The sequence below is a fragment of the Rhodococcus sp. P4_B6 genome, from assembly GCF_056402215.1.
In genome coordinates this window covers 1-57,671 of record NZ_JBFUHV010000037.1, presented here as the reverse complement: position 1 = coordinate 57,671, position 57,671 = coordinate 1, and the positions used below count along the sequence as shown (strand labels likewise).

Below are 57,671 nucleotides of genomic sequence, written 5' to 3'. Positions count from 1 at the left end.
GGTCACGGCGCCACCACTCAAGGTGGGCGCCGATCCGACGAGGAGCGCGGTGTAGGGGTGCTGGGGATCGGAGATCACCTGATGGGTGGGTCCGTCCTCGACGATGTTGCCGCGGTACAGCACGACGATCCGGTCGACCAGCGCGGCGACGGCCCCCAGGTCGTGCGAGATGAACAGCTGAGCGAGCTGCCTCGAATGCCCGAGTTCGGTGAGCAGTTTCAGGATCTGGATGCGGTTGACCGAGTCGAGGGCGCTCACCGGTTCGTCGAGCAGCAGCAGCGCCGGATCCAGGACGAGGGCCCTCGCGATCGCGATCCGCTGACGCTGCCCACCCGACAGTTCGGCCGGAATCCGCGCCGCGATGCCGGCGTCGAGTCCGACACTGCTCAGCACCGCCGCGACCTTCGACCACACGGCGTCACGGAGCCCGCCCCGCACGATCAGACCCTCGGCGATCGACTCGCCCACGGGGATGTCCGGGTCGAGGCTCAGCAGCGGATCCTGGAACACGTACTGGACGGTCCCCGTGCGGCGGTGCGCCCGGCGTTGCGCCGCGGGCAGGTCGTCGACGCGCTGCCCGCGGATCTCGACCGACCCGGCCGTCGGGGTGATCAGACCGAGAATCGTCCGGGCCAGTGTCGTTTTCCCGGAGCCGCTTTCACCGATGAGTCCCACCTTCTCGCCGGCATCGATGGTGAGGTCGACGCCGTGCAGGATCTGCTTGCGGGCGCCACGGAGCCCACGCTCCACCCGGACGTCGGTCATGCGCAGCAACGGTTCAGACACGAGCCGCCTCCTTCCCGATGAACGACTCGAGCCCGTATTCCCGATGGTTGTCGACGAGTTGGCGGGTGTATTCGTGCCGGGGCGCGGTGAGCAGGTCGTCCGCCCGCCCGGACTCGACGACGGCGCCGTCCCGCATCACGATCACGCTGTCGCAGACCTGAGCGACCACGGCGAGGTCGTGCGAGACGAGGACGAGCGCGAGGCCCAGTTCTTCGCGCAGGTCCTCGAGCAGGTCGAGGACCTCGGCCTGGACGGTGACGTCCAGGGCGGTGGTCGCCTCGTCCGCGATGAGGAGTTCCGGTTCCGCGGACACCGCGATCGCGATGAGAACCCGCTGGAGCATGCCCCCGGACAGTTCGTGCGGGTACTGGCGGTACACGGTGTCCGCGTCGGTCAGCCCCATCTTCCGGAACAGTTCGAGGCCGCGCCGCTTGGCGTCGGCGCGGGACAGTCCGAGCGTGGAACGGAGCGCCTCGGCGAGCTGTTCACCGACGCGGATGGACGGGTTCAGGTAGGACGCCGGGTCCTGGAACACGGCGGCGATGCGGGTGCCGCGCAGGGGTCGCCACTGCTTGCGCCCGAGGTCGGTGAGTTCGATGCCGTCGAAGTCGATCGAGCCTGCGGTGACGTCGATTCCGCCGGGCAGGATTCCGAGGATGGCGCGGCAGGTCAGCGATTTGCCGCTTCCCGATTCGCCGACGATCCCGAGTGCTTCGCCGGGCGCGAGGGAGAAGTCGACGCCGCGGACCAGTTCGGTTCCTTCGTCGAGAGCGATACGCAGATCGCTGACGGTGAGCACCGGCCTGCGGGGGCGTGTGGTGTCCGGTGCCGAAGTGGCATCGAGTGTGTCAGTGGACATCCGAGGTGACCTCCTGTTTCCTGGGGGCGCGTCGTGCGGGGCGGCCGGTTGCATCGCGCAGTGCGTCGGCGATGGCATTGAGCGCCCACACGGTCGCCACGATCAGCAGCGCGGGGACGACGGGACCGAACGGAACCTGGTAGAGGTACTGCAGTCCGCTGGCGAGGAGTCCGCCCCAGGTGGGGTCGGGCGGGACGACGCCGATCCCGAGGAAGGTCAGCGAAGACACGATGACGAGGCTGGCCCCGGTCATGGCGGCGAATGTCACCCCGACCGCGGGCAGCACCTTGCGCACCGCGTGGCGGCGGATGATCCAGGACGTGTCGGCGCCCATCAGTTCGGCGGCCTCGACGTACTGGGAGTTGGCAACGGTCAGCGCCGCGGCGCGAGTGACCCGGTAGAACGCGGGCGCGATGAGGATGCCGACCGCGAACATCGCCTGCGCCAGCCCGTTTCCGAGCAGCGCGGTCATCGCGACGGCGAACACGAGGAACGGCAGCGTGATCAGCGCATCCATCAGCCGGAGCGTGAACCATTCCACGCTGCGCCCCAGATACACCGACAGGAAGCCCGGGATCACGCCGAGGAGAAATCCGACCACGACGCATTGCAGAGCCGACAGCACCGACACGGTCGAACCCGCAAGCAGCCGGCTGAACACGTCCCGTCCGACGTTGTCCGTTCCGAGCCAGTGAGTTCCGCTCGGGCCCTGCAGGATTGCCGACGTGTCCTGCTCGAGCGGGTCGAACGGCGCGAGAACGGGCCCGAAGAGCGCGAGGACCACGATCAGCCCGAGGACGATCAGCGCGGCGCGAGCGGAGTGATAGCGCAGAATTGCTGTGAGCATGGGATGTCAGTCTCTCCGCTTGGTGGCCGGCTGCAGGACGCTCTGGGCGATGTTGACGACGATGTTGCAGAACAGCACGAACACGATCGCCACCACGAGCGTTCCCTGGACGATCGGAACGTCCCCGCGCAGCGCGGAGTCGGCGGCGAGGCGACCGAAGCCGGGCATGGAGAACATGGTCTCCATCACGACGGCGCCGCCGATGAGCGTGGGGATCTTCATGCCCAGGATCGACAGGGCGGGACCGCTGCCGTTACGCAGGGCGTGCACGAACAGGATCCGTGACGGACCGATGCCCCGCACCACCGCGCCGGTGACGTAGTTCTGATCCAGTTCCGCGACCAGGCCGGTGCGGAGTTGCCGCGCGATATCGGCGACGACGTCCATGCTCAGCGCGATCGCGGGCATGATGATCAACGACAGCCAGCGGCCGAAGTTCTCGTCCGGCGGGACGTACCCGGCCGACGGCAGCCAGTGCAGCCCGACGCTGAAGACGAGGATCAGTCCGATGGAGATGACGAACGGCGGCAGCGTCGACGCCACCGACGTGTAGGCGGTGATCGCCCGGTCGAGCAGGCTGCCCTTGTAGACGGCGGCGAGCACCCCGAGCCCGACACCGAGGACGAGTCCGATGACCAGCGCGACACCCGCGATGGAGGCGCTGACGGCGAGCCGCTCACCGATCAACTCGCTGACCGGGATCTTGCTGAACCACGAGACACCGAGGTCGCCGCTCAGCATGCTCGACATCCAGTCGACGTACTGCTGCCAGACCGGCTTGTCCAGCCCGAACTCGGCGTTGATCCGGGCGATCGTCTCCGGGGTCGCGGCGTCACCGGCGATGCCGGCGGCCGGATTCAGCCCGCTGGCCGCACCGAGCAGAAACGTGATCAGGGTGGAGAACAGGAAGACCGGGACCACGATCAGCACGGTGCCGAGCACAATCCGCGCCGCCGTGCCGAACGCGCCCGCAGGCACCGGGAGAGCGAATGTCCTCCCGGTGCCTGCGGCCTCGATGTCTGCGGTGGTCACGAGACCGTGACGCCTTCCCAGCGAACCTGGGACGGCAGGATGTTCAGGTTCTTCAGGTCCGGGTTGGACACGATGATCCACGGGTTGCTGAAGAGGTAGTTCGTCGGCGACTGCTCGACACCGACCTTGACGGCCTGCCACAACCGCGGCTTGTACTCCGGGTCCTCGAGCGGGGTGCGGCGCACGGTGTCGAGTGCGGCGGAGAACTCCGGCGACGCGTGCGGGCCGCTGAGGTTCATGATGCCTTCCGGACCGTAGACGGCGAGCAGGTTCTGCACCGGGGATTCACGTCCGATGGTGCCGTCCGTGGCCAGCTGCGGGTTCTTCGCGATGTAGACCTCGCTCTGCCACGTCGACGATCCCGGCGGGACCACCTTGATCGTGGACTCGACGCCGATCTTCTTCAGCTGCGACTGCACGAGTTCCGCACGGTTGGTGGCCGCCGACTGCGCCGTGATCTCGATCGACAACTGCCCGGGCGCGTAGCCCGCCTCGGCGAGGAGACGAGATGCCTTGTCGGGGTCGTAGTTCCAGAGCTTCTCGATCTCCGGGTTGAACGCGAGGTAGCCGTCGGGGAACGGCTGGCTGGTGGTGCTCCCCAGCCCGTTCGTGATGACGTCGACGAATGCCTGGCGGTCGAATGCGTAGCGGAACGCCTCGACGATCTTCGGGTTGTCGAACGGGGCCTTGTTGAGGTTGATGGACACGTCGTTCGCTGCGAGCGACGGCTTCACGGTCACGTCGAGACCGGCGGCCTCGGCTTCCTTGGACTGCAACGCAGGCAGCGTCGCGAAGTCGATGGAGCCGGACTGGACACCGGCGACGAGAGTGGCCGGGTCCGGGGCGACGCTGAGTTCGAAGTGGTCGATGTGAATGTTCTCGGCGTCCCAGTAGTTCGGGTTCTTCTCGAAGTACGCGTGATCCTCGGCGACGAAATCGGTGATCGTGAACGGACCGGCCCCGACCGGCCACACGCTGAGCTTCTGCGGGTCGGCGGCCGCCGTCGGGCTGGCGATCGCACCGGTGCGCCCGGCGACCAGGTACGGGATCTGGTAGTCGGCGTCGGCCAGGTGCAGCGTGACGTCGGTGGCGGTGTCTGCCGTGACCTCGGTGACGCCGGCGAGCTGATCGCGCAGGAACGAATCGTCCTGGGTCTTGCCCCGGTCGAAGAACGCCTTCACTGCCTGCGAATCGAGGGTGGTCCCGTCGGAGAACGTCAAACCGTCACGCAGGCTGAACGTCACCGCGGTGCCGTCGGCGTTGTACTTCCAGCTCTCGGCGAGCGACGGTTCGACGTTGCCCTCGGCGTCGAGCCGGGTCAGCGACGCATACGCGAGGCTGATGGTGTTGATGTCGTTTCCGGTCCGGCTCGTCACCGGATCCCACGAGGTGGGGAGGTTGAACGCCCACTTGACCTCGGCGCCGTCCGAACTGCTGCCACCGCCGCACGCGGTGGCCACGAGACCGACGATCACTCCGAATATTACGGCGCCGGCGATCCGCCGGCTCTTCTTGCTCACTGGGTGCTCCTGACCATGCAAAGGGGGGGTGGTGATTCAGACGCTCGCGGACAGCGACGCGGTGGTGCCGGGCAGCGGGGCGGGGTCGATTCCCTCACGCCGCGCACGGGTGTAGCGGTTCTCCGCGAAGGGCAGGCCGAGGTTGCCGCGCAGGGTGTCCTGCTCGTAATCCTCCCGGACCACCCCGCGCTCGCGCAGGATCGGCAGCACCTCGTCGACGAAGCGGCGGAACTGCGCCGGGTGACCGATGTGGATGTTGATGCCGTCGAGGGCGTGACCGTCCAGCCAGCGCTGCAGTTCGTTCGCGACGGTCTCGGCGCTGCCGGTGAACGGCGACGTCTTCGGCGCGTTGAGCGCCTCGACGGTCTGCCGCAGCGTCAGCCCGCGGCCGACGGCGAGGTCGGTGATCTTCTTCGCCTGCGTGTAGAAGCTCCGCTCGGCGTGCTGCAAGGCCTCGGTGGGGAACGGCGCGTCGAGGTCGTACTGCTGGAAGTCGTGCCAGCCGAACGGCCGGCCGAGTTCCCGCAGGGACCTACCGAAGTCGTTGTCCGCCAGCTGGGTCGTGCGTTCGATCTCGCGGGCGTCGGCGTCGGTGTCGCCCACGGTGACGGTGACGCCCGGCAGGATCACGATGTCCTCGGGGGCGCGCCCGTACGCCGCGGCCCGGTTCTTGATGTCAGCGTAGAACGCCGCTCCCGCTTCGAAACTCGGGGCATGCGTGAAGATCCCGTCGGCGATGCGCGCGCCGAGGTCGCGGCCCTGGTCGGAGTCGCCGGCCTGGAAGATCACCGGCTGGCCCTGCCGTGAGCGTTCGATGTTGAGCGGGCCCACCACCGAGAAGTGCTCACCCCGGTGGTCGAGGGTGTGCAGCTTGTCCGCGTCGAGGAAGCGGCGGGCGTCCCGGTCGCGCGGAAACGCGTCGTCCTCGTACGAATCCCACAGCGCCTTGACCACCTCGACGTGTTCGAGTGCCCGGCCGTAGCGGGTGGCGTAGTCGTAATGCTCCTCGAGGCTGTAGTTTCCGGCGGTGCCCGAGTCGCCGCTGGTGACCACGTTCCAGCCTGCGCGGCCGCGGCTGATCAGGTCGAGGGACGCGAACCGTCGCGCGAGGTTGAACGGCTGGTTGAACGACGTGGTCAGGGTGCCGACGAGCCCGATGTGCTCGGTGGCCACGGCGAGCGCCGACAGCAGCGTCAGCGGCTCGAGCCGGTTCAGGTAGTGCGGGGGCGAGTCGGGGGTGATGAACTGGCTGTCGACGATGAACACGAGGTCGAACCGCGCCTGCTCGGCGAGACGCGCGTACTCGATGTACCAGTCGATGTCGACGCTGGCGTCGCCGGGGATCTCCGGGTCCAGCCAGGTGTACGGGTGCCCGGGACCACCTGTGGGGGTGAGGACAGCTCCCAATTTCAGTTGCCGTCTCGTCATGTTCTCGCTCCTTCGTCGTTCGCCGTCAGGCACCTGCCTCGGCACGCCGCGTTGAAGTGTATGGAGCAAACAGACGCGTGCAGAGTATTAAATTCTCGATGTTTCAAAACATATTTCGTATGTCCCGCAGTGCTGCCGAACAAAGTCCGATCAGTCGAAGAACTCGCGCGACGACTCCGCGACAGCCGCCGCGACGACGTCGGCGAGCTGCCCGATCAGCTCGGCGTCGTCGGGCAATTGAGTGGCCGACAGGCGCAGGAGTTGCCGTGCGGGTGACCGCACGAACGACCGCGATCCCGCCCCCACGGAGATGCCCTGCCGCGCCAACGCGACCAGCGCCGCGGTCTCGTCCGACACCGTCACCCACACGACCAGACTGTGCGGGCCCGCGAAAGCCTCGATACCGCGGTCGATCAGGGCCCCGAGCAGCGTCGTGCGCCGCGCGGCGTAGCGTTCGTGCGCCGCCGTGACCGCGTGTTCGGCGTCGGCGCTGCCGATCAGGTGGGCGAGGGTGTTCTGCAGGATCCGGCTGTTCGAGCCGACGCCGTGACTGCGCACCTTCATGGCCTTCTCGATCAGCTCGCGGGAGCCGCCGAGGACGGAGGTCCGCACGTCGATCCCGTACGCCTTGCAGTAACTGCGGATCCGGACGACACGCTGCGGCAGTTCACAGCCCAGCGTCGGCGGTTGCTCCGGTTCGAGCGGTCCGATCGAGTCGTCCTCGACCACCCACACCGCCGGATGCCGTCGCAGCACGTCGGCGAGTTCGCGGGTGCGCCGCGCGCTGACCGCGTGGTCGACGGCGAACGGCGCCCCGGGCTGGAACACGAACGCGACCGCACCGGCCGTCAGGGCCTCGTCGAGCGCGTCCGGCCGGGGACCGTCGCGGTCGGCGCCGACGCCGACCGCATCCAGACCCAGATCGCGGAGGGTGTCGAGCACGCCCGGGCCGAGAGGCTCGTCGACCGCCACCCGGGACCCGGGCGGCGCCGCCGCCTCCACCGCCAGCAGCAGCGCCTCGGTGCCGCCGCCCGCGGTCGCCCACGCCTCCGGTTCGAACGGCCACCCCGGAGCGACGGCATTGCGCAGACGCTCGGTCATCAGTTCCCGCCCGAACACATTCAACGTCTCGGCGTCCAGGCTGGACAACAAAGCGTCGGACAGGGACGGCTGCAGCGCCAGATCCGGTGCATTCTGCGCCAGGTCGACGCCACGCCAGTCAGGGATGCCGCGCTCGGGCACACTGTCGAGCGGCGGTAGAACCACGGTGCCGCCGCGGCGGCGGGTCTGCACGAAACCTTGCTCCTGCAACCGGCCCCACGCGCTGACGATCGCACCGACACTGAGATCGGTCGCCTTCGCGAGTGCGCGGACGGTCGGCAGGCGGTCGCCGGGGCTCAGCTCACCCGACCTGATGAGGTCGGCGACGGCATCGGCGAGTTCCGCGGTGCGGCCGTCGATTCGTTCGAGCAACCACTCCGGAGCAATCGTCTCCGACTCCAGCACCGCTGACATCCACACCCCTTCGATCGACAACCACTACCGGCCCCGCCCCGGGTCATTGCGCGAGTGCGCCCGCCGGTTCGCGGAGGAGGACGTCGGGCGTGCCGGGCAGTCGCAGACGCTCGAGGAACTGCACGATCTCGGCGGCGACGGACCGGTGGGACACGTCGTTGAGAATGTCGTGCCGCCCGTCGTTCACGACGACCACGCGGGCGCCCGGCAACGCGGACGCGACGGCGACGACCTCCGCCGCCGGGCTGAGGACGTCGGCGCCTCCGTGGACGACGAGGACGGGAACCTGCACGTGGGTCAGCGAATCCGCGGTGGCGACCGGCGCTTCCGCGCCGAGCGTGCCCCGGTCGAGAGCATCGTCCGCGGCCAGGACGCCCCGGTGCACCGGACACGCGGAGCGGATCTCGAGTTCGCCGTCCCACCCTCCGGTGAAGGCGTCGGTGCCCGCGACGAGGAGACCCGCGGCCACGACCCCGGACACGGCCGGATGGGTGGCGGCGAGGTCGAGCGCGGTGAGGGCGCCACTGTCCGACCCGACGACGGTGAGCGGGAGACCGGACTCGGCGTCGGCGATCACCCGAGCGGCCGCCGCGGGGTCGTTCTCCACCACCGCGACGCGGTAGCCATCGAACGCGATCCGGCGGGCGAACCTGCGGTACACGTGAGCATGCTCACCTCGGCCGGCGATGACGATCACCGAGCCACGCGCGGTCGCTTCGGGTTCCAGCCAGTCGATGTCCACTGATTACCTCACTCGGGGTGGTTGTTCGCAGGATTGACTGCGTCACCCTGACTCACTCGCGCGCGGCGAAACAAGAGTAATGCTCGAGCAGAACAAAACGCGTGTCTTCTCGTCACACTTCGTGTTTTGTTCCGAACATATTCGTTTTGTGATCGACCCCCGGCCAATCAAGAGTATCGACGAAGGGACAGGCACACCGATGCCCGAGACCACAGGGTTCGCGACCCGGCAGGTCCGCACCGGCTATCAGCCCGGCACGCCGCAGAACACCGCGATCCCCCCGATCTACCAATCGGTTGCCTACGACTTCGGCAGCTTCGACCAGGCACGGGACATCTTTTCCCTGCGCCGCAAGGGAAACCTGTACAGCCGCACCGGGAACCCCACCCAGGCCGTGCTCGAGCAGCGGCTCGCCGACCTCGACGGCGGTGTCGCCGCGCTGGCCACCGGGTCCGGGCAGTCCGCCGTCGCAGTCGCACTGCTCACCCTCGCCAAGTCGGGGCAGCACATCGTCGCGGCGCGGCAACTGTACGGCGGCACGGTCGACCTGCTCACGGACACGTTCGCGGACTTCGGGATCGACGTCACGCTCGTCGACCAGGACGACCTCGACGCCTGGCGTGCGGCCGCGCGCCCCGAGACCCGGGCCTTCTTCGCCGAGACGATCGGCAACCCCGTCGCCTCCGTCCTCGACGTCCGGGCCGTCGCCGACATCGCGCACCAGGCCGGGGTACCGCTGATCGTCGACAACACGATCGCCACCCCGTACCTGCTCCGCCCCAAGGACTTCGGCGCCGACATCGCCGTGTACTCGGCCACCAAGTTCATCGGCGGGCACGGAACGTCGCTGGGCGGGGTGATCGTCGACCTCGGTACATTCGACTTCGGCGCGGAGCCGCGGCGCTGGACCCAGTTCACCGAGCCGTATCCGCGGATCGGCGACCTCGTGCTGTGGGACGAGTTCGGTCGCGACCGGAGCGCGTACCTCGTGTACGCGAAGACGAAGGTCGTCCACGACCTCGGTCCCGCACTGTCCCCGTTCAATTCGTTCCAGCTGCTTCAAGGGCTGGAGACGCTGGACCTGCGGCTGGAGCGGCAAGTCGGTTCGGCGCTGGCGATCGCACAGTTCCTCGACGGTCATCCCGCGGTGGCGAAGGTCAATTACCCCGGACTGCCGGAGAACCGGTGGCACGACGCGGCCCAGCGGTACCTGCCGCGCGGCGCCGGCTCGGTCTTCTCGTTCGACCTCGCCGTCGACGACGCGAAGGTGGCGAAGTTCGTCGACTCGCTGCAACTGTTCGCCATCGTCGCCAACATCGGCGACGCCCGCTCGCTGGTGGTGCACCCCGCCACCACCACGCACAGCCACCTCGACGACACGCAACTCCGCGACGCCGGATTCGGCTACCGCACCGTCCGATTGTCCATCGGACTGGAGAACCTGGAAGACCTCGTCGACGATCTGCGTGCGTCGCTCGACGCCATCACGGAGGAATGACATGCATTTCGGCTACTGGACGCCCATCTACGGCGGGTTTCTGCGCAACCTGGGCGACGAAGGCATGCCCGCCACCTGGGACTACGTCAAAAAGCTGTCGCAGCTGGCGGACCGGCTCGGATACCACACCACCCTCGTCCCCGAGCTCTACCTCAACGACCGCAAGGGCGTCGACGCACCCAGCCTCGAGGCCTGGTCGCTGTCGTCGGCGATCCTCGCGGTCACCGAACAGCTCCGGGTGATGACGGCGGTGCGACCCGGATTCCACCTGCCCGCGGTCACCGCGAAGGAATCGGCCACCATCACCGACATCGCCGGCACCACCGACGCCGGTGCGGCACGGTTCGCGCTCAACGTCGTCGCCGCCTGGTGGGAGGAAGAAGCCCGGCAGTACGGCGGCGCGTTCACCCGGCACGACGACCGGTACCGGCAGGCCACCGAATTCGTCGACGTACTCCGCGGACTCTGGGAGCACACCCCGTTCACCTACCAGGGCGAGCACTTCAGCGTGCGCGACTCGATCCTGTCGCCGAAACCCGCAATCCATCCCCCGGTCTTCGCGGGCGGCGAGAGCGAGAGCGGCCGCGAATCGATCGCGACGTTCGCCGACTCGTACGTGCTGCACGGCGGCACCGTCGACGAGGTGCGCACCAAGATCGCCGACATGAACGCGCGGTCGCAGCGAATCCACCAGCGGGACATGGCCGAATTCGGCATGTCCACCTACATCATCGTGCGCGACACCGAAGCCGAGGCCCGCGCCGAGCTCGAACGCATCACCACCGTCGACCCGCACTCGCCCGGGTACGCGTCGTTCGAGGAGTTCGTGAAGAACTCCGAACTCGACGTCGAACTGTCCAAGCGCGAATACTCCGTCGGCACCCGCGGACTGCGCCCCGACCTTGTCGGCACACCGGAACAGGTCGCGGAGAAGATCCGGGCCTACCAGGACGCCGGCCTCACCCTGCTGCTCATCCAGTGCTCCCCCGCGCACGAGGAACTCGAGCGCATCGCCGAGCAGGTGTTCCCGCTCGTCCCCACCCGTGAGTACTTGTTAACCACCGGCGGTTAACAAGTACTCACGGGGGCCTTGACCGGACCCCTCGTCGCGAGTAAGGATCGAAGAGCGCGAGGGGATTCGTCATGGCAGACATCGAAGTCGACTATTGCGTCGTAGGAGCCGGATTCGCCGGACTGACGGCGGCGCTGCGTCTGAAACAGGCCGGGCACACGGTTGCACTGATGGAGGCCCGCGACCGGATCGGCGGGCGCACGTTCACCGAGACCCGCGACGACGGTTCGTGGATCGACCGCGGCGGCGCGTGGATCGGGCCGGGGCAGGACCGGATCTACGCCCTGATGGACGAATTCGGCGTCCCGAGTTACAAGCAGTACACCGACGGCGACGCCATGATGGTCGTCGACGGCAAGCAGTACCGGTACAAGGGCACGATTCCCCTGACGATGAGTCCCTGGGCCACGGCGAATCTCGGCGCCGTATTCTTCGAACTCGGCCAGATGTGCAAGACGATCCCGCTCGAGGCGCCGTGGGAGGCGAAGAAGGCCGCCAAGTGGGACGCGATCAGTCTCGCGAAATGGCTCGGCGACAACACGTTGTCCAAGCCTGCCCACGACCTTCTCGAGACCGCCGTCGCCGGTTGCTACACGTCCGCCGCATCCGAGGTGTCGATGCTGTTCGTGCTGTATCAGATGGCGTCCGGCGGCGGTCCCGGTTTCGTTCTCGGTGTGAAGGACGCGGCCGAGGATGCGCGGCCGGTCGGCGGGATGGGGGCCGTCTACCGTCCGATGGCAGCCGAGATCGGCGACGCGCTCCACCTGTCGCAACCCGTCCGGGACCTCGCGCAGGACGGCGACGGYGTGACCGTTCGCTCCGGGGACCTGGCCGTGCGGGCGCGGAGAGCGATCGTCGCGGTGCCTCTCGCCATCGCGAGCCAGATCCTCTACGAGCCCCTGCTCCCGATGGATCGGTCGTTCCTGCACCAGAGGATGCCGAGCGGCGCCGTCATGAAGATCGCCGTCGTTTACGACGAACCCTTCTGGCGCGCCGACGGATTGTCGGGGCAGTCGGCGGCCCCCGACTCCCCCGCGACGATCACCATCGACGCCTGCACCGACACCGGACGTCCCGGCGTTCTGTGCGTGATCGTCGAGGGACCGATCGCCCGCACGCTGGGGACGCTGCCGGAAGCGGAGCGGAAGAAGGCGGTGCTCGGCGAGTTGACCGCGAGATTCGGAGCCGCAGCGGCCTCCCCCGTCGACTACATCGAGCAGAACTGGAGCCTGGAGCGGTACTCCGGCGGCGGCATGCTCAGCCACGCACCGACGGGAGTGCTCACCCAGTTCGGCCACGCCCTCCGCGCGCCGTGCGGTCGCATCCACTGGGCGGGCACGGAGAGTTCGTCCGTGATGTGCGGCTGGGTCGACGGCGCCGTCCGCTCCGGTGAACGCGCCGCCCGCGAAGTCACCCAGCGCGACGGCGTGCTGTCACCCGCCCACGCTCAGTAGTAGACGGCGCCCGGCGCACCCCCACCGACCGCAACCGCGTCGCCGGTGATCCCGACGCTGCGCGGCGACGCCAGGAACGTGACGACGTCCGCGACCTCGCTCGCGTCGATCAACCGGTGGATCGAGTTGGTCGCCAGCCGCGACTCCAGTTCGGCAACGGGCACCCCTTCCGCCTCGGACTGCTCCGTCAGCCGGTCGACGAGTCGTTCCGTCCGCGTCAATCCGGGATGCACCACGGTGACGTTGACGCCGTGCGGTCCGAGTTCGTCGGCGAGGTTCTTCGTCAGCGCCGACACCCCGACGTTCCGGACGGTCTGCGCGATGGAGTTGGCCTGGCGTGCACCGAGCCCGCTGATGTTGATGATCCGTCCCCACCCCTGCTCGACGAGGTGCGGTGCCACCGCGCGGGCGGTCCGCAGATAGCCGAGCACCTTGATCTCGAGTTCGCCGCGGACCACGTCGTCGGTGGTGGACGCGAAGTCGCTCGGCTTGCCCGCACTCCACGGTGTGGCCGCCGCGTTCACGAGAATGTCGACGCCGCCGAGTTCGTCCACCGTTCGCTGCACGAGGGCGCGCACCGACTTGTCGTCGCCGGTGTCGGTGGGTACCCCGATGACCCTCCGGCCGGTCTCCTGCGACAGCGTCTTCGCCGCCAGTTCCAGCGCCTCGGCGCCCCTGGCCGCGAGCACCACGTCGACCCCCTCCGACGCGAGGCTGCGCGCGATCGCGAGACCGATTCCGCGGCTGCCGCCGGTGACGACGGCCCGTTTGCCGCTCAGACCGAGATCCATTGTGTTCTCCTCATCTCCGCTGTCCACCCCTCGATTCGAGGGTAGGACCGCGACGGCGGGGAGTCACGGATTCGGTTCAGCGTGAGGCCAATTGCGCTCCGCACCCGTGCGCCTTTCTGGTAGCAGTCACTACCAGAAAGGCGCACGGGCGGCGAAGCCGCCTACCGTTGGATCGACTTGATCTCGAGGAACTCCTCGAAGCCGAGGACGCCCGCCTCGCGACCGATGCCCGACTGCTTGTACCCGCCGAACGGGGCGTTGGTGTTGAACGCGCCGCCGTTCACCTCGACCTGGCCGGCGCGCAATTGCCGCGCGACCCGGTCGGCCCGCTCCTGGTCTCCGGACCACACGCCGGCGGCGAGCCCGTACTCCGTCGYGTTGGCGATCCGCACGGCGTCGTCCTCGTCCTGGTACCCGATGATCGACAGGACGGGACCGAAGATCTCCTCCTTGGCGATGGTCATGTCCTCGGTGACACCGGAGAACACGGTGGGGCCGACGAAGTAGCCGGAATCCTGGCCGGTCTCCCGGCCGTCGAGGACGGCGCGCGCGCCTTCCGCGATGCCCTGTTCGATGAAGCCGCGGACCCGCTTCAGCTGGTTCGAGTTCACCAGCGGCCCGAGCACCGACGTGGCGACCGTCGGGTCGCCGACCGAGTAGTTCTGCGCGACCTTCGCCGCGATGGCGGAGGCCTCGTCCACCTTGTCCGCGGGGACCAGCATCCGGGTGAGCGCCGAACAGGTCTGGCCGGAGTTGAGGAAACACTTGGCCACGCCGTCGGTGACCGCCGTCGTCAGGTCGGCGTCGTCGAGGATGACGTTGGCGGACTTGCCGCCGAGTTCGAGTGCCACCTTCTTCACCGTCTCGGCCGCGACCACCGCGACCCTCTTGCCCGCCCGGGTGGAGCCGGTGAACGAGACCATGTCCACCTCGGGGTGGCCGGCGATCGCCTCGCCCACGACCGGCCCGAATCCGCTGACGAGGTTGAACACGCCTGCCGGCAGACCGATTTCGTCGAAGATGTCGGCGAGGGCATAGGTGGCGAGCGGCGCGACCTCGGTCGGCTTGAGCACCACGGTGCAGCCCGCGGCCAGCGCACCGCCGACCTTCAGCACCACCTGGTGGAGCGGGAAGTTCCACGGGGTGATCGCACCGACGACCCCGATGGGTTCGCGCACGATCAGCGAGTTGCCCACCTCGTGGGCGTCGAAGTCGTAGGTGGCGGCCAGTTCGGCGAACGCGGCGAGGTTCGCGAGGGGCATCCCGATCTGGATGGGCTTCGCGAATCCCAGCGGCATGCCCATGTCGCGGGACACCAGGGCGGTGAAGTCGTCGAGGCGCTCCTTGATCAGGGCGGCCGCCTTCCGGAGGTACTCGCCGCGTTCCGTGCCGCTGAGCGCGGACCATGCGGGGAAGGCGGCTCGTGCGGCAGTCGCGGCGCGAKCGACGTCGTCGGGGGTGCCCTCGGCGACCACCGCGATGACGTCCTCCGTGGCCGGGTTGACCACGTCGATCCGGCCCGTCCCCTGCGAATCGACCCAGGATCCGTCGATGTAGATCTTGGTCCGGTCCAGAACTTCGCTCATCGATCTGCCTCCAGTGAAAGTGTCGCGGAAACCTTGCGCCCGCAGCCTACGACCGGAGCCCGCCTGTTCGGGGCGAATGCGATCTCCCCGAACCACCCACCGGGACGCCGCCGATCGCGGACCATCGACGTACGCCGCACAGTCAGCAGGAGGAGCGATCAGATGCGCACGCAGTCACCGGCACGCACCCTTCTCGGAGTACTCGGTATCGCCGCCGCACTCACCGCCTCGGCATGTGGCTCGACGGACGAGTCGGGGACCGCCGAACCCTCGCCCGGCGGCCTCACCTCGACGACTTCGGAGGCGGCCACCACGACAACCACCGCCGCCACCACCACGACCACCACCGCGCCGTCGCCGACCGGGACGACCACTGCGCACCCCGACCGCTGCCTGATCGGCGAACTGCAGGTGACGCTCGGCCAGCCCAGCGGGGCGGCCGGATCGCAGGAGATCCCGCTCATCTTCACCAACACCGGCACCCGCGACTGCATCCTCCACGGATACCCCGGGGTGTCCTACGTCGCGGCCCCGGACGGCCCGCAGGTGGGTGCGGCGGCCGAGAGGGACGGCGGAACGGAGACTCCCGTGACGGTGGCTCCGGGCGCGCGGGCCACCGCTGCGGTGCGTGCGACGGTGGTGCAGAACTATCCCGCCGACACGTGTGGCCCCACGCCGGTCGCGGGTTTCCGGGTGTATCCGCCGAACGACACCGGTTCGGTGTTCCTCCCCTACCCCACCACCGGCTGTTCGCAGACCGGCGTGAAGCAGCTGTCGGTGCAGCCCGTCACGGGGTGACCTTGTTCACCCGCACCGGGTGAATCGGCTCACCCCGGGCCCGACCTACGGTCGGGATAGACGTGGTCGCGCAGGAGGAGGGCGGAGGCATGTTCGAGATCATCCGCGAAGTGCATTCCGAGGTTCGGCACCGCCGCGGCCCGCGGCATCACCATCATCTCCTCACTCGGCCGGAGCGCCGGTGGCGGATCATGAGACACCTCCTGATGTGATCCTCGGGGGCGAGAATCCCTCCCACCAGGACTGTTCCTTGCCTTCGCTCACCATCGGCGCGGATGGGTACTATCCGACGTCGTGACTGACAGCAGGCTGGAATCGGCGAATGTGTCCAGAGACGACTCGGACGAGTCGCCGATCGGGACCCCGCCGCAGTCGTCTCCTCTCGGTCAGTCGGTTCGCTCCGCCCGTCTCCTCGCCATCGTCGCGTCCCTCTTCGGTGTACTGCTCACCTTGTCGCTCCCGTTCCTTCCGGTCGAGCAGGACAGCGCCACCCTCACCTGGCCGCAGAACGGCAGCACCGGAAGCGTCGAGGCACCGCTCGTCTCCTACGCGCCACTGAGCCTCGACGTGCGAATCCCCTGTTCGACGGTCGGCGAACTCGCCGACCGCGGCGGGCTGCTGACCTCCACCGCCCCCGCGGGTGCCGCCGACGCCGGGAGGTACGGACTGGTCGCCAGGGTGAATCCGGCGACCGCGGACGGTCCCGCCGGCGTCGAGGTGGTGCTGCGGAACCAGGTCCTGCTGTCGTCACCGCTGGACGGGCTACCCGCCGATTGCACGCTCGTGGTGTCCTCGGATTCGACGCGGACCACCGCCGGATTCGTGACGGCAGGCCAGGACGCCCCGACCGTCGTCGACGGCGACCTCCGCCCGCAGATGGTGGGCATCTTCAGCGACCTCGACGGGCCGGTGCCCGACGGACTGCAGGTGAGCGCGCAGATCGACAGCCGGTTCTCGTCGACGCCGTCGACGATCAAGTTCGTCGCCATGGTGGTGGGTGCGCTGGCCACGATTCTGGCCCTGGTGGCACTGCACCGGCTCGACAACGTGGACGGTCGCCGGGCACGACGATTCCTGCCCACCCGCTGGTGGTCGTTCGGGGCCGTCGACGCCGTCGTTATCGGCACGCTGGTGCTGTGGCATTTCATCGGCGCCTCCACCTCCGACGACGGCTACCAGTTCAACATGGCCCGCACGTCCGAGGCCGCGGGCTACATGGCCAACTACTTCCGCTGGTACGGCGTCCCCGAGGCGCCGTTCGGGTCCCCCTATTACGACGTCCTCGCGGTGCTGGCGAACATCACACCGGCCAGCCCGTTCGTGCGCCTGCCCGCGCTGCTCGCCGGCATCGTCGCGTGGCTGGTGATCAGCCGTGAGGTGGCACCGCGACTCGGCGCCGCCGTCCGGGGCAACCGGCTCGCGCTGTGGACCGGCGGGCTGGTGTTCCTCGCGTTCTGGCTCCCCTACAACAACGGTCTGCGGCCCGAACCGATCGTCGCGGTGGGCGTGCTGCTCACGTGGTGTTCGGTGGAACGCGCCGTCGCGACCCGTCGGCTGCTGCCCGCCGCGGTGGCGATCCTGGTCGGCGCGGCCACGCTGACCGCGGGACCGTCCGGGTTGATCTGCTTCGGCGCCCTCGTCGCCGGCGCCCGGCCGATCCTGCAGATCGTGATCGCGCGGGCCAAGACCGTGGGCTATCTGGCACTGCTCGCGCCGCTCGTCGCGTCGGGAACCGTGATCCTGGTGGCGGTGTTCGCCGACCAGACCCTCGCCGCCGTCATGGAGATGCAGCACGTGCATGCCATCGGCCCCAACGTCCCCTGGTTCGACGAGTACCTCCGCTACCAGTACCTGTTGAACATCTCCGTCGACGGTTCGCTGTCGCGCCGGTTCGGTGTGTTCGTGATGGTGCTGTCCCTGGCGGTGACGGTGCTGGTGATGCTGCGCAAGGGTGGCCGGATTCCCGGGACCGCGGCCGGACCGTCGCGGCGGCTCATCGGCATCACGCTCGCCGCGATGGGCCTGATGATGTTCACGCCCACCAAGTGGACGCACCACTTCGGTATCTACGCGGGACTCGCCGGGTCGCTCGCCGCCCTGGCGTCGGTGGCGGTGAGCGCCTCCGTGGTGCGCTCGCCACGCAACCGCGCCCTGTTCGCGGCCGCCGTGCTGTTCCTGCTGGCGATGTGTTTCACCAGCACCAACGGGTGGTGGTACGTGTCCAGTTACAGCGTCCCGTGGTGGGACAAGCCGGTGTCGATCGCCGGACTCGGTGCGGGCACGATCCTGCTCGGCGCCACCCTGGTGATGCTGCTGATCGCGGCGTGGTGCTACTTCCGCGAGCCCTACGCGCGCAACGACTCCGTGCGCAAGCGCCGCGTGTGGGCGCTCCCGCCGTTGACGGTGGCGGCCGCCGCGATGGTGCTGTTCGAGGTGCTGTCGATGGCGAAGGGCGCGGTCGCGCAGTACCCGGCGTTCTCCCTCGCACGCTCCAATGTCGACGCCGTCACCGGCGCACCGTGCGGCCTCGCCAACGACGTCCTGCTCGAAACCGATCCCAACGCGTCACTGCTGCAACCGCTGTCCGGTGACGCGGCGACCGCCCTCGCGGGCACCGGCAGCGTCGGCTTCACCCCGAACGGTGTCGCCGGAGACCTGAGCGCCGACGAGGAATCGTCGGATGCGGGTGTCGCCAACTCCGTCAAGACCGACAACACCGAGCAGACGGCGTCGAGCAACGCCGCGGGCACCGGCGGCGGCGCCGGCGCGGTGGGTGTCAACGGCAGTGCCGTGGCATTGCCGTTCGGACTGGACCCCGCGAGCAGCCCGGTCCTCGGCAGTGACGGCAGCGACGGCGACGCGTCGCTGACCACCGGCTGGTACCGGCTGCCCGGTGCCGAATCGGATACCGGTGCCGGTGACCTCGTCTCCATCGCCGCGGCGGGTCGCATCCGCTCCGTCGACGCGGACGGCGTCGTCACCTACGGCCAGAACCTCGAGGTGGAGTACGGCACCGCGCAGCAGGACGGCACGGTCGCGGTCGCAGGACGGGTGACGCCGATCGACATCGGTCCGGCGCCGTCGTGGCGCAATCTGCGGGTTCCGCTCGATTCATTGCCGGCCGATACGGATGTCATCCGGCTGGTGGCGTCGGACACGGACAGCGATCCGCAGCAGTGGCTGGCGGTGACACCGCCGCGGGTTCCGCGGACGCAGACACTGAACGACGTGATCGGATCCGAATCGCCGGTCATGATCGACTGGGCTGTGGGCCTTGCGTTTCCGTGCCAGCGACCGTTCGATCACCGGGCCGGTGTCGCGGAGGCGCCCGAGTACCGGATCCTCCCGGACCGTCCCGGCGCGATCATGACCAGCCTGTGGCAGGACCGGTACGGCGGCGGCCCCCTCGGCTGGATCGAGATGACCCGGGCGAGCCGAACCATACCGTCGTATCTGAAGAACGACTGGGACCGCGACTGGGGCGGAGTGGAGCAGTACTCCCCCCTCGACGCGGGTGCGACGGCCGCGGAGATCGACACCACCCGGACTCAGCGTTCGGGACTGTGGAATCCGGCGCCGATCATCACCGCCTACTGAGCGTCGGTGACGCGCCCGCACCGGGCGCGTCACCGTTCACCTCAGAGTTCGAATTCGGCCGGCGCGATGCCGACGGCGAAACAGGCGTCCCGCACCACGTTTCGCTCGTTCTGGTCGAAGTTGCCGTCGGCGCCGCCGATGACGATGCCGATCTGGATGACGGCCCGAGCCTGATCCTGCTTGGTCTTCAGCTTCGCGATGGTGGCGGTGGCCTCGATCTTGCCGAACTCGAAATCGGACTGCAGCTTGCTGCAGTACCAGTCGAACTTCTGGCTCAGCTCGTCCGAGGGGAACACACTGAGCGCCTCGTTGCTGGTGATCAACCCCGCAGTCTTCTGCCGCTCGGACGGGTCGATGGTCCCGTCCGCCGCGGCGATGAGGGCGCACATGGCCATCGAGGCGTTGGCGAACTCCTTGTTCTGGAACTGCGCCGTCTTCGTCTTGAGCTGGCCGTTCATCTCGAACGCCTTTGCCTTCAGCTGATCCCAGAAAGCCATTGGACTCCTTCTTCGTGTGCCCACGCACGGTGCGTGTGGTGTCCAATTTGCCAGGTTTCGTGGGCGGACGTCGCCGCGGTCGGTCTACCAGCGCAGTCGCACGCGGCTAGCTCTGGGTCTGGCGGCGGACGATCTCGTTGATCCAGATCGGCGCGTACGGGGACGTGCAGTTGGGCGGGGTCGGGTAGTCCTTCAGGATTTCGAGGCGTTCGCCGATGCCGACCGCGCGGGCACGAAGCTCGGGGTGATGGATGCCGATGTTGGCGAGGCATTCGTTCATCGCCCACTGCAGGCGGTCCGGCGCATCCTTCATGTGCGCCTCGATCAGGTCGAGGAGTTCGGGCAGATCGAGGTCGCCGGAGTCCTTCGCCACGCGGTCGCTGGTCAGCGCCCACCCCGCGCTGGCGACGACAGGGTCGGCGTCGGCGAACCACGCGACGCGCAGTTCTTCGACGTGCGGGCTCTTCTTGACGACGTAGCTGACGAGCCAGCCGTGCACCTTGGGGACGCGTGCTTCGCGGAGCATGGCGTCCAACTCGGACGCGGAGTACGCCTTGGGGCGGCAGATCAGGATCGCAACGAGACGGGCCGCGGTGTCACCCGTCCCCCACAGCTCACCGGAGAGGTCGTGCTGGGTCTTCAGACTCTTCGCGACTGCGCGCAGCTTGGTGAGGTTGACACCGTGATCGTCGCCGTGGCGTTCGTTCACGGCGCGGATCTTCGGATCTTCCAGGGCCGCCAGTTCCGCCATCACGTCGCCGACACTGGCCTGCGGTACCGCACGAGTCGCCACAACGATCTCCTCTACTTCTCCGCCCGACATCGCGCCCAGCTTACGTCGACCGTCTTCCGTGACCTCTAAGGACGCAGCGACTGCAGGCCTGCAGTCGGCACGTGAATCCACCCCTCCCGCTCGGCGACGTCGCGGTCGCCACCTTCGGGTAGTGCCGTGCAGCCGAGGGCCGCGGCCCGCGCGATGACGGCGGCCAGCACGGCGTCGAGGGCGTCGTCCGATTCACGGCAGATCGTCTGGAATGCACCGAGTTCCATCCAATCCGCGGCAACGAGGAACGCGTCGACCAACTCTCCCAACGTCACCCGGTTCTGCACACTCTTGTACCCGCGTGACACCAGCCCCCAGGTGCGGAGCGCTGCCGCCGGATACGCCTCCACCACCCGCCCGTCGACGCGGCCGACGTCGACGCCCAGGTCGCCGAGTTCGGCGAGGATGCCGGCGCAACGCAAAGCGACGTGTGCGATGAGGTCCGCCGACACGCTGAGCGGCGCTATTCCCGTCGCGGCCTGCACCACGAGGTCGGTGCGCCGCTTGGTCAGCGGACGACGTCCCTCGCGGTTCGCGAGACCGACGGTCGCGGGAAGCCGGCCGGCGTGGTGTTCGGACACCATCCGGACGAACGCGTCGGGCCAGCCGAACGGTGCGTCGATACCGGCCCTGTCGCACGCCAGGACAGCCTCGGCGATGGCATCGTTCCCGACTCCCAGCCTGATCGACTCGACGCGGGCCACGCCGTCGGACCAGTCGACAACGGCCAGGGCCGTCTTCTTCGGCTCGGCCGCCAGGTCGACTCCCACGGTGCGCACCGGACCAGGTTAGACCGCCGGGAATCGGTGCTGACCTGGCATTACGGTTACATTCGCGTTACTGCTCGCGGCGGTTTCCGCTCCGACCTGCTGAATCTGCGGAAGTGATGCAACGCGAGGCCGGCCTGGTGGTGCCCGGGCCCGTCTACCTGCTCCTGGCGCATCGCGGTCCCGGCCGCTCGGGCAGGGTTTCGCCGTTGTCCACCGCGGGATCGCGGCGGCCCTTTAGGGTCGGAGGACACCCGCGTTCACCGGAGCAGAGAGTAGTCGCAGATGTCCAGTTTCCCGGGCCTCACCCACGTCGCGATCACCGTGTCCGACCTGGCGGCCAGCACCGCCTGGTACACAGCATTGTTCGGTTCGGCACCCGTCCTGGACGAGGACGAGGAATCGGGCACGTTCCACCACACGGTGTTCGCCCTCGACGGGGGCATGCTCTTCGGCCTGCACACCCATCCCGACAGCGGCGCCCCGGCGAGGTTCGACGAACGGCAGGTCGGGCTCGACCACATCGCATTCCAGTGTTCCCCCGACGCACTGCCCGGGTGGGTGGAGCGGCTCGACGCACTCGGAATCGAGCACGGGGGCATCAAGACGGCGCACTACGGGTCCGGAATCTCGTTCCGCGACCCCGACAACATTGCGCTGGAGTTCTTTGCGCCTCCGGCACCCGTGAGTACTTCTTAACGTCGGGCGGTTAATAAGTACTCACGGGTGGCGGAGCCGCAGGCGGCGTCGTGCAGGGTCAGGGCCAGCGCGAGGGCGCCGTCGACGGCGGCCCGGTCGGCGGCGGGTGCGGCGCTGGCCGCAGCGAACTCGGCCTGATGGTTGACGGCGGGTGCCGAGTCGATGCCGATGTAGGGGTGGATCGCGGGAATCACCTGCGAGACGTTGCCCATGTCGGTGGAGGCCCGGTTCATCAGCGAGTCCGGGCCGGTGCGGAACACCCTGCCCAGTCCCTGCGCGTGCCGGACGTACGACGTGAGCAGCGCTTCGTCGGTGCGGAACTCCGAGTACGGTTCGCTTTCCGGGGCGATGGTCAGTTCGCAGCCGGTGGCGACGGCGCCGGCCTCGAAGCAGCGGGCGACCCGGGGTTCGATGCGGGCCAGCTCGTCCAGGGTCTCGGCGCGTACGTACCAGCGGCCTTCGGTGCGCTGGGGAATGGCGTTGGGCGCTTCTCCCCCGCGGGTCATCATCCCGTGGACGCGGGTGTTCGGCGGAAGCTGCTGCCGGAGCAGCCCGATGGCGACCTGCGCGACGGTGAACGCGTCGGCCGCGTTGACGCCGCGCTCCGGGTACGCCGCCGCGTGTGCGGCCTTGCCGTCGTATCGGATGTGGCTGTGGGACACCGCGTACGGCTCGGCGCGGGCGACGTCGACGGGTCCGGGGTGGGCCATGACGGCGGCGTGGACGCCCTCGAACGCCCCGCGTTTCAGCATCTCGATCTTGCCGCCCCCGCCTTCCTCGGCGGGGGTGCCGAGCACCGACAGGGTGATGCCGAGGTCGTCGACGAGCGGCGCGAGGGCCAGCGCCGTCCCCACCGAGATGGCGGAGATGACGTTGTGCCCGCACGCGTGGCCGAGGCCGGGGAGCGCGTCGTATTCTGCGCAGACCGCGAGGTGCAGCGGCCCGGTGCCGACGTGCGCGCGGAACGCGGTGGGCAGCCCGACGTACTGCTGCTCCACCGCGAAGCCGGCGTCCGAGAGCACCCCGGCGACCCGGACGCACGAGCGTGCCTCCTCCCATGCGACCTCCGGGTGGGCGTGCAGGTCGTGTGACAGCGCCAAAATCCGGTCTTCGGCGCGCCTGGCTCCGTCGCGAATCGCGTTGTCGGCATTCATAGGTCACCCGGCACGCCGTAGGACGGGGCGGCCGTGGGGTCGACGCCCCGCACCCGGTAGTCCCGCTTCTGCGGCTCCCACACCGTCCACAGCCGGCGCAGTTCGCCGACCGGGTCGTCGTGCCAGTCGACACGCAGATCGGTGACGGCCCACGGCACGTCCTCGACCACCTGCATTCCCGCGGAGTGCACGGGTCCGGCCTCGCCGCCCGCGGTGACCGCGGCGGTGAGACCGTCGAGCAACCGGCCCTCGAACGTCGGGGCCGTGCTCGACACGTAGCCGAACAGCAGCGACCGGATGACGCCTTCGTCGCGGAGCATGTTGCCTGCGACGGCGGCCCCGCCGCCCTGCGCGCTGCTGTGGATGCCCAGCGTCCGCGCGCCCGAGTGCACCGCGGTGCCGCCGTCCGCATCCACGACGACGATCTGCCGGTATTCCGGGAACTTCTCCTGCGCGAGTACGGATTTCAGCGCGACTTCCGCGTTATCGCCAGACGCGAGCGCGTCCAGGCCGATCGGTCCCAGCTGCGGATTGGTGACGTTCTGGGAGGCGACGACGCCGACGCCGGACCGCACGTGCAGGCAGCGCGACGCCACGGCGGGGCTGGAGGAGCACACGACCATCCCGAACGCGCCCCCGGGATCACGGGCGACGAGTGAGAACGTCATGAGCTGATCACTGCCGTCGCGTCGATCTCGACGAGCCATTCGGGCCGGGCCAGGGCGTCGACGACGATGCCGGTGGACACCGGATGCACACCCTTAAGCCAGCGCCCGACCACCCGGTAGACGGTCTCCCGGTACCGGACGTCGACCAGGTAGATGGTGACCTTGACGACGTCCTCGAGGCAGCTGCCCGATTCCTTCAGCAGCATCGCGATGTTCGCCATCGCCTTCTCGGCCTGGGCCTCGACGTCGCCGATTCCGACGGACTCCCTCGTGTCGAGGTCCTGGCCGATCTGCCCGCGCAGGTACACGACGCCGCCGGCGACGACGGCCTGGGCGAGATCGTTGTCGAGGTTCTGTTCCGGGTATGTCTCGCGGGTGTTGAACGGGCGGATGCGGGTGTGGGTGGTCATGCGGCATCTCCGTCGACGTTGTCGGACAGTCCCGCCGCGGCCTTGACGAGGCCGAGCGGCCCGTCGAAGTCGAAGTTGCGGTACACGGCGGCGAGCTGCGCGAAGGGCGGCGACTGGGCGAAGAGCTGGAACGTCAGCCGGTGTCCGGCGTAGTCGCTGTTGAGCAGGTCGCGGGCGAACGCGAGGAGCTTGCGACGGTCGTCGGCCACCCAGTTGTCGTTGATGGAGTAGAACTTCTCCAGCCACGGCGCGACGTCCGGGTCGGCGAACGTGGCGGCGTCCGGGGTGATGCAGATCTGGCCGCCGCACAGTTCGCGGGCGATGTGCATCATCGCGGGCAGCTGGCTGAGCGCCATCACCCGGCCGGTGTAGAGCAGCGACTGGTTGGGCATGAGCAGGCCACCGGGGCTGGGCTCGGCCAGCGAGATCGCGGCGGTGAGGTGGGCGTTGATCGTCTCCCGGTAGCAGGCGAGCTGGGCGAGCTTCTCCTGCACGGCCTGCTGCTTCTCGAGCCCGCTCTGCTTGACGTTCCACAGCGCCGATCCGATCATGAGGTCGGCGAGGTGCAGGGTGCGCTGCACGAACGGGAACGCGCTGTAGCGGTGCAGGGTGGAGCGGATGAATGTCGCGGCCCGGGTGTGCCGGTAGAACAGCACATCTTCCCAGGGAATCTCGACGTCGTCGAACACGACGAGGGACTCGACCTCGTCGACCCGGTTGGCGAGCGGGTAGTCGGCGGCGGGTGCGCGGCCGGCGAACCCGTTGCGGGAGATGTACTTCAGCCCCGGCGCACCCATGTCGAGCACGAATCCGACGGCGTAGTCGGACAGTTCGCTGTTGCCCCAGTTCGCGATGGTCGGCTTGGTGAATGCCTGGTTGGAATACGCGGCGGCGGTCTCGTACTTGGCGCCGCGCACGACGATGCCGTTGTCGGTCTCCTTCACGACGTGCAGCAGCATGTCGGGATCCTGATCCTGCGGGGCCTTGGACCGGTCGCCCTTGGGGTCGGTGTTCGCCGACACGTGGAACGGATCCTCTCGAATCGACCGCTCGAGATGGCGGCGGATGTTCTCCGAGAAGCGCGGGTCCACCTCGTTGAGGACGTCCTGCCCGTCGAACAGCGACCACATCTCGCCGATGGTCTCGTCGCCGACGCGGGTGACCACACCCCGGGTGTCGTCGAGCACCAGGTCGACGGCGGCGCGCTTGTCGAGCCAGTCCTGCTGGGTGCGGGGCAGCTTGTTGGCGACGGCGTTGCGTTCACCGGAGTCGGGGTCGACGTAGGTCATCGCGTCCTGCGTGGCCTCCGCGTGCGCGAGGTCGTAGATGCGGGCCCGGACGTCGACGATCGGCTTGAACATGGGATGGTCGGCGACGTCCTTGACGCGTTCCCCGTCGACCCAGACCTCACGGCCGTCTCTGATGGACTCCCTGTATTCGTCACCGGTGCGGATCATTTCGTGCTCCTGGTCCTGGGCGCGGGGTGTGCGTCCGGGTAGTCGGGAAAGGTGGAAGGTTCGAATGCTGCGGGCTTGCTGTAGGTGCGGGACGCATAGACGAGCGGTTCCCCGGAGTGCGACTCCACGGCGGCGACACGCCCGATGTAGACGCGGTGGGTGCCGGCGTCGATGACCTCGTGGACGGCGCAGTCGAACGACGCGATCGCGTCGTGCACGCGGGGTGAACCGGATGCGGCCACGGTCCAGTGCCCACAGGTGAAGTCCCACCGCTGCTTACCGGGCCACGGACGGCCCGCGAACGTGTCGGCGACGTGATCGTGCTGGGTGGCAAGCACATTGACGCAGAAGACGCCGTTCTCGGAGATCGCGTCGTTGACGGGGCTCCGTCCGTGGAGGCAGACCAGCACCAGCGCCGGGTCTGCCGACACGGAGCACATCGCGCTCACGGTCTGCGCGGCGCGCCCGCCGGGACCGTCGGTCGCGACGACGGTGACCCCGGTCGCGACGGCGCCCATGGCCGTGACGAAGTTCGCGGTCGAGTTGTCCGGCACCGGTGGGGCCACCGATGTTCGGGCCGTCGTTTCGACGGCTGAGTGAGGGTCGGCGATCGGCATGACGGGCTCCTTTCTGTGTGCGGTGAGCGAGGAGTTCGTGCCGTGGAACCAATCTTGAAGTCCACGGCGAAATCTGTACAACACAGATAAGTGGAGCACTGCATAATGAAAATCGATGCAGCGCGAACGGGTGACCCGCGGCGCCCGGACCAGCGATAATTCCTACATCAGCCGATGCGGACGGGGACGATCATGACGCCACTGCAGCGCTACATAGCCGAAGAGATCGCGATCGACCACGCCGACGGGCTGTTGACGCGCCGGGAGGCGCTGCGCAGGCTCGGACTCATCGGCCTCGGCGTGGCGGCGGCGACCTCCCTGCTCGCCGCGTGCTCGAGCGGCAGCGACGAGCAGTCGTCGACGTCGGCGCCGGTGACACCCGGTGGAGCGACACCCCCGCCACCCGGAACGGCCGACGCCGTGGGCACCGAGGCCGTGACGTTCGCAGGCCCGGACGGACGGGTCCTGCAGGGCGCCTGGGCCGAAGCGGCCACGCCCCGCGGAACGGTGCTCGTGATCCACGAGAACAAGGGCCTCACCGACCACATCCGTTCGGTGGCGGGCCGATTCGCCGGTGCCGGCTACTCGGYGCTCGCCATCGACCTGCTGTCGGAGGAGGGCGGGACCGCGACGTTCACCGACCAGGCCCAGGCCACCGCCGCGCTGGCCACTGTGCCGCCGGAACGCTTCGTCGCCGACATGAAGTCCGGGGTCGACGAACTCGGCCGCCGGGTACCGGACAAGAAGGCGGCGGCGGTCGGGTTCTGTTTCGGCGGTGGGATGGTGTGGCAACTCCTCGCATCCGGCGAACCGCGACTGGCCGCGGCCGTCCCCTTCTACGGTCCCCTACCCGAGGGCGCGGACTTCTCCGGGTCGAAGGCCGCGGTCCTCGCCATCTACGCGGAGCTGGACGCGAGGGTGAACGCCTCCCGCGATGCCGCCGCCGCGGCACTCGCGAAGGCGGGGCTGCCGCACGAGATCGTCACCGTTCCGGGCGCCGATCACGCGTTCTTCAACGACACCGGGCCCCGGTACAACGCGACCGCGGCGGCGGAGGCCTACGAGCGCGTCCTCGCCTGGTTCGGCGAATACCTGGGGTGAGGCGGGCGCATCAGCAGCGCCGCCACGAGGAAGCAGACCGCGCCCACGAACGTGCCCAGGTCCGCGACCGTCGCGTTCTTCAACACGTCCGTGCCCGGGACGATGTACGCGCCGACCGCGGACACCCCGAACGCCACCGACCCGATCATGTTCAGCCAGGTGCTGCGCCAGTTGCGGGCGTGCGGATCCCACAGCTTGTCGGTTTCGGTGGTGGCCACCACCGCCAGACCGCTGGCGACCAGGAACGCCGTCGACCCGAAGAGGTCGGGCCGCCACCCCCACACCCGGTCCTGTTCGACGGTGAGCCCCTGGATCAGAGCGACCGCGGTACTCACGTTGAACAGGAGCGTGCCGACGAACTGGATCAGTGCGGCCCACCAGTCGTAGCGTTCCACCCGGTGCGATTCCGCCCCGGGCACCGGTCGGCCGCTGAGYGACAACTGGATGAATCCGGCGGCGGTGAAGAACAACGATCCGACGAAGTAGGTGATGTTGTCGAGTTCCGGGCCGACCGCGTCGCCGTACACCCGCGTGGCCGCGAGTCCGAACAGGACGGAGCCGATGACGAATCCCCAGGACTCCCGGCGCAGGCGCAGCACCCGGCGCGGCGAAGACGAGGTGCGGTCCTTCGACATCGTGACGTCCCCCTCACCCGTCGGCCCGGGTCCTCAGACTCTCCGAAGACCCGGGCCCGGTCAAGGCCGGGCGCGGAAATTCGGCTGCGAGTCCACGCGGGGTGTGCCAGTGTCGAACCATGACGAGCATCGGCGGAATCACGATCAGAACTGCGACCGAGCAGGACTGGCCGAAGATCGTCGTGCTCAACGAGATCTGCTTCGTGACACCGCAGACGGAGGAATTCACCGCCCACTGGAGGCAGCTCGTCAGCGGCGAACCACCGGTGATCGCGCTGGACGGGGACGAGGTCGTCGGCGCGACGATGGACATTCCCATGACCGTCACCGTTCCCGGCGGCGGCAGCGTCGCGGCGGCGGGCGTCACCGCGGTCACGGTCGCGCCCACCCATCGTCGGCGCGGCGTTCTCCGCGCGCTGTACACCGAACACCACGCACGGATCCGGGCGTCGGGCGTGCCGCTGTCGATTCTCACCGCCAGCGAGGGCGGCATCTACGGGCGGTTCGGGTACGGACCCGCGACCGTCGAGTCGACGGTGAGCATCGACCGCCGGTTCGCCGTCCCGCACCCGAAGGCGCCGGACCCCGGCGGTGTGCGGATGGTCCATCCCGCGGAGGCCCGACCCGCATTCACGGACGTCTACCACCGCTGGCAGCAGGTGACGCCCGGTGCGCAGGTGCGGCCGGAGATCGTGTGGAACCGGATCTTCGCCGACCGCGAGAGCGAGCGCGGTGGCGGCACAGCCTTGTTCGGGCTGGTCCACGACGGCGGCTACGTGCTGTACCGCCGCGCCTCCGGCGACAACGGATCATTCGCCCGGGTGGAGGAGATCCGCACGGTCACCGGCGACGCCCACGCTGCGCTGTGGCGGGCGATGCTCGGCCTCGACCTCGTGCGCCGCATCGAAGCAAACCTCACCCCCGAGGATCCGCTGCCCTATCTGCTCACCGACGGCCGGCTCGTGCGCACCGCCTCGCGTCACGACGAGTTGTGGGTGCGGATCATGGACGTCCCCGCCGCGCTGGAGGCCCGCACGTTCCGCGGCGACCTCGACGTCGTGGTCCAGGTCGACGACGGGTTCCTGGACGCCGGTGGCACATTCGCCCTCACCGTCCGGGACAGCAAGGCCGTGTGCACACGGACCGACGCCGCACCGCAGGTGGCCCTCGACCTCGACGTGCTCGGCAGCCTGTACCTCGGGGCGCACCGGGCGCGGACGTTGGCGGCCGCGAACCGGCTGTGGGCCGCCGACGCCGACGTCCTCGACCGGTTCGAGCACGCGTTCGGCTCCGACCGCGACGCCCAGATGGGCTGGGGGTTCTAGCCCGCCGTCCGTGCCTGTTTCGCGAACACGGCCCGCGCCCGCTCGGCGACGGCCCGGGCCCTCGCCGTACTCCGGACCCCTCTGAGCCGGGCGAGGACGACGGGGAGTCCGGGAACGTCGTCGGCGATCGGCAGTGTCGCGACCCTCCCGCCGTCGTACGTCCGGCCCTCGGCGGGCCGCTGGTTCAGGATCGAGAAGCCGTGGCCGCGGGCGACGAGCCCACGCACCGTTTCGTAGCTCGCCGACCGGTAGCGGACCATCGGGGTGACCCCCGACCCCGACAGCATGGCGAGGAAGTAGTCGCGGCTGCTCGGCAGGTCCAGCAGCACCATCGGTTCGCCCTCGAGGTCGGCGAGCGCGATCGCGTCGTGGCCGGCCAGCCGGTGGTCCGGCGGCAGGACGACGTGCGGCCTGGCGACGCCCAGCGTCTCCGTCTCCATGTCTTCGCCCAGCGCGAGGTCGTAGGTGAGGGCCAGTTCCGCGGTGCCGTTGCGCAGCGCCGCCCGCACCGCCTCCGCCTGGGTCTCGACGACTTCCACCTCCAGGTCGGGGTGCTGATCGCGCAGGTCCGAGATGAGCGTCGGGAGGATGAACGGGGTGAGGGTGACGAAACAGGCCAGGCGCACCGTTCCCCGGACGTTGTCCTCGTGGCCGCGCGCCGCGTCGAGGACCTCCCCGAGATGGGCGAGGACGCTGCGGGTGTCGCGGAGCATCTCCTCCCCCGCCGCCGTGAGAACGAGTCCGCGGGACCGTTGCCGGATGAACAGCTGGGTGCCGATCTGGTGCTCGAGTTGGGAGATCGCCGACGAGACCGCCGACTGCGCGACCATCAGTTCGTCGGCGGCCTTCGTCATGCTGGAGAAGTTCGCGGCCTCGACGAAATACCTGAGCTGGGTGAACGTCACGTCGGGTCGTCGTTGCATGCGCTCTCCTCGGGATCTGAGGCCACCAGGATCGCAGGTCTCCGACCGGGGAGCCACCCACGGCACCCGCTGTGGCCGCGACGCCGTCAGCGGACGTCGGCCTTCACGAGGCCGGGGTCCGGCTCCGACCCGGGGCCGTCCTCTCGCGCGGTGCGCGGGCCGGTCGCGGACCGCACCGACGCGCCCCGCACGTAGCCGACCGCGCCGAGGAGCGCGAGCACGGCCAGCGTCCCGAGGGTGAACAGTTCGAACGTCCCCTGGCTCACGCCCCAGATCTCCGCGAAGTCGTAGTCCAGGCCGAACACCGATTCCAGCGTGCCGGGGAACACCGCCACCCAGGAACCGAGCAGCACCCAGGCGAAGCAGAGGGAGCCGAGGACGCGGAAGCCGACGTTCCCGGTAGGCACCCGGAAGGGCCGCGCGACGTCCGGGAACCGCGTGCGCAGCCGGACCGCGGACGGGATGACGATCAGGTAGCTGAGCAGGAACGTCGAGATCGAGATCGTCAGCACCACCGCGAAGATGGAACCGCCGGACCCGGTGATCTGCATCGCCGCGATCATGAAGACGGTGGCGACGACTCCGGACAGGAAGTTGACGCGCACCGGCGTTCCGAGGCGGGGATGGAATCGGCCGAAGAACCCGCCGAAGAAGGCGCCGTCGGCCGCGGCCATCGCCTGCATGCGGTCGCTGATGATCATCCACGCCGCACCCTGGGTCATCAGGATCACGGCGAAGATCACCCCGGTCACGGTCAGCATGGCGGGTGCGGCGGGTCCGTACACGCTGTACACGGTCGCGACCGCCTCGAGGAGGCCGCCGACACCGGTGATGTCGTCCGCGGGCACCACCAGGAGGATCGCGAAGATCGGCAGCAGGTAGGACGCGGCGGCGATGCCGCAGGCGCGGGCGATCGAGATCGGGACGTCGCGGGCGGGGTTCTTCATCTCACCGGCGGCACTGTTCCCGGATTCGAAACCGAGGTAGGAGAACAGCAGCAGCGGCGTCACCCCGAGGAGCCCGGTGAGGGTGGGGCTGAAGTCGCCCGCCGAGATGCCGGCGAAACCGTTCTTCGCGGCATAGATCCCGGTGGTGACGAGGAAGAACAACAGGAAGACGATCTTCAGGAACGCGCCGACCGTCGGAATCCATTTGCCTCGTGCCAGGCTCACCACGGCCGCGAGCACCGTCAGCCAGATGAAGACGAGCTTGAACAGGTAGTCCGTCACCGACCCCTCCTCGAACGCGGTGACGTAGTGGTTCCAGGTCTCGGCGGCGATGAACGCCATCGACCCTCCGACCCACACCGGCTGCGTCACCCACGTCAGCAGCGACGCGAGGGCCGCGAGCGGCCGGCCGAACGCCCGCCGGACCCACACGTAGACGCCGCCCTCACCCGTGAACGTGCTGCCGATCTCGGCGAAGATCAGACCGTACGGCAGCAGGAAGAACACCGCGAGAACCAGTGCCCAGGTGAAGGTCTCCGCGCCGAACGTGGAGACCTGACCGAGAACCTCGACCGACACCACCGCCGCGACGATGAGGAAGACGATGTCGAAACGGCCGAGGGACTTCTTCAGGTGTCGTGTCTGTTCGTCCGCCAGGGCGGTCGGGGTGTTGTCGCTCATCGGTGCACCTCGTTGCTGGAGTCGATAGGAAAGTGCTTGCGCGCTAGCGCGTTTCGGCCGGCGCGGCGTCGGCCTTCGGCGGCAACATCGCAGTGATGCCGGTCACTACTCTCGTCCGCGCCCGGCAAATCTGTACAACACAAAGATCCGGGGTAGTGCATCAGTTCTGCAGATGCCAAGACTCGGGTGAATCCCTGCGGCTAGTCCGCGGTGAACTCGGCGATCGAGCACGACAGCACGGTGTCGAGGTAGCGGAGGACGCTGTTCCGCGCGGTCCACGGCTCGATGCGCCGGTTCCGCGCGATGATGTGCAGGCCGTAGGCGTCCTCGAGGCTCACCGCGGTGCGGGCGATCTCCTCGGTGGGCATCGACGGCGTGAACACGCCCTGGGACCGGCCGATCTCGAGCACCGTGCTGTACAGCGACACCTCCAGGTCGAACAGCGTCGACAGCAGCGCGGAGTGCGTCGCGTTGCGGCTCGCGTGGAGATGCAGTTCGTAGAGGACCGTGCACAGCGGATCGTCGGCGGCATCGGGGATGCCCAGCCGCACCGTGGTGCGCAGCCGCTCGACCGGATCGGCGAGATCCTGCACGGCGTCGTGCCTGCGCCGGTAGAACCGGTCGACCGCGTGCTCGTGCACCTCGACGAGCAGATCCTCGAGTGACGGGTAGTAGTAGCTGACCAGACCCGCCGACAGGCCCGCCTCCTCCGCGACGTCCTTGATGCGCAGCCCGGTCATGCCCCGCTTGGTGATCGCGGTGGTGGCCGCCGAGACCATCTCACTGCGCCGGACTCCCTGCCTCTTCGGACGTGCCATGACCACCATTATTGATGAACTTCATCAATAAACAAGTCGCGATCGGGGCGGTATTTCTCCCACCGAGCCTGGACTTTCACTACTCGATCGGCAATTATTTGAGACAGATCGCAAAGAATCGCCGTCTCGGCGACAGTGGAACGGCCGGCCAGCCGAGTGCGCAGGCCACCACAGCGAGCCCACTCTCCGTCTCCAGTCAGGAACCCACCGTGCGTGATCCGCGATACGACATCCTGTTCGAACCGGTCAAGATCGGACCGGTCACCGCCCGCAACCGGTTCTTCCAGGTCCCCCACTGCAACGGCATGGGCTACCGCGACCCCTCCGGCGAGGCCTACATGCGGCGARTCAAGGCCGAGGGCGGCTGGGCGGTCGTCTGCACCGAGCAGGTCGAGATCCACCCCACCTCGGACATCGGCCCGTTCATCGAACTGCGCCTCTGGGACGATCAGGACCTGCCCGCCCTCACCAGGATCTCCGAGAAGATCCACGAAGGCGGTTCTCTCGCCGGCATCGAACTCGCCCACAACGGCCTGAACAGCCCCAACCTGATCAGCCGCGAAACCCCGCTCGGCCCGCAGAATCTGCCCGTCGTCTCCTGGAACTACGACCCCGTCCAGGCCAGGGAGATGACCAAGTCGGACATCGCCGACCTCCGGCACTGGCACAAGGAGGCGGTGCGCCGGTCGTTGAAGGCCGAATACGACATCGTCTACGTGTATGCCGGGCACGCGATCGGCGGCCTGCACCACTTCCTGTCCCGTCGCTACAACAACCGGACGGACGAGTACGGCGGCAGCCTCACCAACCGCGTGCGCCTGCTCCGCGAGATCCTCGAGGATTCCCGCGAGGTCGCCGACGGCAAGGCCGCGGTCGCGTGCCGCATCTCCGTCGACGAACTCCTCGGCGACGAGGGCATCACGCGCAGCGAGATCGAGGACGTGATCGGCCTGCTCGGCGAGACCCCGGACCTGTGGGACTTCGTGCTCGGCAGCTGGGAGGACGACTCCGTCACCTCGCGGTTCGGACCCGAGGCGGAGCAGGAACCGTACGTTCGGGGACTGAAGCAACTCACCACCAAACCCGTCGTCGGTGTCGGCCGTTTCACCTCGCCCGACACGATGCTGCACCAGGTCAAGAGCGGCATCCTCGACTTCATCGGGGCGGCCCGACCGTCGATCGCCGACCCGTACCTTCCCCGCAAGATCGAGGAGGGCAACCTCGAGGACATCCGCGAATGCATCGGCTGCAACATCTGCGTGTCCGGTGACTTCACGATGTCTCCGATCCGCTGCACCCAGAACCCGACGATGGGCGAGGAGTTCCGTCGCGGCTGGCACCCGGAGCGGATCAAGGTCCGGTCGAGCGAGTCGAACGTGCTCGTGGTCGGTGCGGGTCCCGCCGGCCTCGAGGCCGCGCGTGCCCTCGGGCAACGCGGTTACACCGTGAGCCTCGCCGAGGCCGGCAGGCAACTCGGTGGCCGGGTGACCCGGGAGTCGAAGCTGCCCGGACTGTCCGCCTGGATCCGGGTGGTGGACTACCGGCAGCAGCAACTCCGCAAGTTGTCCAACGTCGACGTGTTCATGGAGAGCGAGATGACCGCCGACGACGTCATCGACAACGACTTCCACCACGTGGTCGTCGCCACCGGTTCGAGTTGGCGCCGCGACGGCGTCGGCCGGTGGCACACCCACGCCGTTCCCGTCGACGACCACGCCGACGTCCTCACACCGGACGACGTGATGGCGGGGCTGCGACCGGCGGGCAACAAGGTGGTGCTCTTCGACGACGACCACTACTACCTCGGGGCGGTCGTCGCCGAACTCCTGGCGAAGGAGGGATTCGACGTCACCCTGATCACGCCCGCCGCGCACGTGTCGCAGTGGACGACGAACACCATGGAAGTGGTCCGGATACGCAAGCGAATCATCAAGGCCGGGGTCCACGTTCAGGTGAACCGCGCCGTCACCGCGATCACCCCCGAAGGTGTCCGCACGGTGTGCGCGTTCACCGGCGACGAACAGTTCTTCGACGCGGACGGCGTCGTCCTGGTCACCGCCCGGCTTCCGCACGACGGACTGTTCCACGACCTGCAGTCGCGCGAATCCGAGTGGGCCGCCGCCGACCTGCGCAGCGTCCGCGGCATCGGCGACGCCTGGGCGCCGTCCACCATCGCAGCGGCCGTCTGGTCCGGGCACCGGTACGCCGAGGAACTCGACGAACCGCCCGCGCCGGGCCCCGTCGCCTTCCGCCGGGAAGTCACCGGCCTGTCGATCGAACCCGTCAGCACACTGACGATCCCCCCGTTCGCCAACGCACAGAATTGAGGAACACCGCCATGACCGCAGTACACCCGATCCCCACCGACGCCGAGAACGTCGCGGCGATGACCCCCAGCGCCTACGTCACCGCGGAGACGCTCCGGGCGGGCGATCCGCAAGAACACGAAATGGTCCACCTGAGCAGCGGCGACGAGAAGTTCACCGTCGGCTCGTGGCGCGCCGAGCCCTACCGCGAGTTCATCGAGTCCTACCCGGGCGACGAATACACCCGGGTCCTGGAGGGCTCCGTGACCTTGACGGCGGACGACGGGGTCGCCCACACCTTCGGCCCCGGCGACGCGTTCACCCTGACCAAGGGGTGGCGCGGGGAGTACCGCGTCGACGAACCGCTGCTCAAGCAGTTCGCCATCTACGTTCCCTGACCATCACTTTCGAGCACGAGGATGACGATGCCTGATCCGACCACACTCGACGACTGGACAGCACTCGCCGCGGCAATCACGCCGCGCCGCGAACTGTTCGTCGACGGCGCGTTCCGTCCCGCGAAATCGGACGAGACGTTCGATTCGATCAACCCGGCGACCGGTGAACTGCTCGCCCGGGTGTCCGCCGCGGACGCCCCCGACGTCGACGCGGCGGTCCGGTCCGCGAGGGAGGCGTTCGACTCGGGCATCTGGTCGCGCAGCCCGGCGTCCCACCGCAAACGGGTCCTGCTCAGGCTCGCCGAGCTGATCCTCGAGCACCGCCACGAGCTCGCCCTGCTCGACTCCCTCGACATGGGCAAGCTCGTGGTGGAGGCGCTGACCGTCGACGTCCCCTCGGCCGCCGCACTTTTCACGTTCTACGCCGAGGCTCTCGACAAGATCGGCGGGGAGATCGCGCCCACCGATCCGGGAAGTCTCGCGCTCGTCTCCCGCGAACCGCTCGGTGTCGTCGCCGCCGTGGTGCCGTGGAACTTTCCGCTCGATCTGGCGGTGTGGAAGCTGGCGCCGGCCCTCGCAGCGGGCAACAGCGTCGTCCTCAAACCCGCCGAGCAGGCCCCGCTGTCGGTGCTGCGACTGGCCGAACTCGCGACCGAGGCGGGGCTGCCCGACGGCGTCCTGAGCGTCGTCCCGGGGCTCGGCGCCACCGCCGGGGCGGCGCTGGGCCTGCATCCCGACGTCGACGTCGTCGCCTTCACCGGCTCGACCGCCACCGGGAAACGGTTCCTCCGGTACGCGGCGGACTCGAACCTCAAGCAGGTGTGGCTCGAATGCGGAGGCAAGAGCCCCAACCTGGTGTTCGCGGACGCCGACCTCGACGAGGCGGTGGAGAACGCCGTGTTCGGCGCGTTCTACAACCAGGGGGCGGTGTGCTCGGCCAACTCCCGGTTGCTGGTCGAGGAGTCGGTGGCCGAACAGGTGACCGAGGCCCTCGTCCGCCGGGCGTCGTCGATCCGCGCCGGCAATCCGCTCGATCCCGCTTCCACACTGGGCGCGATCGTCGACGAGAACCACGCTCGCACCGTCGCGGGGTTCATCGACCGCGCCCGGTCCGACGGCCGGGTGTTGCTGGGCGGCAACAGGACCACCGTCGAGGGCCGCGGATCCTTCGTCGAACCGACGATCTTCGCGGACGTCGCACCCACCGCCGAGGTGGTGACCCAGGAAGTGTTCGGACCCGTCCTCACCGTCCAGACGTTCACCGACGAGGCCGACGCGGTCCGCATGGGCAACGACAGCATCTACGGTCTGGCCGCCTCGGTGTGGACCGAGAATCTGAACCGGGCGCACCGCGTCTCCGCGGCACTGCGGGCGGGAACCGTCTCCGTCAACACCGTCGACGCCATCAGCGCGCAGACCCCGTTCGGCGGGTTCAAACAGTCCGGGTTCGGCCGCGACCTCTCCCTGCACGCGATGGACAAGTACACCGGACTGAAGACGACGTGGATCCGGCTGCGGTGACGCGCGGGCGAATGTACCCGTCGGCGCACCCGAGGCGCCCGGAGGTACATTCGCCCCGAAACGTGGCACCCCACACCGGCCCGTCGAGCCGCTAAGCTGGCGCCATGTTCGCCCTCGTCCCTCCGGAACCAGATCCGCGATTGCGTTGTGCCACAGCACTTCATGGCAACACCTCCACGATGGAGGCGATCACGGTACGCCGGCTCGCCGCGGCCGACTGGGAGGCGGTGCTCCGGATCTACTCCGAGGGGATCGCGACGCGACGGGCCACGTTCGAGACGGTGACCCCGACCAGGTCGGATTTGGACACACGCTGGCTCGACGGGCACCGGTGGGTGGCCGAGGTGTCGGGGACGGTGGCCGGGTGGGCCGCCCTCTCCCCCATATCCTCGCGGCGGTGCTTCCGCGGGGTCGCCGAGAATTCTGTGTACACCGCCAGGGAGTTCCGCGGGGAAGGCGTCGGCACCGCACTGATGCGGCGGCTCCTCGACGAGGCCGACTTCGCGGGACTGTGGACGCTGCAGGCCTCGGTGCTGGCGGTCAACACCGGGTCGATCGCCCTGCACCACGCGGTCGGCTACCGGACGGTCGGGGTGCGGGAGCGACTCGCGCAGATCGACGGCACCTGGCACGACAGCGTCCTGCTCGAGCGCCGCCGGGACACCTGACACCGCGACCGCCCGGCGATACCGTGGAGGAATGCTCCCCGTCATCGACCTCGCCGAACTGGACACCCCGGCCGGGCGGGAACGGCTGCGGGAGATCACCCATCACGTCGGGTTCTTCTACCTCGACGGGCACGGCGTGGACCGGGCACTCCTCGACCGGGTGTTCACCGTCGCGCGGGAGTTCTTCGGCCTGACCGACGACGCCAAGCAGTCGATCGCGATGCTGAACAGTCCCCATTTCCGCGGCTACAACCGGGTGGGCGGCGAACTGACCAACGGTGAGACCGACTGGCGGGAACAGATCGACATCGGGCCCGAACGGCAGCCGATCCCCGGTGCCGCCGGCTACCTGCGGCTGCAGGGTCCCAATCAGTGGCCCGCGGATCTCCCCGACCTGGAGAAGACGATCGAGGCCCTCGACGCCGCGCTCGCCGACGTCGGGATGCGGCTGCTGCGGCACTGGGCCGCGTCACTCGACGCCGATCCGGCAATCTTCGACGACGCCTTCGCGCACGCCCCCGCCACACTGATCAAGGTCGTCCGCTATCCGGAACGCCCGAGCGCCGACCACACCGGCGAGCAGGGTGTCGGCGCCCACAAGGATTCGGGCGTACTGACGATGCTGCTCCTCGAACCCGGGTCGTCAGGACTCCAGGTGGAAACCGAGACCGGCGACTGGATCGACGCACCGGCCCGCGCCGGCTCGTTCGTCGTCAACATCGGCGAATTGCTCGAGGTCGCGACCGGCGGCTACTTGCGGGCCACCCGGCACCGGGTGCTCACCCCCGCCGGTGCGCCCGAGCGATTGTCGGTCCCGTACTTCCTCAATCCCGCTCTCGACGCCACGGTCCCGACCATCGAGCTGCCGCCGCACCTGGCCGAACGAGCCCGCGGCATCGAACTCGATCCGGCGAATCCGCTCTACCGCACGTACGGCGAGAACGCGTGGAAGAGCCGCACCCGCGCGCACCCCGACGTCTACGCGCGCTGGTATCCGGGCGAGGCGGAACCGGAGTAAGACGCCCGCCGCCACCGGGAGTATTGTTCCCGCAGTGTTGTTCCTGACCTCTCGGCGCTACGTCGACCTCCGCCTGCAGGCGAGCGCGATCTGTCCGCGCTCGCGCTGACGCACCTCTCCACTCAGGACTCTCTCCCGCCGTATCCGCCCCACCGGGCGACGTTCAACGGCCCCACGCGAAAGGCACACCCATGCCCAGTTCCGCGCTGTCCACGCGCGCCGAGACCACCTCTCGACGCCGTCTCCCCCAGTGGGCCACCTCGTTCGGCCCCCAGATTGTCACCGGTCTCGTTGTCGGCGTCATCCTCGGACTCGTCGCCCGCGCCATGCCCGTCGCCGCCGACGGCAACGAGAACTGGCTCGTCGGAACCGTCCACACCATCGGCTCCAGTTACGTGAAATTGCTTACCGTCGCGGTGATCCCGCTGGTGTTCACGGCCATCGTCAGCTCGATCGCCAACCTGCGTGAGGTGGCCAACGCCGCCCGCCTGGCCGTCCAGACACTGCTGTGGTTCGCGATCACCGCGTTCATCGCCGTGATCATCGGGATCGTCGTCGGGTCGATCACCCAGCCCGGAGCCCGCACCGGCGTCAGCGCCGCCACCGAAAAGGCGCCCGGCACCACCGGTTCGTGGTGGGCGTTCGTCACCGGACTGGTCCCCAGCAACTTTCTCGGACTGAACGCGAAGACCACCGTCGCCGAGGGCGCGGCCAGCACGTCGCTGAGCTTCAACGTGCTGCAACTGCTCGTCGTCGCGGCCGCGATCGGCATCGCCGCCCTGAAGGTCGGAGCGAAAGCCGAACCGTTCCTGCAGTTCAACGCATCGCTCCTCGCCATCGTGCAGAAGGTGCTGTGGTGGATCATCCGTCTCGCACCGATCGGGACCGCGGCACTGATCGCGAACGCCGTCGCCACGTACGGCTGGGACGCCATCGGCTCGCTCGGCTGGTTCACCGCCGCCGTGTACGCCGGCCTGGCCATCGTGTTCTTCGTCGTCTACCCCGTCCTGATCCGCGCGCACGGACTGTCGGTGCGCGCCTTCTACTCCGGCGTGTGGCCCGCAACACAACTCGGCTTCGTGTCGCGGTCGTCGATCGGCACCCTGCCCCTCACCGAGCGGGTCACCGAACGCAATCTCGGCGTCCCCCGCGAGTACGCGTCGTTCGCCGTGCCGCTCGGGTCGACCACCAAGATGGACGGCTGCGCCGCGATCTATCCCGCGATCGCAGCGATCTTCGTCGCCGAGTTCTACGGTATGCCTTTGTCGTTCACCGACTACCTCCTGATCATCGTCGTGTCGGTCATCGGTTCCGCCGCCACCGCGGGCACCACCGGAGCCACGGTCATGCTGACGCTCACGCTGTCGACGCTGGGGCTCCCCCTCGCCGGTGTCGGCCTGCTGCTCGCGGTCGAGCCGATCGTCGACATGGGCCGCACCGCGGTGAACGTCACCGGCCAGGCGCTCGTCCCCACCATCGTCGCCAAGCGGGAGGGCATCCTCGACGAAGCCCGCTACAACGCCGAGCGCACCGGCGACCCGTTCCAGGACGACGACACGGTCGTCGCGGCGTAGCGAACGCTCGACGAGAGCCTTCCCCCGTGGAAGGCTCTCGTCATGGCCGACCTCAGCGCGATCAAACGACGGATCGTCATGCAATTCCAGCGGCACGTCGCCAACCCGCTCACCGCGCGGCTGTCGAGCCAGACCCTCCTCGAGACCACCGGCCGGGTGAGCGGGCAGCCCCGCGTCACGCCCATCGGCGGCCGGCGCACGGGCACCGAGTTCTGGCTGGTGTCCGAGTTCGGGGAGAAGTCGAACTACATCCGCAACATCCGTGCGAACAATGCCGTTCGCCTGCGGTTCCACGGCCGGTGGCACACGGGCACGGCGACACTGCTGCCCGACGACGACACGAGGGCGCGGCTGGCCCAGCTGCCCCGGATGAACAGCACCGCCGTCCGCGCGGTCGGTACCGACCTCCTGACGGTCCGGATCGATCTCACCGACTGAGATCCGACCCTACACACGCCCACCGAATTGCCATCCGCGGACGCAATGGCGCCCGCGTCCGGCCACTCGCTGTGCATCTACGGACCAGTCAGTCCGAACGGCCGTTCGGGTATGCACGTTTTGCGGCCTGGCCAGGTGTGATGTTCGCAACTACGCGTTCGGCCTCCACGCGGGGCGCGGATTTGCTACCGCTCGTCGCGCTCGAATCGAGCAGCTTGCAGATCGGACTTAGCCTCCGCTAATCTGCGGTTTCGCGTGGACATGCCAAAGTCCGCATTTCAGACAACGACGTCTGCCTCACCGGCGCATCGGTACGGGGCCGGTTCTCTGCCGTGATCCTCTCGCCGACGCCACCCGTGCGCCCAGCACGGACCCCTATTCGGCGAGTATCGCGAGGAGACAGTCGGTTGAACACGAGTGCCACCGAGTCCGGCCTGTACGACAGGACGCTCGACAAGAGCAGCTGCGGCGTGGGCTTCATTACCCGCAAGGACGGCATTCAGACCCACGACGTCCTCCTCCGGGGCCACGAGGCCCTGTGTGCCGTTCCTCACCGCGGTGGCATGTCGGCGGAGGGTGTCGGCGACGGCGCCGGCGTGTGCGTCGACCTGTCGGTGCCATACTTCCGGGCCCTGACCGGTGACGGCGACCTCGAGGCGGGCCGCTTCGGGGTCGGCAACTTCTTCCTCCCCACCGACGTCGCGTTCCACGGCGACGCGGAGGCCGTCATCGAGCGGGCTCTCGCCGAGCAGGGGTTCCGGGTGCTGCTCGAGCGCGACGTGCCCGTCGACGCCACCGTGCTCCGGCCCGCCGCGATCCGGCACCAGCTGCCGATCCGGCAGTGGGTGTTCACCGCGCCCGACGCGTGCGCCGACGAGACCGAGTTCGACCGCCGCATCCACGACGCCCTCCTCGCGATCGAGGCCGTCGCGTACACCCAGCCTGATCTGGCCGGGCTGTACCCGCTGTCGCTCAGCGCCCGCACCCAGGTGCTCAAGGGCCGCCTCAACTCGAACGAGGTGATGCCCTACTTCCAGGACCTCGTCGACCCGGCGCACGCCATCCACACGCTGTACTTCCACACCCGGTTCTCCACCAACACCGACCCGCATCCGACGATGGCGCAGCCGTTCCGTCTGATGGCGCACAACGGTGAGCTCAACACGGACAAGAAGAACCGCCTGTCCGAGACGGCCCTGGCCCGCGCCCGCAACCGGGAAATCGTCCGTCCGCACGGTCAGTCCGACAGTTGTCGCCTCGACCAGACGCTGCAGAGCCGCGTCGTGGAGGACGGTCTCGACCTGGTGACCGCGGTCGTGTCGATGATGCCGCCGGCGTGGGAGAACGATTCCACGCTGTCACCCGAGGTGCGGGCGATGCTCGAGTACTTCTCGCTGTACGAGGAGAAGAACGACGGCCCGGCCGCGCTGATCTTCGGCGACGGCACCGTCGTCGGCGCCCGGCTCGACCGGCTCGGTCTGCGTCCGCTGCGTTCGGTGGAGACGGACGAGTACCTGTGCGTCACGTCGGAGGCCGGGCAGATCGACTTCGACCCCGCCACCGTGCTGCACCGTGGACGCATCGAGGCCGGCGGCATGCTGTACTTCGACCACCGCGTGGGCCGCGCATACTCCACCGACGAGGCACTCGAACTGCTCGCCGCCCGCAACGACTACCCGACGCTCGTCGCGGAAGCGCGCCGGACCATCGAGGCGCTGCCCGAGGTCGAGGCCGAGCCGGGTCCGTTGCGCTACAACGGCGACCTCGAGCGCACCCAGCGCTACGTCGCGTACTCGCACAACCAGGAAAGCTTCAAGTTCATGATGGACCCGATGCTCGCGTCGGGTCAGGAGAAGATCTCCGCGATGGGCTACGGCAACGCCATCAACGCGCTCTCCGATCAGGAGGGTGGTGTCGCCAAGTACTTCTCGCAGCGTTTCGCGCAGGTGACCAACCCGTCGCTGGACAGCATCCGTGAGGCCGACGGCATGACGCTGCGCGTCGCGCTGGGCGCCAAGCCGAACAGTGGCGCGCAGTCGGCCCCGCAGATCGTGGTGCCCTCGCCGATCCTCACCCACCTGGACATGCTGCGGATCCGCAAGCAGTCCGAGACGCCGGTGCAGCGATTCCCGATGCTGTACACCCCGGTGCACGGTGACCCGGCCGCCAACGCGGCGGCGCTCGAGGCCGCGGTCGACGGGCTCTGCGACGAGGTGGAGGCGTTCGCCCGCGAGCAGGGCGGCATCGCGATCCTCACCGACCGTCACGTGGCCACCGACCGCGCCGCGCTGCCGATGATCGTGGCGATCTCCGCGGTCAACCAGCGGCTGATCGAGGAGGGCCTGCGCCTGCGCGTGTCCGTCGTCGCCGAGAGCGGTCAGATCTCGTCCTCGCACCACGTCGCCGCCGCCCTCGGTTTCGGCGCCGCCGCGATCTACCCCCTCGCCGTCCGTCTGCGCGCCGAGGAGAAGTTCGCCGACGACGCCGACCAGGCGTTCAAGCGGTTCGCGAAGGCCGCCGAGAAGTCGCTGATGAAGACGATGGGCCGGGTCGGCCTGTGCACCGCCGAGAGTTACATCGGCGGCGAGTTCTTCGAACCGAACTACCTCGACACGGACGATCGGGTGCTGCGCCGCTACTTCGCGAACGTGAAGACGCCGGTCGGCGGTGTCGGGTTCGCCGTCATCGCGCAGGCCGTCGCGGACTGGCACCAGCGCGCGCTGTCGGTCACCGGGGAGAAGGACGTCCCGCTGCTCGGCCTGTTCAAGGAACGCGCGGAGGGCGCAGGCCACTCGTACGGCACGGCGGCCGTGCGCGGCTTCGTCGACCTCACCGAGGAACCGATCGCGTTCGACACGGCGGGCACGCAGGACCACACGGAATCGCTGCGGCTGCTGCCGCTGAACCGGCTCGAGGACGCATTCGGTCTCGACGACGACGCCTACCGCAACGCCGGATTCCAGAAGCTGACGCACGAGGCGATCGACCGCTTCGAGATCACCCCCGGCTACCGTGCGTTCGCGCGGACGATGGCCGACGAGCGGACCCGTCGTCCCGCAGCGTTGCGCGACGTCCTGGATCTGCCCGCCGACGTCACGTTCCTCACCACGGCGGCGGAGTTCCGCAAGCAGATGGGCCGCTTCTCCCGCAAGGGCAACAACAGCTTCGCGGTGCGCGGACTCGCCTCCGAGGCCGTCGGCGAGGACGAGTTCCGGCTCCGGCTCACCGGACCGCACGCGGGCGAGGCCACCGCGCTCGCGGCGCTCGGCGAATCGCTGGTCATGCGGTTCGGCGACGACCTCCGCGAGCACCGCGTCGACGGCGACGCCCTCGTGGTGCGCACGTCCGGCGAGGCGCTGCGATGTCTGTCGCTGCTGCGCACCGCTCCGGCGAGCCTGCCGATCGACCGGGTGCAGAAGGCCAGCGAGATCACCCCGTTCCTCACGTCCGGCGCCATGAGCCACGGCGCGCTGAACTCCAACGCGCACGAGGCCGTCGCGCACGGCACCAACATGGTCGGCGGCATGTCGAACAGCGGTGAGGGCGGCGAGCACATCTCCCGTTACGGCACCATCCGCGGTTCCCGGATCAAGCAGTTCGCGTCGGGCCGCTTCGGTGTGTGGGCGGGGTACCTCGCCGACCCGATGCTCGAGGAACTCGAGATCAAGATCGCGCAGGGCGCCAAGCCCGGCGAGGGCGGGCAGCTGCCCGCGCCCAAGGTCACGGTCGAGATCGCGGCCGCGCGCGGCGGCACTCCCGGCGTCGAACTCGTCTCTCCCCCACCGCATCACGACACGTACTCGATCGAGGACCTCGCGCAGCTGATCCACGACTGCAAGGCGGCGCGGGTCCGCGTCATCGTCAAGCTCGTGTCCTCGGAGGGCATCGGCACTATCGCGGTGGGTGTCGCGAAGGCCGGCGCCGACGTCATCAACGTTGCCGGCAACACCGGTGGCACCGGCGCCGCCGCGGTGACGAGCCTCAAGTACGCCGGACGTTCGGCGGAGATCGGCGTCGCCGAGGTCCATCAGGCGTTGTGCGCCAACGGTTTGCGGCAGAAGGTGCTGCTCCGCTGTTCCGGCGCGCACCAGACGGCGAGCGACGTCGTGAAGTCGGCGCTGCTCGGCGCGGACAGCTTCGAGTTCGGCACCACCGCCCTGATGATGCTCAAGTGCGTCATGGCCAAGAACTGCAACATCAAGTGCCCGGCCGGCCTGACCACCAATCCCGAGCTGTTCGACGGTGACCCGCGGGCGATGGCGCAGTACCTGCTCAACATCGCGCACGAGACCCGTGAGGTGCTGGCGGAGCTGGGCATGTCCTCGCTGCGAGAGGCCCGGGGACGCTCGGATCTGCTGCAGCTGCTGGACCACCCGTCCAGCGTCGGCCAGCTCGACCTGCGCGCGATGCTCGCCGTGGTCGACGAGGTCACCATCGGCGATCCGGTGTACCTGGAGAAGGACTACACGCTCGACGACGGCTGGCTCGTGCAGCTGCGTGCCGCGCTGATCGAGCAGGGCGAGGCCACCGTCGAGCTCGGCGACGGCGTGCACCTGAGCAACCGCAACAAGAGCGTCGGCGCCCAGCTGGCGGTCGACATCGAGCGGATGCTCAATCACGAGCTCACCGAGGTCGCGCTGCCCGCGGTGCTCCGCGACGAACGCGGCCGCGGCTACCTGCGCGACGGCAGCGTCCGGATCGCCACGTCCGGGTCCGCGGGCCTGTCGTACGGCGCGTTCTGCAACGACGGCATGGCCCTGGTCCACACCGGCACCGCCAACGACGGCGTCGGCAAGGGCGCGAACGGCGGCAGCATCGTCGTCCGCTCCCCCGGTGGCGGTTCGGACCGCCACGGCGGCAACGTGCTGATCGGCAACTTCGCACTGTTCGGCGCCACCGGTGGCCGCACGTTCGTCGAGGGCCAGGCGGGTGACCGCTTCGCCGTGCGCAATTCGGGTGCCACCGCGGTCGTCGAGGGTGTCGGCGACTTCGCCTGCGAGTACATGACCAACGGCGCCGTCCTCAACCTCGGCGGCTTCGGCAAGGGCGTCGGCAACGGCATGAGCGGTGGCTTCGTCTACCAGTACGACCCCGAGAACAAGTTGCCCGGCAAGGCCAGCGCCGACTCGATCCTGCTCGGTTCGATCACCGGCGACGACGAGCACGCCGCGCTGCACCGCCAGGCCGTGCACGTGCTGCTCGGGTGGCACCTCGAGGCCACCGGCTCCGCCAAGGCGGCGTGGCTGCTGGCGAACTGGGAGACCGAGCAGCGCCACTTCGTGTACGGCATGCCGCGTGCGCTGCTGCAGTACCAGGACAGCGACGAGATCCTGAAGGCCAAGCCCCGCAAGGATCTGGCCGACGAACTCGCCGCCGCACTGGTCGGGCACCAGGTGCGCAAGTTCAAGCTGGACTACCGGGACGGTCACGCCGTGCTGGACGGCGCCGTGCCCGGCTACGGCGAGGCCGACACCGAGGCGATGTTCGCACTGCTGAACAACTACACCGTGCTGAACGCGGCGCAGGAGATGGCGCTGTCCAAGCTGCCCGGTGTCACGGATCCGTCCGACCCGTCCGTCGACAAGGCCGTCCGCAACCTGCTGCTCACCGAGGACTTCTTCCTCATGCAGCGGTTGCAGCGGTACGCACGGGAAGCGTTGAAGGACTACAGCGACGAGGATCTGGCCGTGATGGTGGCGGCCAAGCGGCTCGCCGATTACAAGGATGCGCTGCGCCGCCGCAACGTCCGGTCCATCGACGCCCCCGGCACGTACGGCTGGATCCTGCACCAGGATGCGAAGAACGTCGACAAGATCGGCCGGCTGCCCGGTTTCGAGGAGCTGTTCGCGCAGCACGCCCTCCCCGATCTGATCCCCACGAGAGACGTGGTGCCCTCATGAAATTGCCCTACATCCCCCAGGACGCCCCGTTCAGCGAGGACCAGCGCGTCTGGCTCACCGGCTTCCTCGCCGGAATGAGCTCGCGTCTGGTCGCCGGCGGCTCCGACGCGCCCGCCGCGGCGGCCGGTGGGCAGCTGCCCGCCATGCACGTGCTGTACGGCAGCCAGACCGGGAACGCCGAGGGTGTCGCGGAAGATGCTGCGGCCGCGGCGCGTTCGCACGGCTTCGCGCCGGTCGTGAGCGCCCTCGACGACGTCGACACGGACGCACTCGCCGCGATGCAGCGCGTCCTCGTCGTCACCTCCACCTACGGTGAGGGCGAGATGCCCGACAACGCCGAACTGTTCTGGCAGGCGCTGGCCGCCGAGACCGCACCGCGGCTCGAGACCACCGACTTCGCGGTCCTCGCGCTCGGCGACACCGGGTACGACGGATACTGCCAGGCGGGCAAGATGATCGACACCAGGCTCGAGCAGCTCGGGGCCCACCGTGTGACGCCGCGCGTCGACTGCGACGTCGACTACGAGGACGCCGCCGCCGCGTGGGTCGCCGACACGCTGCCGCTGTTCGCGGCCGTCGAGGGCATTCGCGGCGAGTCCGCCGTCGCCGACGTCGCCGAGTCGGTGACGAAACCGGCCCGCACACGGTCGCAGTGGAACCGCAAGAACCCCTACAATTCCACGCTGTCCGTGAACCGGCGGCTGTCGAGCGACACGTCCGCGAAGGAGATCCGCCACTACGAGTTCGCGCTCGCCGACAGCGGTCTCGACTACGAGGCCGGTGACGCGCTCGGTGTGATGCCGATCAACGATCCCGCCCTCGTCGACGCCCTCGTCGCACGGCTGGGCATCCCGGCCGATGCCGCCGTCACCGGCAAGGAGCGGCCGTTCAGCGACCTACTGCTACACGGGTACGAGATCTCCACGCCGAGCCACGAATTCATCGACGAGATCGAGAAGCGGGCGGGCGACGAGGAGCTGAGTCACGTGCTGCGGCACGGCGACAAGGAAGCCCTCGACGCGTGGTTGTGGGGCAAGGACGTGCTCGACCTGCTGCTCCTCGAACCGTCGGTGACGCTGACGGCGGACGAGTTCGTCGGACTGCTGAAGCCGTTGCAGCACCGGGCGTACTCCATCTCCTCCAGCCCGCTGGCCAACCCGGGCAGCGTGCACCTGACCGTCGCCAGCGTCCGCCACAGCTCGGCCGGACGCGACCGCGGCGGCGTGTGCTCCACCTTCCTCGCCGATCGGATCGCCGAGGGCGGCAACGGCGGGATCTTCGTGTCGAAGAACAAGTCGTTCCGGGTCCCCGCGGACGACGACGCACCGATGATCATGGTCGGCCCGGGCACCGGCATCGCGCCGTTCCGCGCGTTCCTGCAGGAGCGGCAGGCGCGGGGCGCGTCGGGACGCAACTGGCTGTTCTTCGGCGACCAGCACCGCGCGTCGGACTACATCTACGAGGAGGAGATCGCCGCGATGAGCGACAGCGGTCTGCTCACCCGCCTCGACCTCGCCTTCTCCCGCGACCAGGCGGAGAAGATCTACGTGCAGAACCGGATGGTCGAGAACGGCGCCGAGCTGTTCGCCTGGCTCGAGGACGGCGGCCACTTCTACGTGTGCGGYGACGCCACCCGCATGGCGAAGGACGTCGACCGGGCACTGCACGAGGTCATCGCCACCCATGGCACCCTTTCCACCGAGCAGGCCGCCGACTACGTGACCAAGCTCAAGAAGGAAAAGCGCTACCTGCGCGACGTGTACTGACCACGTCGGCAGCAACTCACGAGGAGCAAGAACAATGGCAGTGGTGATTCTGTACGGCAGCGAGGGCGGAACCTCCGAACTGGTGGCCGACAACATCGCCGACGTGCTCGGCGACTACGGCGACACGTCCCTGTACGACATGATGGAATTCGATGCGGGCGATCTCGACCCCGAGAACTTCCACGTCATCGTGTGCTCCACGTACGGTGAGGGCGAGCTGCCCACCGGCGCGGAACCCTTCTTCGAAGGGCTCGAGGAGGACGAACCCGACCTCACCGGCATGCAGTTCGCGCTGTTCGGTCTCGGCGACAAGGTGTACGAGGAGACGTACAACCGCGGCGGCGAGATCATGGCCGAGAAGCTGATCTCCCTCGGCGCGGTCCAGGTCGGCGAACACGGCAGGCACGACGGCTCCAGCTCCGTCCGCCCGAAGGATCAGGCCGAGGAGTGGGCCAAGAACATCGGCGAGGAATTCCTGGGCTGACACCCTCAGACCGGGAGTCGCGACTGCACGCTCCGCACCCAGTCGCGGCTCCCGGCGAGGTAGCGGTCCCGCGCCGACACGAACAGGTGAACGCTGTCGGCGCCGGGCCAGTCCGCGGGCAGCATTGCGCCCGGCAGGCCCGGGTCGATGTACGGGATGATGCGCCATTCGTCGAGCAGCGGCACGAAGCGGACGAACGCGTCGCGCGGCGACACCTCGTCCGGCGCTGAGAGCGCGACCCGGTGGTGGTCCAGGAAATCGCGGTGCCGCGCGGCGATGCCACCCAGATCCCACCACCGGGCCGCCGCGTCCCCCATCGAATCGGGGACGAACACCGACGTGGACACGAACGTGGTCACGTACTCGGACAGGCCCAGCGCGTCGACGATGTCCCCGACCTCGGTTGCGAGGTGTTCGGGGGCGATCCACAGTCCCGGCGACACGGTTCCGCACCCGATCCAGCCGAGCCGTCTGCGCAACTGGTGCCGCGCCGCCCGTTGCGATTCGGGGATGGTGAACGAGATCAGCCGCCACGGATCGGTGTCCGCCATCTGACGGAAACCGAAGATCCGCGGATCGCCGCGGGTGAACATCGACTCGGCCTGCTCGGTCACCTCGTACCCGCTGCGGCCGTCGCGGGCGCGCGGTCGGAGCACCCCCTTCTTCTTCAGCCGGGCCACCGCGATCCGCGTCGACTCGGGCGGGATACCGACCGCCTGCATCACTTCCACGAAATCGGCGATCGCCACCCACCCGCCGACGTCGCGCACGTACGCACCGAGCACGGTTCGGATCAGCGACGTGGCGCTGCCGGGTCGCGAATCGAAGTCGTCGAGGATCGCGCTCGCCGGTTCAGTCGGCGAGTTCATCACGGATCGCGAGTATCCCGGTGCACACCTCGCCGAAGCTCGTGCTCAGTGGGCTCAGGCCGAGACGCAACCCCTGCGGGGCACGGAAATCGGGGATGACGCCCTTCGTCCACAGTCGCTGAACGACGGCCTCGAACCGCGGGTGGTCGATGATGACGTGACCACCCCGCTCGGCGGAATCCTCCGGCGATCCGATCTCCACGCCCAGCGGAATCAGCACCTCGCGCACGAGGTCGAGTGCGTACTCGGTCAGGGCGATCGACTTGGCCCGCACGGCGTCCATCCCGACGTCGTCGAAAAGCGCGAGGGTGTCCTGGAGTGCGATCATGCCGAGGACCGACGGCGTTCCGCTGATCACGCGCCGGATGCCCGGCGCCGGCTCGTAGCCCTGCGCCATCGCGAACGGGTCGTCGCGCCCCATCCAGCCCCAGATCGGCTGCACGAAGTCCTGCTGATGGTCGGCCCGGACGTACGCGAACGCCGGTGAGCCGGGTCCGCCGTTCAAGTACTTGTACGTGCACCCGACCGCCAGGTCGACCTCCCACGCGTCGAGTTCGAGGGGAACCGACCCGACGGAGTGACACAGGTCGAGCAGCAGGAGCCCGCCCGCTTCGTGCACCACCCGGGCGGCCCCGGCCGCATCCACCAGGTAACCCGAGCGGTACGCGACGTGGCTGAGAACGACGAGCGCGGTGTGTTCGGACACCACCGACTGCAGGTCGTCGACGGTGACGCCGCCCCGGGTATCCGATTCGATCCACCGGAGCGTGAGCCCGAGTTCCCCGGCGACGGATTCGAGCACGTACCGGTCCGTCGGAAAGTTGTCGCGGTCCACGACGATCTCGGTGCGACCCGGCCGCAACGCGAGCCCACCCCGCGCGAGTTTGTACAGCAGGACCGTCGTCGAGTCGCCGATGGTGGTCTGACCGGCGGCCGCGCCCAGCGACACCCGCGCGAGGGTGTCACCGATCGTGATCGGCAGGTCGTACCACTCCTCGTCCCACCCGCGGATCAGCCGGCCGCCCCACGACTGCGTGACGAACGCGGTGATGCGCTCGGCGCTTGCCTTGGTGGGCCTGCCGAGCGAGTTCCCGTCGAGGTAGGCCGGCACCGAGGGATCGTCGGCTCCGATGAACAGGTCGCGGTACGCGCGCAGCGGGTCCGCGGCGTCGAGTTCCCCGGCCCGGGCCGCCAGCACATCCGTCGACGTGGTCATCATCGCCCGATCTCGGTGCGCACGGCCAGCAGTTCCGGGAAGAACGTCAGTTCGAGGGCCTTCTGCAGGAACCCGACACCGCTGGATCCTCCCGTTCCGGACTTCATCCCGATGGTCCGCAGCACCGTGCGCATGTGGCGGAAGCGCCACAGCTGAAAGTTCTCCTCGAGGTCGACGAACTCCTCGAACGCCTCGTAGACGGCCCAGTGCTCCTCGGAGTTCTCGTACACGAACTTGATCAGCGGCATCAGGTCGTCGTTCAGGCTGTAGGCGGCGGTCACGTCGCGGTGCAGCGCGGACGCCGGCACGTCGTACCCGAGCCGCGACAGGCACTGCCAGAACGCGTCGTACAGACTCGGCTCACGGAGCAGCCGGTCGAGCAGTTCGTGGGCGGCGGGATCGGCCTCGAACACCTTCAGCATTCCGGCGTTCTTGTTGCCGAGCACGAACTCGACGGCGCGGTACTGATAGGACTGGAACCCGGACGAATTGCCGAGGAACTGCCGGAACTCGGAGTACTCGGTGGGCGTCAGCGTGGCCAGCACCGACCACTGCTCGGTCAGCGTCTTCTGGATGTGCTTGACGCGCGCCACGCACTTGAGCGCCCTGCCGATGTCGTCCGCATCGAACGCGTCCCGGGCCGCGAGGGTTTCGTGCAGGACGAGCTTCAGCCAGAGTTCGGTGGTCTGGTGCTGGATGATGAACAGCAGTTCGTCGTGATGCTCGGGCCTGCTCACCGGTTTCTGCGCGCTCAGCAGGGTGTCGAGGTCCAGGTACGAGCCGTAACTCATCCGCTCGCTGAAATCGGTGACGATCTCTTTCTCGATGGCTCTGGTGTTGGCCTGCACGCCCATGGCCGTCCTCACTGCTGGTGTTCGAGTACCGGGCTCCGACCTCCATATTACATAATCGTGGCGACCGCCACAGTCGTCGAATACGCGCCGATGCTCGCCGCGGACCTCAGGCCAACTCGGCCGCCCAATCGGCGAAGCTCTGCCAGCCCACCTCGGGGTAGAGCCGGCGCAGTTCGCCGATGTTCGCGTCGTACCCCGTGTCGGTGAGGAAGCGGAACATCGCGCGCATGTCCGGCGATGCGATGGCGTCCGCGTCGGACGAATGCGCATGTACCTGTGTGCCCAGCACCTCACCGAGCACCTCGGCCATTCGACGTGGCGTCGGATCATCCGAAGCCAGGTCGACTCTCGTCCCGGCAAATCGGTCCGGATCGTCGAACACGAGGGCGACGAACCGACCGAGGTCTCGGCGCGACAACTGCTGCAGCGGGGTATCGACGGGCAGAGGCAGGTCGAGCCGGCCGTGGCGGATGCCGTCGAGGCCGCCGAGCAGGTTGTCGTAGAAGTAGGTCGGCCCGACGATCGTGTACGAGACCGATGATTCTCGCAGCAACGCCTCGGTCACGGCCTTCGTCTCGAAATGTGGCACCCCGGTGCTCTTGTCCGCGTCGGCCACCGAAGAGAACACCACGTGGGGAACACCGGAATCACCGAACGCGTCGACGAGCGCGGCGCCCTGAGCGATCTCCGCCTCCGGGCCGTCTTCGAAAGGCGTTGTCATGGCGAACACGCCCGCACACCCGTCGACCGCAGACGCGATCGCCGCCCGGTCGGTGATGTCAGCCACGGCGATGTCGACGCCTCGCAGGCGCAACGCCTCTGAGCGAGAGGAGCTTCGACGGACGAGCGCTCGGACCTCACGCCCTCGCTCGAGCAGCGCGTCGACGACAGCGCCTCCTTGACCACCCGTCGCTCCGACGACTGCGTACGGCTCACTCATGGGCACAACCTCTCCTTCTCGACCGCGCCAGCGTACTCGCAGGCCCTGCCCGCCCCTCGGACTACTCGACCATGTGGGACACCGCGACCGTGGAGTTCGCGGCAGCGGTGCGCTGGGGTTGAGCGACGAGGATCAGCACCAGGGACAGGACCAGTCCTGCGACGCTGACCGCGATGAGCGTGCCGTACCCTCCGGCGCTTTCGACGAGGCGTCCACCCATCAACGGGCCGAGTGCGAATCCGCCGCCGATCGCGAGGTTGGCCAGGTTCACCAGCTGCCCGGACCGATCCAACCCGGAGAGGGTGGCCATGAGATAAGGCAGGATGAAGGTCCAGGTGAACTTGAAGAGCAACGCGGCCAGAGTGAATCGGAGAACCCCGGGTATTCCCGCCAGCAGAGCGACCGACAGGGTCATCGCGAGGTAGCCCACGAGGAGATTGATTCGGGTGCTCGGGCGTGCACCCAGAACGGTGGCCCCGACCGATCCTGCGATGCCGAGCACGGTGGCGATCGACAGGATCACGCTCGAGGTTTCGTTGTCGATCATCGACGCGCCCGCGATGCCACCGAGGAACGTCCAGATGCCGCTGAGGCTGACGTAGAAGGCAAGCAGCGCAATCAGGCCCAGGGTCGCACGGAGAGCGTAGTTGGGTGTGGGGACCGAGTCTTCGGCGCCGGCGCGGCCCGCGAAAATGTTGCGTTGCGGCAGGAAGCGGACGAGTGGGAGGACGACCATCATGAGAACGGCGAGAACCCAATATGCGATGCCGATCCCGAAAGTGTCGAAGAACTTCGGGAGTACGGCCAGTCCGATCGCACCGAAGCAGAGTTGCCCCATCAGCCACAGGCCGTAGACACGGTTGCGGTCCCTGGTCTGGGCTGCGAGTGACATGCACAGGACCATCAGCGATCCGCCCGCAAGGGAGGTCAGGAATCGAACCGCAACAAGAGTCCCATAGTCGCCGATGTAGGCCGAGCCGATATTGCCGATGATGAAGATCGTCCCGAAGATCGTGGACATCGTGCGGAGGTTGTACTTCTTCATCCACCACAGCGCGGGAATCGACGCGATACTCATCGCACCGAGCTCCGCAGCGAACAGATCACCCGTCTGCGACGGACTCAGTGCGAGCTGCAGTTGCAGTTGGCTTGCCGCGGCGGGCGCCATGAGAAGGAGCATGGCGACAACGGCCGAAAACAGGACGATGACGGCTACGCGTCCTGTGGAGTTGGGGTCGGTGCTGTCGAATGGGACGCGTCGACCGTCGAGGTACTGGGGCATCGAATGTTCCTTCGTGAAAGGGGGAAGGCGGATAGCCGTCAATGTCCTTCTGCCCGTGATCCGGTGCACCCCAGATCATCTGCCGCTATCCGGATGACCGGCTTGCCCGCACCGTGCTGGGAATCGAAGGCAGCGACAGCTTCGGAGAGAGGCCGCACGCTTGTTGCAGGTGGCCGCAGACGACCGTCACGGACCCGGCGCTCGAGGCGGACCAGGCACTCACGATCGGATTCGACGACGAAGAATATCGCCCGTCCCTGCTCGGGCATCACCCGAGGGGGCTCCGCGATGGTGACGAGGACACCACCGGGACGCACCAGTTTCGCTGAACGGTCGAGTGTTTCGCCGCCGATGACATCGAGTACCACGTCGACCTCGTCGAGATCTTCGAGCCGGTGCCGATCAAGATCCACGAAAGCGTGGGCGCCGAGACCGAGAACCGTGTCACCGTGCCGAGCACGACCGGTGCCGATGACCCGGGCGCCCGCCTCGAGCGCCAGTTGCACTGCCATCGAACCGACCGCGCCGGCCGCACCATGGATCAGTACGGTCTGACCCGCGGCGAGTCGCCCGTGATCGAACAGCGCCTGCCACGCGGTGAGCCCGGAGATCGGCAGGGCGGCGGCCACGGTGTGATCGACTCCGCTAGACAGCGGCGCCAGGTTTCGGGCCTCGACCGCGACGTACTCCGCGAGCGTACCGTTACGGGTCCAGTCGGCGACCCCGAACACGCGCTGACCGATTGTCAGACCGGTCGTGCCATAACCCAATTCAGCGACGACTCCGGAGACTTCGTGTCCGGGAATGGATGGTGCCCGGTCGCGCCCCGCACGGTCGGACCAGGTGCCGGGCCAGTCGAGCTCACCGGGTGTGAAGCTCGCGGCGTGAACGCGGACGATGACGTCGTTCTCTGCCGCATGAGGGTACGGAACTTCCGCCACCGACAGTCCACTGACACCGGATTTGTGGTCGGACGCGATGACCGCTTGCATGAAAACCTCACTTCGTTTCGTTTCGATTGCGCGACGTGTCGTCGCGGCGGTGCTCAGCCCTGGTGCTGACGTGCGCTGGGGTGGCGCAGATAGTCGCGGGCAATGATCTCTTCCGGTTCGAGCATGGTGATCATGTCCACGTCGGGAGCGCAGATGCACACGGCGACGAACCGGCTCCAGGCCTGTGGATCGGGATTGGAGACCTGGTAGTGCACGACGTCACCGCCGGGTTCCCAGAATGCCTCGCCCGCAACGATTACCCTGGGTTCTTCGCCTTCCAATTCGAAGAAGATGCTGCCCTCCAGTACGTAGCCGAACACCGGTCCGGAGTGGCGATGCGGCGAGAGTCCAGGATCGGCCGGTGGGAGTTCGACCAGTTGTGTCATCGCGTGCGAACCCTCGGGAATCGCGGGCGGGGTGGCGCAGAGCAGATCGGTGACCTTGACGTTTCCGGCATTCAGCATGCTCTGAGGCTAGTACGGTAGCGAGCCGCCGCATGGGCCACTTGCACACCGAATTCGGGGTCCACTCACGGGAGTTGCCGAACCAATGCCTCCACGGCGGCAGGCCATGCGCTCTGCGCCGGCGCGGCGAAGCCGACGACCAGACCGTCGCGGTCGACGTCGACTTCGGGATGGCGGTAGAGCGCGAGGCCCTCGACAGCGAGATTCCGCCACGCCGGTTCTTGCGCGGCGGCGCTCTCGTTGCCGCCGGCCAGGTGCAGCAGCACGTGCAGGCCCGCAGGCAGACCGGTCACGCGATTGGCAGGCGACGACCGGCCGACCGCTCCGACGAGTTGCTCCCGCCGGCGGCGGTACTGCGCGCGCATCGCGCGAATGTGCTTGTCGTAGGACCCGGTTCGGATGAACTCGGCCATCGCCAGCTGGTCCACGAAGCCGCAAGTGGCCTCGGTCTCGCCCTTCTGGCGTGCCACCGTCTCGACGAGCCGGTCGGGAAGGACCAGCCAGCCGAGCCGAAGGCCCGGGGCAAGGGACTTGCTCGCGGTGCCCATGTACACCACCCGTTCCGGGTCGACACCCTGAAGCGCGCCGACGGGGCTGCGGTCATAGCGGAATTCCCCGTCGTAGTCGTCCTCGATGATCACACCGCCGGTTCTGCGTGCCCAGTCGACGACGGCCGCGCGCCGGTCGGAGCGCAGCGGTACGCCGGTCGGGAACTGGTGTGACGGGGTGAGCAGCACGCCGCCCACCTCCTGCATGCCGTCGAGCGCGGCGACGTCGGCGCCACCGGCGTCGACGGCCAGCGGCGGACAGTGCAACCCTGCCGTGCGCAGTGCTTCGCGGTGCGTCGGCAACCCGTAGGACTCGACCGCCAGGGAGGCAACCCCGGCACCGGCCAGCGCGCGGGCCAGCAGCGTCAGCCCCTCGGCGGCACCGCAGCAGACGATGATGTTGTCGGGCCCGCAGACGACGCCGCGGGCCCGCGCGAGGTACTCGGCAAGCGCCAGGCGCAGTTCGGGGCGGCCGTACGGGTCCGCGTAACCGAACGCCTCGGACGGGACCGTGTGGAGCGCCTGCTTGACGGCGCGGCTCCACTGCCCGCGCGGGAACGACGACAGGTCGGGCTGGCCCGGTCGCAGATCGTGGTCCGGGCGGCGCGCCGGCAGCCTCCGCACGCGAAACCCTTCGGCCCGCACGGCCCCCGCGGAACGGCGGGACACCGTCGTGCCGGAGCCGTGTTGTGACGTCAGCCAACCTTCCTCTACGAGTTCCGAGTACGCCCGCGCTACCGTGTTCCGCGCGATGCCCAGGTCCGCGGCGAACGCGCGACTCGACGGCAGCCGAGTGCCCGGGGGAAGCCGGCCCGAACGGATGGCGTCACGCAGAGCGTCCATCACGCTGCCGCGGACCCGGCCGGCGGGCCGCTCGAGGTGCAGATCCAACCCGGCCCTCGGGGCCGGTGGTGAATCGGTGTCCGTGGTGTCGGCGGACACCCCTTCGTCGGCGCTCAGCACATCCTCCAGTTGGCGGGAAGACCTGACCAGGAGCTTACGCCGGTGCGGGCATCGCGCCGCGGATGAAGGGTCAATGCAACAACGACGAGGGTGGCACACCGTAGCGCTGCCGAAACGCGGCGGCGAACCGGCCGTAATGAGTGAACCCCCATTTCAGCGCAACGTCGGTCACCGAACGGGCCGAGCCCGAGGCGAGTTCGGCCCGGACGCCGGCAAGGCGGATCTCGGTCAGGCATTCGCGGGGAGTCTTGCCGAGGTAGATGCGAAAGCCCTCCTGCAGACGCCGTACGCTGACCCCGGCTACGTCGGCCATGTCCGCTGCGGTCCACAACCGGTCGGGCTCGGCGTTGATGGCATCGATCACGCGAGTGACGATCCGAGGTCGGTCAGCGTGGCGAGCGGCGGGCTCGACCGGGACGGCAG

At 68.6% G+C, this 57,671-nt stretch carries 50 protein-coding genes (1 of these 50 running past the window's edge); 18 read left to right on the top strand and 32 right to left on the bottom strand.

From position 1 onward, the window contains the following. The 8 genes from AC1DWT_RS19625 to AC1DWT_RS19590 form a co-directional block, all read right to left on the bottom strand. Nucleotides 1-786, bottom strand: partial view of an ABC transporter ATP-binding protein gene (locus AC1DWT_RS19625; protein ID WP_241031301.1) — the 5' portion only. The gene continues 102 nt to the left of window position 1, outside the view; only the first 786 of its 888 coding nucleotides appear in the window; it begins with the start codon at nt 784-786; its stop codon lies beyond the left edge, outside the window. Further along, a complete protein-coding gene (locus AC1DWT_RS19620; protein ID WP_206012927.1) occupies nt 779-1,645 on the bottom strand; it encodes an ABC transporter ATP-binding protein in 867 nt (288 codons plus the stop codon). Before AC1DWT_RS19620 ends, AC1DWT_RS19625 begins: the two co-directional genes overlap by 8 nt. Beyond that, entirely contained in the window at nt 1,635-2,492 is an 858-nt protein-coding gene (locus AC1DWT_RS19615; protein ID WP_206012928.1) for an ABC transporter permease, read from the bottom strand. The genes AC1DWT_RS19620 and AC1DWT_RS19615 overlap by 11 nt, the downstream gene beginning before the upstream one ends. Before the next feature lie 6 nt (nt 2,493-2,498). Continuing rightward, nucleotides 2,499-3,524 carry an ABC transporter permease gene (locus AC1DWT_RS19610; protein ID WP_095865869.1) on the bottom strand — a complete coding sequence of 342 codons (1,026 nt, stop codon included), beginning with the start codon at nt 3,522-3,524 and terminating at the stop codon, nt 2,499-2,501. Continuing rightward, nucleotides 3,521-5,044, bottom strand: a complete 1,524-nt coding sequence (locus tag AC1DWT_RS19605) for an ABC transporter substrate-binding protein (RefSeq protein WP_072944104.1) — start codon at nt 5,042-5,044, stop codon at nt 3,521-3,523. Before AC1DWT_RS19605 ends, AC1DWT_RS19610 begins: the two co-directional genes overlap by 4 nt. A gap of 36 nt (nt 5,045-5,080) precedes the next feature. Beyond that, entirely contained in the window at nt 5,081-6,472 is a 1,392-nt protein-coding gene (locus AC1DWT_RS19600) for an LLM class flavin-dependent oxidoreductase (RefSeq protein ID WP_072944102.1), read from the bottom strand. Between the two features lie 150 nt (nt 6,473-6,622). Further along, nucleotides 6,623-7,987 carry an aminotransferase class I/II-fold pyridoxal phosphate-dependent enzyme gene (locus AC1DWT_RS19595; RefSeq protein WP_072944101.1) on the bottom strand — a complete coding sequence of 455 codons (1,365 nt, stop codon included), beginning with the start codon at nt 7,985-7,987 and terminating at the stop codon, nt 6,623-6,625. Between the two features lie 43 nt (nt 7,988-8,030). Continuing rightward, entirely contained in the window at nt 8,031-8,729 is a 699-nt protein-coding gene (locus tag AC1DWT_RS19590) for an alpha/beta hydrolase (protein WP_206012929.1), read from the bottom strand. 199 nt (nt 8,730-8,928) lie between these two features. Between AC1DWT_RS19590 and AC1DWT_RS19585 the strand changes: the two genes are divergently transcribed. The 3 genes from AC1DWT_RS19585 to AC1DWT_RS19575 all read left to right on the top strand — a co-directional run bounded on the left by AC1DWT_RS19585 (nt 8,929) and on the right by AC1DWT_RS19575 (nt 12,753). Beyond that, complete coding sequence (locus tag AC1DWT_RS19585; RefSeq protein ID WP_206012930.1) at nt 8,929-10,227, top strand: O-acetylhomoserine aminocarboxypropyltransferase/cysteine synthase family protein; 1,299 nt, start codon at nt 8,929-8,931, stop codon at nt 10,225-10,227. Between the two features lies 1 nt (nt 10,228). Further along, complete coding sequence (locus AC1DWT_RS19580) at nt 10,229-11,299, top strand: LLM class flavin-dependent oxidoreductase (protein ID WP_206012931.1); 1,071 nt, start codon at nt 10,229-10,231, stop codon at nt 11,297-11,299. A gap of 71 nt (nt 11,300-11,370) precedes the next feature. After that, nucleotides 11,371-12,753 (top strand): flavin monoamine oxidase family protein, encoded by a 1,383-nt coding sequence (locus AC1DWT_RS19575; RefSeq protein ID WP_206012932.1) that lies wholly within the window; start codon nt 11,371-11,373, stop codon nt 12,751-12,753. Here AC1DWT_RS19575 and AC1DWT_RS19570 read toward each other — a convergent pair. After that, nucleotides 12,747-13,544, bottom strand: coding sequence for an SDR family NAD(P)-dependent oxidoreductase (locus AC1DWT_RS19570; RefSeq protein ID WP_072944092.1), 798 nt, complete (start codon nt 13,542-13,544; stop codon nt 12,747-12,749). The genes AC1DWT_RS19575 and AC1DWT_RS19570 overlap by 7 nt on opposite strands. A gap of 161 nt (nt 13,545-13,705) precedes the next feature. Then, nucleotides 13,706-15,130: an aldehyde dehydrogenase family protein gene (locus AC1DWT_RS19565; protein WP_477921875.1), complete on the bottom strand. Its 1,425-nt coding sequence runs from the start codon at nt 15,128-15,130 to the stop codon at nt 13,706-13,708. A 162-nt stretch (nt 15,131-15,292) separates the two neighbouring features. On the opposite strand from AC1DWT_RS19565, the gene AC1DWT_RS19560 reads away from it, so the two are divergent. Beyond that, on the top strand, nt 15,293-15,928 hold the full coding sequence (locus AC1DWT_RS19560) for a DUF4232 domain-containing protein (protein WP_206012934.1): 636 nt from the start codon (nt 15,293-15,295) through the stop codon (nt 15,926-15,928). 29 nt (nt 15,929-15,957) lie between these two features. On the opposite strand, the gene AC1DWT_RS19555 is transcribed toward AC1DWT_RS19560, so the two are convergent. Continuing rightward, nucleotides 15,958-16,128 (bottom strand): hypothetical protein, encoded by a 171-nt coding sequence (locus tag AC1DWT_RS19555; protein ID WP_167372207.1) that lies wholly within the window; start codon nt 16,126-16,128, stop codon nt 15,958-15,960. 124 nt (nt 16,129-16,252) lie between these two features. On the opposite strand from AC1DWT_RS19555, the gene AC1DWT_RS19550 reads away from it, so the two are divergent. Then, the gene (locus tag AC1DWT_RS19550) at nt 16,253-19,525 is read left to right on the top strand and encodes an arabinosyltransferase domain-containing protein (RefSeq protein ID WP_206015952.1); all 3,273 of its coding nucleotides are present in this window, start codon (nt 16,253-16,255) and stop codon (nt 19,523-19,525) included. A 41-nt stretch (nt 19,526-19,566) separates the two neighbouring features. Here the strand turns inward: AC1DWT_RS19550 and AC1DWT_RS19545 are convergent, their stop codons facing one another. From AC1DWT_RS19545 to AC1DWT_RS19535, 3 genes are all read right to left on the bottom strand, one after another. Next, nucleotides 19,567-20,022 carry a tellurite resistance TerB family protein gene (locus tag AC1DWT_RS19545; RefSeq protein ID WP_072944086.1) on the bottom strand — a complete coding sequence of 152 codons (456 nt, stop codon included), beginning with the start codon at nt 20,020-20,022 and terminating at the stop codon, nt 19,567-19,569. A 106-nt stretch (nt 20,023-20,128) separates the two neighbouring features. After that, the gene (locus AC1DWT_RS19540) at nt 20,129-20,773 is read right to left on the bottom strand and encodes a DNA alkylation repair protein (protein WP_241031659.1); all 645 of its coding nucleotides are present in this window, start codon (nt 20,771-20,773) and stop codon (nt 20,129-20,131) included. Nucleotides 20,774-20,880: 107 nt separating this feature from the next. Then, nucleotides 20,881-21,624 carry a DUF429 domain-containing protein gene (locus AC1DWT_RS19535; protein ID WP_072944082.1) on the bottom strand — a complete coding sequence of 248 codons (744 nt, stop codon included), beginning with the start codon at nt 21,622-21,624 and terminating at the stop codon, nt 20,881-20,883. Nucleotides 21,625-21,897: 273 nt separating this feature from the next. Here AC1DWT_RS19535 and AC1DWT_RS19530 point away from each other — a divergent pair, with 273 nt between their 5' ends. Next, a complete protein-coding gene (locus tag AC1DWT_RS19530; protein ID WP_072944081.1) occupies nt 21,898-22,311 on the top strand; it encodes a VOC family protein in 414 nt (137 codons plus the stop codon). On the opposite strand, the gene AC1DWT_RS19525 is transcribed toward AC1DWT_RS19530, so the two are convergent. Genes AC1DWT_RS19525 through AC1DWT_RS19505 form a run of 5 tightly spaced genes read right to left on the bottom strand, consistent with a single transcriptional unit; the run spans nt 22,308 to nt 26,617 of the window. Beyond that, complete coding sequence (locus tag AC1DWT_RS19525) at nt 22,308-23,465, bottom strand: M20 family metallopeptidase (protein ID WP_206012936.1); 1,158 nt, start codon at nt 23,463-23,465, stop codon at nt 22,308-22,310. The genes AC1DWT_RS19530 and AC1DWT_RS19525 overlap by 4 nt on opposite strands. After that, the gene (locus AC1DWT_RS19520) at nt 23,462-24,133 is read right to left on the bottom strand and encodes a DUF1028 domain-containing protein (protein WP_206012937.1); all 672 of its coding nucleotides are present in this window, start codon (nt 24,131-24,133) and stop codon (nt 23,462-23,464) included. The genes AC1DWT_RS19525 and AC1DWT_RS19520 overlap by 4 nt, the downstream gene beginning before the upstream one ends. Next, the gene (locus AC1DWT_RS19515; protein ID WP_072944076.1) at nt 24,130-24,543 is read right to left on the bottom strand and encodes a RidA family protein; all 414 of its coding nucleotides are present in this window, start codon (nt 24,541-24,543) and stop codon (nt 24,130-24,132) included. Before AC1DWT_RS19515 ends, AC1DWT_RS19520 begins: the two co-directional genes overlap by 4 nt. Continuing rightward, the gene (locus AC1DWT_RS19510; RefSeq protein ID WP_072944075.1) at nt 24,540-26,000 is read right to left on the bottom strand and encodes a 4-hydroxyphenylacetate 3-hydroxylase family protein; all 1,461 of its coding nucleotides are present in this window, start codon (nt 25,998-26,000) and stop codon (nt 24,540-24,542) included. The genes AC1DWT_RS19515 and AC1DWT_RS19510 overlap by 4 nt, the downstream gene beginning before the upstream one ends. After that, entirely contained in the window at nt 25,997-26,617 is a 621-nt protein-coding gene (locus AC1DWT_RS19505; protein ID WP_072944074.1) for a flavin reductase family protein, read from the bottom strand. The genes AC1DWT_RS19510 and AC1DWT_RS19505 overlap by 4 nt, the downstream gene beginning before the upstream one ends. Nucleotides 26,618-26,809: 192 nt before the next feature. Between AC1DWT_RS19505 and AC1DWT_RS19500 the strand changes: the two genes are divergently transcribed. Then, nucleotides 26,810-27,718 carry a dienelactone hydrolase family protein gene (locus AC1DWT_RS19500; protein ID WP_477921870.1) on the top strand — a complete coding sequence of 303 codons (909 nt, stop codon included), beginning with the start codon at nt 26,810-26,812 and terminating at the stop codon, nt 27,716-27,718. Here AC1DWT_RS19500 and AC1DWT_RS19495 read toward each other — a convergent pair. Continuing rightward, nucleotides 27,676-28,353, bottom strand: coding sequence for a hypothetical protein (locus AC1DWT_RS19495; protein WP_072944070.1), 678 nt, complete (start codon nt 28,351-28,353; stop codon nt 27,676-27,678). The two genes, AC1DWT_RS19500 and AC1DWT_RS19495, sit on opposite strands and share 43 nt — an antisense overlap. Before the next feature lie 119 nt (nt 28,354-28,472). Here AC1DWT_RS19495 and AC1DWT_RS19490 point away from each other — a divergent pair, with 119 nt between their 5' ends. Then, complete coding sequence (locus AC1DWT_RS19490) at nt 28,473-29,678, top strand: enhanced intracellular survival protein Eis (protein ID WP_206012938.1); 1,206 nt, start codon at nt 28,473-28,475, stop codon at nt 29,676-29,678. On the opposite strand, the gene AC1DWT_RS19485 is transcribed toward AC1DWT_RS19490, so the two are convergent. The 3 genes from AC1DWT_RS19485 to AC1DWT_RS19475 all read right to left on the bottom strand — a co-directional run bounded on the left by AC1DWT_RS19485 (nt 29,675) and on the right by AC1DWT_RS19475 (nt 33,047). Next, entirely contained in the window at nt 29,675-30,601 is a 927-nt protein-coding gene (locus AC1DWT_RS19485) for a LysR family transcriptional regulator (RefSeq protein ID WP_206012939.1), read from the bottom strand. The two genes, AC1DWT_RS19490 and AC1DWT_RS19485, sit on opposite strands and share 4 nt — an antisense overlap. 86 nt (nt 30,602-30,687) lie before the next feature. Beyond that, a complete protein-coding gene (locus AC1DWT_RS19480) occupies nt 30,688-32,229 on the bottom strand; it encodes an APC family permease (protein ID WP_072944065.1) in 1,542 nt (513 codons plus the stop codon). 200 nt (nt 32,230-32,429) lie between these two features. Beyond that, entirely contained in the window at nt 32,430-33,047 is a 618-nt protein-coding gene (locus tag AC1DWT_RS19475) for a TetR/AcrR family transcriptional regulator (RefSeq protein ID WP_072944279.1), read from the bottom strand. A 209-nt stretch (nt 33,048-33,256) separates the two neighbouring features. On the opposite strand from AC1DWT_RS19475, the gene AC1DWT_RS19470 reads away from it, so the two are divergent. The 10 genes from AC1DWT_RS19470 to AC1DWT_RS19425 all read left to right on the top strand — a co-directional run bounded on the left by AC1DWT_RS19470 (nt 33,257) and on the right by AC1DWT_RS19425 (nt 49,120). Further along, nucleotides 33,257-35,374, top strand: a complete 2,118-nt coding sequence (locus AC1DWT_RS19470; protein WP_477921867.1) for an oxidoreductase — start codon at nt 33,257-33,259, stop codon at nt 35,372-35,374. A gap of 11 nt (nt 35,375-35,385) precedes the next feature. Beyond that, nucleotides 35,386-35,751: a cupin domain-containing protein gene (locus AC1DWT_RS19465; protein WP_072944063.1), complete on the top strand. Its 366-nt coding sequence runs from the start codon at nt 35,386-35,388 to the stop codon at nt 35,749-35,751. A 27-nt stretch (nt 35,752-35,778) separates the two neighbouring features. Beyond that, the gene (locus AC1DWT_RS19460; RefSeq protein WP_477921865.1) at nt 35,779-37,272 is read left to right on the top strand and encodes an aldehyde dehydrogenase; all 1,494 of its coding nucleotides are present in this window, start codon (nt 35,779-35,781) and stop codon (nt 37,270-37,272) included. A gap of 179 nt (nt 37,273-37,451) precedes the next feature. Beyond that, nucleotides 37,452-37,940 (top strand): N-acetyltransferase family protein, encoded by a 489-nt coding sequence (locus AC1DWT_RS19455; protein ID WP_477921864.1) that lies wholly within the window; start codon nt 37,452-37,454, stop codon nt 37,938-37,940. A 31-nt stretch (nt 37,941-37,971) separates the two neighbouring features. Further along, on the top strand, nt 37,972-38,958 hold the full coding sequence (locus AC1DWT_RS19450; RefSeq protein ID WP_477921863.1) for an isopenicillin N synthase family dioxygenase: 987 nt from the start codon (nt 37,972-37,974) through the stop codon (nt 38,956-38,958). 191 nt (nt 38,959-39,149) lie between these two features. Then, entirely contained in the window at nt 39,150-40,532 is a 1,383-nt protein-coding gene (locus tag AC1DWT_RS19445) for a dicarboxylate/amino acid:cation symporter (RefSeq protein WP_477921861.1), read from the top strand. Nucleotides 40,533-40,574: 42 nt separating this feature from the next. Beyond that, a complete protein-coding gene (locus tag AC1DWT_RS19440; protein ID WP_072944054.1) occupies nt 40,575-40,970 on the top strand; it encodes a nitroreductase/quinone reductase family protein in 396 nt (131 codons plus the stop codon). 407 nt (nt 40,971-41,377) lie between these two features. Beyond that, nucleotides 41,378-46,870: a glutamate synthase-related protein gene (locus AC1DWT_RS19435; RefSeq protein ID WP_477921858.1), complete on the top strand. Its 5,493-nt coding sequence runs from the start codon at nt 41,378-41,380 to the stop codon at nt 46,868-46,870. After that, on the top strand, nt 46,867-48,636 hold the full coding sequence (locus AC1DWT_RS19430) for a sulfite reductase subunit alpha (protein WP_477921856.1): 1,770 nt from the start codon (nt 46,867-46,869) through the stop codon (nt 48,634-48,636). Before AC1DWT_RS19435 ends, AC1DWT_RS19430 begins: the two co-directional genes overlap by 4 nt. Before the next feature lie 34 nt (nt 48,637-48,670). Further along, nucleotides 48,671-49,120 (top strand): flavodoxin domain-containing protein, encoded by a 450-nt coding sequence (locus tag AC1DWT_RS19425; protein WP_072944048.1) that lies wholly within the window; start codon nt 48,671-48,673, stop codon nt 49,118-49,120. Between the two features lie 5 nt (nt 49,121-49,125). Here the strand turns inward: AC1DWT_RS19425 and AC1DWT_RS19420 are convergent, their stop codons facing one another. The 9 genes from AC1DWT_RS19420 to AC1DWT_RS19380 form a co-directional block, all read right to left on the bottom strand. After that, on the bottom strand, nt 49,126-49,989 hold the full coding sequence (locus AC1DWT_RS19420) for a PaaX family transcriptional regulator (RefSeq protein WP_387492889.1): 864 nt from the start codon (nt 49,987-49,989) through the stop codon (nt 49,126-49,128). Then, nucleotides 49,973-51,208 (bottom strand): kynureninase, encoded by a 1,236-nt coding sequence (locus AC1DWT_RS19415; protein ID WP_477921853.1) that lies wholly within the window; start codon nt 51,206-51,208, stop codon nt 49,973-49,975. The genes AC1DWT_RS19420 and AC1DWT_RS19415 overlap by 17 nt, the downstream gene beginning before the upstream one ends. Further along, nucleotides 51,205-52,059 (bottom strand): tryptophan 2,3-dioxygenase, encoded by an 855-nt coding sequence (locus AC1DWT_RS19410; protein WP_072944043.1) that lies wholly within the window; start codon nt 52,057-52,059, stop codon nt 51,205-51,207. The genes AC1DWT_RS19415 and AC1DWT_RS19410 overlap by 4 nt, the downstream gene beginning before the upstream one ends. Before the next feature lie 106 nt (nt 52,060-52,165). Continuing rightward, nucleotides 52,166-53,005: an NmrA/HSCARG family protein gene (locus AC1DWT_RS19405; RefSeq protein ID WP_095865889.1), complete on the bottom strand. Its 840-nt coding sequence runs from the start codon at nt 53,003-53,005 to the stop codon at nt 52,166-52,168. A 55-nt stretch (nt 53,006-53,060) separates the two neighbouring features. Continuing rightward, nucleotides 53,061-54,281, bottom strand: coding sequence for an MFS transporter (locus AC1DWT_RS19400; protein ID WP_072944039.1), 1,221 nt, complete (start codon nt 54,279-54,281; stop codon nt 53,061-53,063). Nucleotides 54,282-54,319: 38 nt separating this feature from the next. Continuing rightward, on the bottom strand, nt 54,320-55,273 hold the full coding sequence (locus tag AC1DWT_RS19395) for an NADP-dependent oxidoreductase (RefSeq protein ID WP_072944037.1): 954 nt from the start codon (nt 55,271-55,273) through the stop codon (nt 54,320-54,322). A gap of 53 nt (nt 55,274-55,326) precedes the next feature. Further along, nucleotides 55,327-55,737, bottom strand: a complete 411-nt coding sequence (locus AC1DWT_RS19390) for a cupin domain-containing protein (protein WP_095865890.1) — start codon at nt 55,735-55,737, stop codon at nt 55,327-55,329. Nucleotides 55,738-55,802: 65 nt separating this feature from the next. After that, entirely contained in the window at nt 55,803-57,227 is a 1,425-nt protein-coding gene (gene pdxR, locus AC1DWT_RS19385; RefSeq protein WP_477921886.1) for a MocR-like pyridoxine biosynthesis transcription factor PdxR, read from the bottom strand. 91 nt (nt 57,228-57,318) lie between these two features. Further along, nucleotides 57,319-57,671: helix-turn-helix transcriptional regulator (locus AC1DWT_RS19380; protein ID WP_477921850.1), on the bottom strand; the 353-nt coding region annotated here is incomplete at its 5' end.

Coding starts and splice junctions, on each gene's coding strand:
- AC1DWT_RS19620 (WP_206012927.1), bottom strand. CDS start 1,645: ATGTCCACTGACACACTCGATGCCACTTCGGCACCGGACACCACACGC.
- AC1DWT_RS19615 (WP_206012928.1), bottom strand. CDS start 2,492: ATGCTCACAGCAATTCTGCGCTATCACTCCGCTCGCGCCGCGCTGATC.
- AC1DWT_RS19600 (WP_072944102.1), bottom strand. CDS start 6,472: ATGACGAGACGGCAACTGAAATTGGGAGCTGTCCTCACCCCCACAGGT.
- AC1DWT_RS19595 (WP_072944101.1), bottom strand. CDS start 7,987: ATGTCAGCGGTGCTGGAGTCGGAGACGATTGCTCCGGAGTGGTTGCTC.
- AC1DWT_RS19585 (WP_206012930.1), top strand. CDS start 8,929: ATGCCCGAGACCACAGGGTTCGCGACCCGGCAGGTCCGCACCGGCTAT.
- AC1DWT_RS19580 (WP_206012931.1), top strand. CDS start 10,229: ATGCATTTCGGCTACTGGACGCCCATCTACGGCGGGTTTCTGCGCAAC.
- AC1DWT_RS19570 (WP_072944092.1), bottom strand. CDS start 13,544: ATGGATCTCGGTCTGAGCGGCAAACGGGCCGTCGTCACCGGCGGCAGC.
- AC1DWT_RS19560 (WP_206012934.1), top strand. CDS start 15,293: ATGCGCACGCAGTCACCGGCACGCACCCTTCTCGGAGTACTCGGTATC.
- AC1DWT_RS19545 (WP_072944086.1), bottom strand. CDS start 20,022: ATGGCTTTCTGGGATCAGCTGAAGGCAAAGGCGTTCGAGATGAACGGC.
- AC1DWT_RS19540 (WP_241031659.1), bottom strand. CDS start 20,773: ATGGCGGAACTGGCGGCCCTGGAAGATCCGAAGATCCGCGCCGTGAAC.
- AC1DWT_RS19530 (WP_072944081.1), top strand. CDS start 21,898: ATGTCCAGTTTCCCGGGCCTCACCCACGTCGCGATCACCGTGTCCGAC.
- AC1DWT_RS19525 (WP_206012936.1), bottom strand. CDS start 23,465: ATGAATGCCGACAACGCGATTCGCGACGGAGCCAGGCGCGCCGAAGAC.
- AC1DWT_RS19520 (WP_206012937.1), bottom strand. CDS start 24,133: ATGACGTTCTCACTCGTCGCCCGTGATCCCGGGGGCGCGTTCGGGATG.
- AC1DWT_RS19515 (WP_072944076.1), bottom strand. CDS start 24,543: ATGACCACCCACACCCGCATCCGCCCGTTCAACACCCGCGAGACATAC.
- AC1DWT_RS19510 (WP_072944075.1), bottom strand. CDS start 26,000: ATGATCCGCACCGGTGACGAATACAGGGAGTCCATCAGAGACGGCCGT.
- AC1DWT_RS19505 (WP_072944074.1), bottom strand. CDS start 26,617: ATGCCGATCGCCGACCCTCACTCAGCCGTCGAAACGACGGCCCGAACA.
- AC1DWT_RS19490 (WP_206012938.1), top strand. CDS start 28,473: ATGACGAGCATCGGCGGAATCACGATCAGAACTGCGACCGAGCAGGAC.
- AC1DWT_RS19485 (WP_206012939.1), bottom strand. CDS start 30,601: ATGCAACGACGACCCGACGTGACGTTCACCCAGCTCAGGTATTTCGTC.
- AC1DWT_RS19480 (WP_072944065.1), bottom strand. CDS start 32,229: ATGAGCGACAACACCCCGACCGCCCTGGCGGACGAACAGACACGACAC.
- AC1DWT_RS19475 (WP_072944279.1), bottom strand. CDS start 33,047: ATGGCACGTCCGAAGAGGCAGGGAGTCCGGCGCAGTGAGATGGTCTCG.
- AC1DWT_RS19465 (WP_072944063.1), top strand. CDS start 35,386: ATGACCGCAGTACACCCGATCCCCACCGACGCCGAGAACGTCGCGGCG.
- AC1DWT_RS19460 (WP_477921865.1), top strand. CDS start 35,779: ATGCCTGATCCGACCACACTCGACGACTGGACAGCACTCGCCGCGGCA.
- AC1DWT_RS19455 (WP_477921864.1), top strand. CDS start 37,452: ATGGAGGCGATCACGGTACGCCGGCTCGCCGCGGCCGACTGGGAGGCG.
- AC1DWT_RS19450 (WP_477921863.1), top strand. CDS start 37,972: ATGCTCCCCGTCATCGACCTCGCCGAACTGGACACCCCGGCCGGGCGG.
- AC1DWT_RS19445 (WP_477921861.1), top strand. CDS start 39,150: ATGCCCAGTTCCGCGCTGTCCACGCGCGCCGAGACCACCTCTCGACGC.
- AC1DWT_RS19440 (WP_072944054.1), top strand. CDS start 40,575: ATGGCCGACCTCAGCGCGATCAAACGACGGATCGTCATGCAATTCCAG.
- AC1DWT_RS19425 (WP_072944048.1), top strand. CDS start 48,671: ATGGCAGTGGTGATTCTGTACGGCAGCGAGGGCGGAACCTCCGAACTG.
- AC1DWT_RS19420 (WP_387492889.1), bottom strand. CDS start 49,989: ATGAACTCGCCGACTGAACCGGCGAGCGCGATCCTCGACGACTTCGAT.
- AC1DWT_RS19415 (WP_477921853.1), bottom strand. CDS start 51,208: ATGATGACCACGTCGACGGATGTGCTGGCGGCCCGGGCCGGGGAACTC.
- AC1DWT_RS19410 (WP_072944043.1), bottom strand. CDS start 52,059: ATGGGCGTGCAGGCCAACACCAGAGCCATCGAGAAAGAGATCGTCACC.
- AC1DWT_RS19400 (WP_072944039.1), bottom strand. CDS start 54,281: ATGCCCCAGTACCTCGACGGTCGACGCGTCCCATTCGACAGCACCGAC.
- AC1DWT_RS19395 (WP_072944037.1), bottom strand. CDS start 55,273: ATGCAAGCGGTCATCGCGTCCGACCACAAATCCGGTGTCAGTGGACTG.
- AC1DWT_RS19390 (WP_095865890.1), bottom strand. CDS start 55,737: ATGCTGAATGCCGGAAACGTCAAGGTCACCGATCTGCTCTGCGCCACC.